The sequence below is a fragment of the Nocardioides sp. YJ-D4 genome, assembly GCF_054031495.1.
Genome location: NZ_CM132932.1, coordinates 4894171 through 4951841, shown reverse-complemented (window position 1 = coordinate 4951841; position 57671 = coordinate 4894171). Strand labels below are relative to the sequence as shown.

Sequence of the window (57671 nt, the reverse complement as noted above, 5' to 3'; positions counted from 1 at the left end):
CCAGAACTCTTGCCGGACGACCCGCTGCCGGACGACGACTTCTCGGAACCGCGCGAGCTGCTCGACGTACGGCTGTTCGCCTTGCTGCTCTTCTCCTGGTTCTTCTCCTGGCTCTTCTTCGAGCCCTCGTCGGCGCCGTCGTCCACGACCTGCTTGTCATGGATCTCGCCGGTCCAACCCTCGATCTCGTCGCGATGGAGAAGGGTGTGGTTGGCGACGTGACGCCGGAAGTGCTTCATCTCCAGACGCACCCGGCGACCCTGAGCACGCCAGAGGTTTCCGGTGTGCTCGAAGAGGCCCTTGGGGTGGTACTCGAGCGAGACCAGGATCCGGGTCAGGTTCGGCGCGAGCTCGTGGAAGGTGACGGCGCCGTCGACGCGCCCCTTCTCGCTCTGGCTGGTCCACACGATGTGCTCGTTCGGGACCTGGTCGAGGATGGTGGCCTTCCAGGTGCGGTGGGACCAGAACACCTGGGCCTGCCAGGTGATGACCTCGTCCTCCTCCTGCGTGACGTTCTCGACCTTCTTCATGAAGGTCGGGAACTCCTCGAACTGAGTCCACTGCTCGTAGGCGACGTCCCGGCTCACGGGTACGTCGATCGACTCGACGATGTTCGTCACCTTGAGCTTCTTGCCGGTGGGCTGCTCGCTCTTGCCGAGGTTCCCGGCGACCTGGCCGACGGTGTCCTTGACCTGGGCAGCCGTCTCCTTGACCTGGGCGGCGGTGTCCTTCACCTTGCCGACCGGGGCCGTGACCTTGTCGGCGGCCGCCTTCGCCCCTGCCTTCACGGTCGACCCGGCCTTGGACTGCTTCGCGTCGCCCTTCGTGGGAAAGCTGTCGGCGAAGCCGGTCAGCCGATCGGTGATCCCTTCGACACCGTTGCCGATCCTGTCCAGGCTCCGCTTACCGAAGGCTCGTCCGAGGCCCACGGCCTCGTGTCTCAGCCGGTCGATCGGCAGCTGCGACAGGAGGCCCGAGTCCACCTTGTCCGTAGCTGCGTTCTTGCGAATCTGTTCCGTCATGACTCAGGCACCTCCGGTCGGCGCACCCGCGCGACGACGACGGGAGCTCCGCGCGCCTCGGCGCGGCTTCTCCTCTTCGTCCTCGTCCTGCTGGTCCGTCTCGTCGTACTCGTCCTCGGGCTCTTCCTCTGCTTCTTCCGCTTCTTCGTCGTACTCGTCCTCGGGCTCTTCCTCTGCTTCCTCTGCTTCTTCGTCGTACTCGTCCTCGGGCTCTTCCTCCGCGTCCTCCGCTTCCTCGTCGTACTCGTCCTCGGGCTCTTCGTCCGGTTCGTCCTGAGCCTCGTCTACGGGCTCTTCGTCCTCCGGGACCTCATCGGTGTCCTCGTCGGATGACGACGCGCCCCAGAGCGTGCTCTGCTCACGCAACCGATCGCTGAGCTTGTCGATCTGGCCCGCGGCCGCGGCGACCGCGGCTGCCTTACCCGCCTGAACGAGCTTTCCGCTGACCTGCTGCCCGAGCTTCTGTACGTCGGACGAGCCGCCAAGGCTCTGTGTCCCGATCTTCAGCATCTCGAGGCTGCGTTCGCGAACGGCGCTGTTGCTGAGCGCCGACGCAACGACCACGGCGAGTCGCAGTTTCTTGAATCTCCCGAGCACATAGCCAGCCGCTACAGCGGCTCCCACGCGCGTGGTGACAGACATGTTCGTGCTCCCTCCTCGGGTGGCCCTCCAACCACCCACGTACCCCCGGTGGTACCCGTAGCGCCGCGGGACATACCTCTCATCTGCGGGTTCGTGCCGCGGGACGGCAAGGAACCGTGGATAGTCTCCGAACATGGGCACGAGCGCGGGACAGCAGGAAGACCTGCCCGAGTCGGTCGTCGTCGAGCTGCGCCGCACCGCTGCCGAGCTGCTGGGACACGTCGCGTCGTACGCCGATGACATGCTCGCCCACATCCTCGAGCGGATCCCGGAGGCGAGCGCGGATGACGAGCTCCGCGGGCTGACGCTGGGATCGTGCTCCTCGAATCTCGAGGCCGCGCTGTCGATGGTGCGGCACGGTATCGACGTGGGTGCCGCCTCGGCGCCCGTCACCGCGCTCGAGCATGCGCGTGCGATGGCCGGCCGCGGCTACAGCGTCGATGTGATGCTGCGCTTCTACCGGATCGGCCATGCCTACTTCAGCGAACGAATCCTGACCGGGCTCGCCGACTCGGTGAAGGATCCGGCCCTCGCCCTCGCGGTGGTCGCACACCTGCAGCACTACGCCTTCGCCTACGTCGACCGCATCTCCAGCGAGGTCGCCGCCGAGTATGTCGCCGAGCTCGACCGGATCCAGACCCGGGCCCGTGCGGCGCGGACGGATGCGGTCCGCACCCTGATCGCCGGCGGACGGATCGACCTGCGGCGCGCGGAGCGCACCTTGTCCCACCGGCTCACGGGCTGGCAGACGGCCTTCGTCTGCTGGACCGACAGCGACGACGTCGACCTGGCGCGCGTGGGTGAGACGGTCGGCGCCCACTTCGGATCTCCTCATCCCCTGCTCGTCCCGGACGGCGCTCGGGCGTTGTGGGGCTGGGTCTCCACGACGGGAGCTCCTGGCATCGCACCGGGGGACCTCAGACCTCTGGCCGGGAGAGTCCCGGACACGATCCGGGTCACGCTCGGCACGCCGGGATCCGGTGCCGCTGGCTTCCGCGACTCCCATGTCCAGGCACAACGCGGCCGTCGGATCATCGAGCTCGCGGGTCGCGGAGCGGCGGTCACGACGTACGCCGAGGTAGCGCTGGCAGACGCGATGAGCGGCGACCTCGACCTGACTCGCGCCTTCGTCGCGACCGAGCTGGGCGGGCTGGCGGTCACCGGGCGTCGGGAGGAGGAAGAGCGGCGGGCTCTGCTCGCGGTGCTCGACGCACAGGGTGGCCTGGCGGCCGCGGCCGACGAGCTCGGCGTACACCGCAACACCGTGCTGCAGCGGGTTCGCCGGGGTGAAGAACGGCGTGGGCGTCCTGCGACCGAGCGCGTTGCCGAACTGCATGCTGCATTGCGCTTGGTGAGCGTCCTGGGCCCACTCGTGCTCTCGCCGGAGCACGACCAGGTCTGACCGGAGCCGGCTGGGATGTGCTGCGCGCACATCGTCATGGGCTCGGCACCTCTCGCGGGGTGCGGCTCGCGGTTCGTACGTTTCGAGCATGTCAACAACGACGGAGCCCGCAGCCACTCGTCACGCGCTTCCCGACCCGGGCGAGAAGGTCCCGACGATCTCCTGGCCCATCGTCGGCATCTTCGCAGGCGCGATCGCACTCTTCACGGTCTCGACCTGGGCGGCGTTGGCCGAGCGCCTTCCGGTCCCGGTGACGGTCCTGCTCAGTGCGGCGGCGATCTTCGTGCTGTTCACCGTGCTCCACGATGCCGCGCACTACTCGATCAGCACCCATCGCTGGGTCAACGTCGCCTTCGGCCGGGTCGCGATGTTCTTCGTGTCGCCGCTGATCTCGTTCAGGTCGTTCGCGTTCATCCACGTCGAGCACCACCGCAACACCAACGACGACGACAACGACCCCGACCACTTCGTCAGTGGCGCTCCGTGGTGGCAGGTGCCGTTCCGGTTCCCGCTGATGGACGTGCCGTACCTCTCCTTCCTGGTGCGCAACGTTCGGCGGCGTCCGCGGGCGGAGGTGGTGGAGACCTCGTTCCTGCTGGTGATGAGCATCGTGGTGATCGTGGCGGCCGGGTTCACCGGCCACCTGTGGACGCTGGCGGTGCTGTACCTGATCCCCGAGCGGGTCGCGATGTTCGTGCTGGCGTGGTGGTTCGACTGGTTGCCGCACCACGACCTCGAGGACACCCAGCAGGAGAACCGCTACCGCGCCACCCGCAACCGCGTCGGCTCGGAGTGGGTCCTGACTCCTCTGCTCCTCTCGCAGAACTATCACCTCGTCCACCACCTGCATCCCTCGATCCCGTTCTACCGCTACGTCGCGGCCTGGAGACGCAACGAGGAGGCCTACCTCGAACGCGATGCCGCGATCGGGACGGTCTTCGGCCATCAGCTCGACGCGGACGAGTACCGCGAATGGAAGACGCTGAACGGCAAGATGGCCCGGCTCCTCCCGGTGCGGATGCCGAAGCGATCCTCTGCCCGTGCCGCGGAGTTCCACCCGGTTCCGGTCGCCGGCGTCGATCGGTTGACCGACGACAGCGTGCTGATCCGCTTCGCCGTGCCCGACGAGCTGCGCGAGAAGTTCTCCTTCGAACCCGGTCAGCACCTCGCCGTCCGCACCGACCTCGGCGGAGAGGGCGTACGTCGCAACTACTCCATCTGCTCCTCGGCCACCTCCGACACACTGGCGATCGCCGTCAAGCACATCCCTGGCGGGGCCTTCTCCACCTTCGCGATGGAGCAGCTCCGAGCCGGCGACACGCTCGAGCTGATGACACCGACCGGTTCGTTCGGGACAGCGGTCGACCCGCTGGCCACGAAGAGCTATGTGGCGATCACCGCCGGCAGCGGCATCACCCCAGTCCTCTCGATCCTGCAGACCACCCTCGCCGTCGAGACCGAGAGCCGCTTCACCCTGATCTACGGCAACCAGGACGCGGACAGCACGATGTTCCGCGACGAGCTCGACGACCTCGAGACGCGGTACGCCGATCGGCTCCGGATCATCCACGTACGCTCCCGCGACCCGTGGCACCCTGCCCCGCTCCGGGGTCGCATCGACCGCGCGAAGCTCGAACGGTGGATCGGCTCCGACCTGCCCGCGGCGTCGGTGGACGAGTGGTTCCTGTGCGGACCGGTCGAGATGGTGACCGACCTGCGCGACCTGCTCCTCGAGCGCGGCGCCGAGCCGGACCACGTCCACGTCGAGCTCTTCCACGGCTACGCCAAACCCCGGGTCGCTGATGGCTTCGCCCCGGCCACGGTCACCGTCGGCCTGCGCGGCCGACAGCACGAGGTCTCCCTGACCGCCGGCGACACCGTTCTCGAGGCCGCGTTGAAGGCCGGGCTGGACGCGCCGTACGCCTGCCTCGGTGGAGCCTGCGGCACCTGCAAGGCGAAGGTGACGCTGGGGTCGGTGGCGATGGAGCAGAACTTCGCTCTGTCCTCGGCCGAGGTCGACACCGGTCACGTTCTCACCTGCCAGTCTCGCCCAACCACCCCGGCGGTCACCGTCGACTACGACCACTGAGCCGACAGTACGGCCCGGTCGCGAACAGGTACGGGGAACGTACGGGTTCTGCAGACGCCGCAGACCCGCAAGATTTCGTTGAGTCATCGCTAGGGGGTCTCCCCTGAGGCTGCCTGCACAGGCATCGTGAGCGCCATTCACGAGCGATGAACCGACATCCCACTTCTCCGGCAACAGAAAGCACCTCGCTCATGAAACCAAGTCTGATGCGACGAGTCTCTGCCGCTGCCGCGGCCATCGGAGCGGCAACCGCCGTGCTCGGCCTCACCACCGCAGCACCGTCGATGGCAGACAGCTACGGCACGTGCCCTTACCCGAACGTCTGCTTCTACGACGACCAGCCATACACCGGTACATACTTCCGCCGCTATCAGGACGTGACCGATTACTATCAGTCGGTGCCGATTCGCTCCGGGCGAATCCGAGTCTGGAACACGCGCAATGACGACGTCGCGTTCGTCCGAGTCAGGAACACGAGTACTGGCGCCATCTACACGTGGTGCATGATCCCCAACAGCGGGCTCGACCTCAACAACAACTCGATCCCCACGGGTATCAAGATCCGCCCCAGGTCCGACTGCCCTAGCCCCGGCCTATACCCCGGCGAGTACTAGGAACCTCTCCCCCGGTGCGTTCTCGCCCTCCGTGCTGTCAGCGGAGGGCGAGTGCCACTGACCTGTTGACGATGTGCCGACATCGCGCGCGAACGCCGGGGCTGCGGCACGTTTTTCTGTAAGCCCGGCAATGGGCGAACCGGTCTGGGACTGCCAACGCACGTGGTGTCCTGAAACTCGGAACTGCCATGCCCGCTAGGATCTGCGCGGGCCGTTAGCTCAGTCGGTTAGAGCAGAGGACTCATAATCCTTGGGTCGCGGGTTCGAGCCCCGCACGGCCTACCAACGATCGGTGCGCTGGACCTCGTGCATGAGCTCGATCTTGCGGAAGCCGAACTGCCGGTTGATGCGCTGCATCACGTCGTTGGACGGGTCGGTCCAGGTGTGGATGCTGGTGCGCTCGGGGTGGTCGCGCTGGACGGCGGCGAGGGTGGCGACCTTGAGGGCGAGGCCGAGCTTGTGGCCGCGGTGGGCGGACTTGACGAAGGTGTCGTCCTGGATGGCCTCGTCGCTGCCGTGGGCGAGGAAGATGACGGAGTAGCCGACGAGCTCGCCGGTGAGGATCTCGCGGGCGGCGGCGGTGATGCGGTCGTAGGAGCGGGCGGTGCTCTTCTCGGCCGAGCGGATGCGGTCGGCGGTGTGCGCGACCAGGTCCTCGTGGGACTTGCCCGGCATCTCCTTGCCCATCTGGTTGCGCAGGCCGACGAACTGGGCCAGCAGGTCCTCGGGGGTGCGGTCCTCCCACATCAGGATCTCGTAGCCGAGCACGTTGAAGGGCTTGTGCGGCAGCGGGAGGTCGGCGGCGAGATGGTCCTCGCGGCGTACGGACTTGAATCCGAGCGCTCGCGCGAAGGCCAGGGACGACTTCGGCGGGATGGTCACCTCGGCGGTCGTCAGGGTGCGGCCGCTGGTGCGGCGTACGTCATCGGCGGCTCGCCACAGCTCGGTGCCGACTCCGCGCCAGCGGTGCACGGGGAGGACGTGGATCCCGAGCTCGACGACGTGGCTCCGCTCCTCCTCCGGGAGGTCGAGCTCGGCGATGCCGATCGTCTCGCCCTGCTCCTTCGCGGCGAGGAGTACGCGGCGGCCGTGGTCGTGCGGGGTGCGCACGGAGTTCGCGAGCGCCTCGAAGGTGCGATGCGACGCGTAGGGTCGATCGAAGGCCATCGATGCCGCCTCCACGGCGTACCAAGCCTTCAGAGCGGTGTCATCGTGGACGTCGACGGGGGCGATCACAGACACGGGCACTATCTAACCGTGTCGGGCAAGGTCGTGGGAACTGAGGTCCCCCACCAAGCGTTGACACGTCATCTGTTCGGACCGGATCCGGCTCAGACGGGCCCGGGCTCGGTGTCGGGGTCGTCGGGGTCGGGGTCCGGAGGACCTGGCGTGTTGGTCGGCGTCGGGGTCGGGGTCGGCGTCGGGGTCGGGGTGGGTGTCGGCGTAGGAGTCGGCGTCGGCGTCTGGGACGGCGAAGGCGTGTTCGACGGCTCCGGCTCCTCGGTCGGCTCGGGGTCCGGGCTCGGCGGGACGTACGGCGCGTGGCCGGACTCCGGGGCGTCGCCGTCGAGCCAGGCCGGCGGCGGGAACTCCTCGTAGTCGAGCTCGTCGGTCAGCGTGCCCATGATCTCGACCCAGGTGTCGGCCGGGTAGTCGGCACCGAAGAAGGTGTCGAGCCAGCCGTCGAGGGCGCCGCTGCCCTTGCCGCGGCTGTAGGCGACGGCGGTGGAGAGCTGCGGGGTGTAGCCGACGAACCAGGCCGAGGAGACCTCGTCCTTGTCGTTGGTCGCGGTGCCGGTCTTGCCCGCCGCGGGCTGGACCACGGCGCTGGCGGCCTGGCCGGTGCCGCTGGAGACGACCTGCTGCAGGGCGTAGGAGGTGTCGTTGGCGATCTCTTCGTCCATCGCCCGCTTGCTGCTCGCGGTGTCGTCGTGCTCGTAGATGACGGTGCCGTCCGCGTCGACCACCTTGGAGACGACGAAGACGTCGTTGTGCATCCCGCCATTGGCGATCGTGGCGTAGGAGTTGGCCATGTTGATCGGGCTGACCGTCGAGTTGCCCAGCGTGAGCAGGAAGTTCTCGGGCTGCATGTCGGCGCCCGACTTCATCGGGATCCCCGGGTAGGCGGGGTCGAGACGGTCGCCGCGCGGGATGCCGGAGCGTACGGCCATGTCGTAGACGTCCTTGCTGCCGTTGGGCAGCGAGTCGGACATCTCCACGAAGGCGGTGTTGATCGAGTCCTCCATCGCCTGGAGGCTGCTGACGTTGGAGCCGTAGCTGTGGCCGTACGGGTCGGCGGCGCTCTGGCCGGAGTTGCGTACGTTCACGCCACCGGGGAACTCCATCGGCGAGTTGCCGTTCCAGGTGTCCTTGAGCGAGTAGCCCGCCTTCAGCGCGGCGGCGAGGGTGAACGGCTTCATGGTCGACCCGGCCATGGTGGCGCTGCTCGCTGCCCAGTTGATCTGCGACTCGAGATAGTCCTGACCGCCGTAGAAACCACGCAGCGCGCCGGTCTTCACGTCGACCGTCGCCGCGCCCACATGGAGCTCGTCCTTCTCGTTGCCCTCGTCGTACGCCTTCTTGTCCTCAGGACGTACGTCGTTGACCGCCTCCTCGACGGTCCTCATCGTCTTCTTGGTCAGCGTGGTGGTGATCCGCAGCCCGCCGCCGTTGATCTCGTCCTCGGTGACCAGCGGGTTGCCCTGCTCGTCCTTGAGCTTGAGGAGCTCGTCGCGGACCAGCTTGAGCGCGTGACCCTTCTGTCCGCCGTAGCGGCTGTCGGAGCGCGGCTTCTTGAACTTCGGCAGCGACTCCTTGGCCTTCTCCCCCTCGGCGGCGTCGACCATGTCCATCTTGACCATCGAGTTGATGACGTAGCGGTAGCGGCCCTCGAGCTCGGCGACCGACTCCTCGCCGTTGCTCGGGTCGAGGTCGTTGGGGTCGTTGAGGATCGCGGCGAGTGCGGCGGCCTCCTGGAGGGTGAGCTTCGCGGCCGGCTTGTCGAAGTAGGCGTTCGACGCGGCCTCGACGCCGTAGGCGCCACGGCCGAAGTAGATGGTGTTGAGGTAGCCGGCGAGGATGTCCTCCTTGGACTTCTGCCGGCTGATCTTCAGCGAGATGACCGCTTCCTTCACCTTGCGGGAGTAGGTGCGCTCCTGGGTGAGGTAGAGGTTCTTGACGTACTGCTGGGTGATCGTCGAGGCGCCGGACTGGGTGCCGCCGGTGTTGTTGTTGACCACCGCGCGCAGGATGCCCTTGATGTCGATGCCGCTGTTGGTCCAGAAGGTGCGGTCCTCCGCGGCGACCGCGGCGTCCTTCATCAGCTGCGGGATCTCGTCGTACGGCAGCGAGTCGCGGTCCTGGGAGTCGGCGATGTAGCGCCCGAGCTCGTCCTTGCCGCCGCGGTAGTAGACGAAGGAGGTCTCCTTCTCGTACGCGGCGTTGGCGTTGGGGATCGGGATGGCGTTGTAGGCCACGATCACACCCAGAGTGCCGATCAGCGCGCCCACCAGGATCACGACGAAGAAGGCCTTCAGGACCTTCTTTCCGCGCTTCTTCTTCGGCGTCGGCGTGGGTGTGTAAGGCGGATTGCCCTGCCAGCTCAAGTTGTCCCCTCCCGCGGTCACAAACGTTCCTAGAGTACGGCGGGCTCCCAGGCCCGACGCGATCGTCGGCTCCGTGTCCAGGACGTTTCAGCGGGGTCTCAGGTTGCCTCTGAGAGGGCGACAGGCCTCTGTCCTGGGCCGGCGATGCCGTGTCTGCCCAGGTCAGAGGCCCGTTGCGGGAACACTCAGACCAGGAAGTAGAAGGTGCTGTAGTGGTCGGGAGTGAAGTACACATCACCCGTTGTGGTGTCGACCACGAGCCGGTAGGACTGACGCTGCGCACCGCATTCACGCGGGGTCACGTCGAACTCGAGGTAGGAGTGGCCCGAGGGCAGCTCGCCCTCGTAGTTGTTGTAGGTGCCACCGGAGAAGTTGCAGGTGCCGGTCGGCGGCCAGTCGTGCCAGCCACGGTTGGACGGGTAGCCCAGCGAGGCCCAGACCTCGTTGGAGTCGAGGGCCTCTGCACAGCCCTTGTGGGTGCAGCTCTCGATCCAGTCGGCCTGGGCGGCAGGGGCCAGCGCGACGCTCCCACCGAGCAGGCTGGTGGTGGCGACGAGACCTGCGAGGAGCAGCTTGATCATCGTGAGCACGGAGCGGTTCTTCCCGGACATGAATCCTCCAGTGTGTGCGTTACGGACGGTTGGTAATTCTGCTACCTGGCACGTCCGGATGGGGGCTCCGAAGGTCACGAACCGGTGAACTCTGGGGTGTGAGCGCGTCGTCAGACGATGCCCGCCTCGCGGGCCACGATCGCCGCCTGGACCCGGGAAGCGACCCCGAGCTTCGCCAGGACACGGGAGACGTGGGTCTTCGTGGTGGCCTCGGAGATCACCAGCCGCTGGGCGATCTCGGCGTTGGACAGGCCCTGTCCCAGGGCGGCGAGCACGTCCCTCTCCCGGGGTGTGAGATCTGTGGGAAGGGACGTGTCGGACGGCCCCGCCGGGGCCGATCGGTCCGGCGCTCCGGCGAGCTCGGCGAGCACCCGGCGGGTCACCTCCGGGGCGACCACGCCGTCGCCGGCGGCGACGTGCCGGACCGCGTCGACCAGGTCGGACGCCTCGGCCGACTTGAGCAGGAAGCCGGCCGCGCCGGCGCGGAGGGCACCGAAGACGTACTCGTCCAGGTCGAAGGTGGTGAGCACGAGTACGTCGGCGAGCCCCTCCTCCACGACCTGGCGGGTCGCGGTCACGCCGTCGGTGCCGGGCATGCGTACGTCCATCAGCACGACGTCGGGGCGCAGAGCCCGCGCGTTGGCGACCGCGGTCGCGCCGTCGGCGGCCTCCCCCACCACCTCGATGTCGCCGGCAGTGGCCAGCAGCATGCGCAGGCCGGCACGAATGGCGGCGTGGTCGTCGGCGAGCAGGACCCGGATCATGCGCTCACTCCCGGCAGCGGCAGGATCGCTCGGACCCGCCAGCCGGTGCCGTCGGGGCCGGCCTCGAAGGTTCCACCGAGGGCTTCGGCTCGTTCGCGCATCGACACCAGTCCGGTGCCGGTCCCGGCCTCGGCCGCAGGCTCCTTCGCGGCGCCGGCATCGGTCACCTCGATAGCGAGGGCGTCGCCGGGGATCAGGCGAAGACGAGTGGTGCCGCCGCCGTGCTTGAGCACGTTGGTCAGGGACTCGCGCACGATCCGGTAGACGGCGTGGTCGACCGCGACCGGCAGCGCGAGGTCGGCGCCGTCGAGAAGCCCATCTGGGTCGTCGACCAGCAGCGGCAGACCGGCCAGTCGCGCCTGGTCGAGGACGGGGCCGAGGTTGGCGGCACGGGAGGCGGCGGTGAGGTCCTCGGCGTCACCGGGATCGCCGTCGGAGCGCAGTACCCGGATCATCGCGCGCATGTCATCGAGCGAGGCCAGGCTCTCGGCCCGCACCGACCGCAGCGCCGCTCGATCCCGTTCCGGGTCGTGCTCGCCGGCCAGCGCCGCACCCGAGGTCAGCGCGATGGCGGACAGGTGGGACGCGACGACGTCGTGCAGGTCCCGGGCCACCGCGGAGCGCTCGGCCCGGACCGCATCGTGCCGCTCGGCCTCGGCCAGGCGCAGCAGCGCGGCGCTGCGTTCCCGCTCGAGCCGGGCCCGGTCATCGGCGGCATCGGCGAGCTCGCTGCCCTGACGTATGTTGCTGCCCCACCACATCGGGGTGACGATGATCGCGAAGAGGGTGAGCGCGAGCACGACGGGGGTGCGTGGGTCGGAGGTGGCCGCGGCGGAGGCGACGACCGAGGCAGCGATGGCCGCCGCGACGGCGAAGGCGGCGATGCGTCGCGCCAACGGCGACCCGTGCAGCTGCCCGGCGAAGAGCGCGTCCCAGAGCACCACCACCATCGCGATGCTGCCCCCGAGCAGCAGGTCCGCCCCGAAGCAGAGGGCGACCACGGTCTGCACCGCGAGCGGACGGCGCCGCTTGAGCACGAGCGCCCCGGCCGCGAGGGCGAGCGGGACGAGATGCCACCACGTCGGCACGGTGTCCAGGTCGATGCCGAACGGTTGCACGCCGTGTACGCCTCCGACCTGCCCCAGGGCATGCAGCGCGAGACCGGCAACGAGCACGACCACGGCGTCGAGCCAGGCCAGCCGGCGGTCCGCAGCGCGCAGGCTCGTGCCACCGCCGAGAAGCGCCGCGGGCAGCTGCTGCAGCAGGGTCGGGCGGTCCACGACACCATCTCAGCACGTACGCCGCTTCCCCGGGTCATCCGAAGGATGTATCCCTGGGCGGAAGGATCAGCGGTTCGGCTGACGCGCGCGAGGCCGGGCACACGCGAGCCTCGGGGCATGGACATCGACCTCGGCCCACTCACCGGCGATCTGGGCGGCACCGCGACGTACGTCGCACTGGCGGTGCTGGCGCTGATCGACTCGACCAGCTTCGGCACCCTGCTGATCCCGGTGTGGCTGCTGATGGCGCCGGGAAGGGTGCGGCCCGGGCGGATCCTGGTCTACCTGGGCGCGATCGCCGGGTTCTACGCGCTGCTCGGCATCGCGATCCTGCTGGGTGGCACGGCCGTGGCCGACGCGCTCACCGGGCTGAGCGACTCGCGCCCGTTCCTGTGGGGGCAGCTGCTCGTGGGCGTCGGCCTGTTCGCGTGGAGCTTCAAGGTCGACCCGCCCGGTTCGGCGAAGGGCCGGACCGAGGCGCCGGAGCCGCCGCGCCGCCTGCTCCGCTGGCGCGAGCGGGCGGTCGCCTCCGAATCGGGCTCGGCCTCGGCGCTCGCCGCGCTGGCGGTGCTCGCCGGGCTGGTCGAGGCCGCCTCGATGCTCCCCTACCTCGCCGCGATCGGAGTGATCGGGACCCAGGGGCCGGACTGGCCGGTGTCGGGGCTGTGGGTGCTCGGCTACTGCGCCGTGATGATCGCTCCGGCGCTCCTGCTCACCGCCGCGCGCGTCTTCGCCGCTCCCCTGGTGGCCAGACCGCTGGCCGTCCTCGACGGCTGGCTGGCCAAGCATGCCGCCAGCGCGACGGCATGGGCAGTGGGCATCGTCGGGTTCCTGCTCGCCCGGGCCGCGCTCGGTCCGCTCTTCGGCTGAGCGTCACTCCCAGCCGCAGTAGCCGGGCAGGAAGTCGTAGAGGGCGGTCTTCTGGGCCTTGCTGAGCGGGAGGAAGTAGCTGGCGCCGTCCGGGACGTCGGGGCCGCCGACGTGGACCCGGAAGAGGCTGCCGACCTTGTCGTCGGCCAGGGCGTGCGGGTCGCACCGGGCGGGGAGGACCCGCAGCTCCAGCGTCGTCGGGTCGCCCGTCATCGGAAGCGGGGTCGCTCGCGGCCAGGTCGGCGTCTCGGCCGCGAGCTGGAAGAGCACCGTGCCCTCCCAACCGTCGAAGGTGACGTCCGGGCGAGCCTCCGTCGGGGCGAACGTGACCGGGAGGATGAAGACGCTCTGCTTGCCCTCACCCTCGACCCGGGGCTCGCCGACGGTGATGTCGGCGGCCTCGGTCAGGCTGCCCTCGGCGCAGTCGCGATCGAGGAGACGGTCGACGTTGGCGTACCTGTCCTCGGCCGTGCCGGTGCTGGTGCGCCACTCCTCCTCGTCGCCGGTCTGACGCCAGGTGATGGTCAGGTCGGCGTCGCCGCCCTCGCCGCACTTCCCGCGGGGCATGTCGAAGTCGAAGTCCATCTCGGGGTCGACCGGTTCCGAGCCCGTCCATCGGGCCCGGAACCGGTCGCTGCTCACCTCGACGCGCGAGACCTCGATCGAGGTGCCGGTGTCGTTGACGAGGCGTACGAACGCCTCACCGGTGTTGCGCTGGAGCCGGGTCTGGTCGAGGTAGGCCGTGAGCCCGTCGGGCCAGGCCGTCTCGCTCGGCTCGGACGTGCCGCAGGCGGCCAGGGTCGACCCGGCCAGGAGACCCGCGGCGAGCACGGCGATTCGGCGCACTGCCGCAGGTTAGCGGAGCCATGGACCCTGGTCACGCTCCTTTCGTGAAGGTCCAGGCGCCGGAGCCGATCCGGTAGGAGGTGATGCCGTTCTCGGTCCCCAGGCGCTCCGGAGTGGCACTGCCGGGGCCGGTGGCCAGGTAGGAGCCTTCGGGGAGGCGTACGACGGCGGTGACGTTGACCGGGACCGTGGCGCGGAGGGTGAGGCCGTCGGCGGTGCGGGTCCAGGCGGAGGCGACGCGGCCACGCTGGGTGGCCACGGAGCCCTTGGCGTGGGTCAGGCCGGTGGCCGGCACGGTGAGCTCGACCTCGGCGGCGCCCGGGGCGGTGGTGCGGATGCCGAGCACCGACTCGGTGACGTCGACGATGCCGCGCGAGCCCCAGCCGTGAGAGGCGCTGTTGGCCGAGCCGCTCAGCTCCCAGGCCTCGGGAGTGAAGGTGCCTCCGCCGGCGAGCCAGCCGGCCCAGCCGTAGTCGTCCTCGTTGGTCAGCAGGTTCAGGACGCTCTCGCCGGCACCGGCCTCGGCGAGGGCCTCGAGCAGCACGTGAGCGGTCATCGGGCCCTGCTTCATCCCCTGGGAGGCGATCTGCTCACCGAGTGCGGGGACATCCTGCTCCGGTGCGACGCCGAAGGCGATGGCGTACGAGGTCGCGTGCTGGCCGGCGTGGGCGGACTGGGTGCCGTCGGCGAGCAGGCCGTCGACGTAGGTCCCATCGGCCTTGCGCAGCGTCTGGTTCATCCGCGTCGCGAGGGCGTCGGCGTCCGAGCGGAGCGCGGCGACCTCGGCGTCGGGGCGGTCCAGCTCCTCGCCGATCAGCGCGACCTTGCGGAGCACGTCGACGCCGAGCGCGTTGACCGTGGTCCTGGCGGCGGTGGTCATGTCGTAGCCGAAGCGACCGTGGGCCGGCCAGTCGACGATGCCGTAGAGATACTGGCCGGAGCCGCCGGAGAGGTTGGTGACCAGACCCTGGGTCGGGCCGCTGGTGGCGATGTGGCGGCGGATGTAGCCGGCGGTGGCGGTGAGGTTGTCGTACGCGTCCTCGAGGACGGCCTTGTCGCCGGTCTCGAGGTAGTAGCGCCAGATCCAGTCGGGGACGACCTCGGTGAAGTCGGGGATGTCACGCTTGCCGTCGCCGTTGGGGTAGACCGCGTTGTAGCGGCCGGCGTCGTTGCCGGTCCTCCAGTAGCGCTCCTGGCTGAGCAGGAACTCCCGGATCGCCTGGCGGGAGGCGACGCGCTCGCGCTGGGCGGACATCAGGCCGATCGAGATGTTGGCGGTGTCGTGCAGGAACTGGCCCTGCTCACGCGTCGGGGTGTCGACGAAGGTCTCCTGGACCGAGTAGCGCAGCGAGCGGTCCATCAGGTCCCACACGTCATCGAGGGTCGCGTCGGAGCTCTCGAAGCTGGCGACGCCGTCCTCGTCGTACGCGGTGTGCACGACGGTGGCGGTCACGTCCTCGGCGGTGATCTCCTCCCCCGCGCCCGGGATCTCGAGGTAGCGGAAGCCCAGGTGGCCGACCGCCAGGTAGTCCTGCTCGCCCGCAGCCTGGGTGTAGGGGAAGGACATGTTGGTGCTCTGCGTCGAGAGACCCGTGGTCGAGACCCGGCCGGTGTCGGCGAGCTCGTAGCCTGCCCGGATCGGGACCTGTCGCCCGGCCACGCCGTCCTCGAAGTGCACGCCGGGTCGGGCAGGGATGATCGTGCCGAAGTCGGCGACCGGGGTGCCGTCGGCGGCTTCGAGGATGCGCTCGGGGTGGACGACGGTCTCCTCGAGCCGGGTCTGCTGGCCCTCCAGGTGGGTGAACGGCGCCACCGGGTGCGCGCCGACGACCACGGCACCGGACCACTGGGAGTCGTCGTAGCCCGGCGCTGTCCAGTCGCCGATCTGCTGGGCTGCCTGGCCGTCGAGGTGCTCGATCCACAGACCCTCACCGTTGCGGGTGCCGACGGTGACGTACGGGCCGCGGCGGACCTTCCAGGAGCCGTCAGTGACGATCGTGGTCGTCTCGCCGTCGGCGTAGGTCAGCTCGAGCTTCAGGAGTACGCCGGGGATGCCCGCGGCGCGACCCTGGCCACCGCTGAACCAGTGCAGCTTGACGCCGAGGGCGAGGGTCTCGCCGGGCGTGACCAGGTCGGTGACGTCCGCGGCCTGGTAGTAGCCCTCGCTCGGGTAGCCGAAGTTGCTCATCCGGTCGGCCTGCTCGCCGCCGAGATAGAGCTCGGCGGTGTGGCTGGCGGCCAGGTAGCTGCGGGCGCGGACGATCTTGCCGTCCGGGACCTCGACCTCGGTACGGGCCAGGGTCCACTCGTCGCGCTCCTGGGCGGGGTTGTCCGCAGTGCCCGGTGGTCTCCTGATCCAGCTCGCGCCGGCCCAGTCGCCGTCGCCGATCCCGGTCTCGAAGGCGGCCCTCGCCGACCACCGCGACGGGAGCCTGCCGCGGTCCCAGGTCATGACCCGCCAGGTGTAGCGGCTGCCGGACTCGAGGGTCTCGCCGGCGTAGTCCACGTAGGACTGCTGCGCGGAGGTGACCTTGCGGGAGTCCCAGACGATCTCGCCGGCGGCGTCGCGTACCTCGATCTTGTAGGCGCTCTGCACCTCGTTGGCGTCGCTGTCCTGGGGCAGCCAGCCGAACCGTGGGATCAGATCGGTGTTGAGCGGGCGGGCGACGTCGTCGACGGTCAGGCCGCCGGGTGCGGCGGGCGCGGTGTTGGCGGACGCGGCACCGGTCGGTGTCACGGCCGCCGCGAGGCTGGTGACGACCAGGGCGCTGGTGACGATCGCGGCCAGGCGGAGCTTCATGGGGTCCTCCGAGCGAGTTGGTACGTTGCTGTGCCCGGTTCTGGGCACAGCCTTCAGGTTCAGCAGACGGCGCGAAGCCGCTCGACTTCCGGGCTCTCACCCGAGCTCGTGCTGATGACATGGCATCCGGAGGGCACGTCCTGGATCACCAGATAGGAGCCCTCACGCGTCGCGGGCACCGGCTGCCCGTCGAGGAACACCTGCTCCCCGGACGGCGCCGGCACGAGAACCTCGGCCCGGGAGTTGCCCGGAACGCTCACGCCGACGTCGATGCCGCGGTCGGTCGTGGCGTACGCCGCGCCGATGCGTCCGCGGAGGGTGGGCAGGGTGACGTGTGCCCACGGGACCCCGGCGGGCTGGGGCCGGACACGGAACTCCTCGTAGCCGGGCACCAGGGGCTCGATGCCGAACATGCCCTGGGGCACGTTGTAGGCCGGTGACGCGGCCCAGGGGTGCGACCAGGTCATGTTGGGCTTCAGCGAGGTGTCCCAGGCCTCGGCGGTGGCACCGGCTCCCTTCGCGATCATGTTGAGCCAGCTGCGGAGCCCCGTGCTCGTCAGCAGCTGGTGCGCGACGTCTCCGCGGTCACCGTCGTAGAGGGCTTCGAGGACGAAGGCGGCGCAGTAGACGCTGCAGGCCATGCCGCGGGTGCCGATGTAGTCCGCGGCGCGTTGCGCGACCTCGCCCTGGGCGAGCCCGAACGCCGTGGCGAAGACGCTCGCCTGGATCGCCCAGTGCTGGATCGGGGTGCCGTCGGCGTCGAGGCCGTCTCGGTAGGCACCCTTGGCCGGGTCCCAGAGCCTGTCGTTGGCCGCGTTTCGGAGGCGGTCGGCGATGGCGGTGTAGGTGGCCGCGTCGCCGTCATGCCCCAGCGCCGTCGCGATGTCCGCCATGTCGCGGAACGACCGGTGGCCGATCGCGTTGATGACGGTGTTGTAGGGACGGAAGACGTAGCCGTCGCGCTCGGATGCCGGCCAGTCGACGATGTCGCAGTCGGTGCACGAGTTGGAGCCGGTGGATCCGGTGTTCTTGCGGATCAGTCCCGTGGACGGCTCCACCCACTTGAGTGGCAGCTTCTCCTGCAGGGCGGTGTAGTTGCGGGCCAGGGCCTCGGTGTCGCCGGTCTGCTGCCAGGAGTCGTGGAAGGCCAGGATCGTGTACATCGGCCACTCGGTCGGCCACGTCCTGCGGGTGAGCAGGTACTCCAGGGAGTAGTTGCCCAGGGTCGGGTCGCTGGAGACGAAGAAGTTGGCCATCATCTGCAGGTAGCTGTCGGCCTCATACGCCCCGCGCTCGCGGCTCCAGGAGTCGACGTAGAGGTCGTGGTTGGTCGCCTCGATCGTGTTGCGCGACAGCTCCCACACCCGGTCGAGGTCGTCATCGGCGGAGTCGAAGATCGCCTCGTCGGTGTCGAAGGGATAGACCTGCGCCAGGGCGGGGAAGTCGGCGGCGCCCAGGCCGGAGGGAGCCCCGATGACCTCGGCGTAGCGGAAGACCCGCATCCCCCAGGTCTCCAGGTGCTGCTCACCGGCACGCAGCGTCCATCTGTCCTGGTAGGTGTTGCCGGTCCGCATGGCGTACCGCACGGTCTGAGGCGCGGACAGCTCTTCGCCGAACCGGAGGTCGAGCACCTGTCCCGCGGTGCCGTCGATGTCCAGGGAGAGACCGCCGACCCACGTCCGGCCGTAGTCGATGAAGTAGTGGCCGGGCGCCTTCTCCACCACGCTGACCGGACCCCTCAGCTGCTGCTCCACCTTCGCCGTGGGGGCCGCCCGAAGGTCGCCGAAGGCCGGACGTACCGCGGCGTCGTTCCAGCCGGAGTCGTCGAAGCCCGGCTCGGCGAAGCCGTCGGGCCAGTGGGCCGACTGCAGGTTCTCCTTCGGTGCCGAGAAGAACGAGGTCCCGATGCTGCCGGCGGAGGGGAAGACGAGGCCACCGGAGCGACTCCGCCACTGCGGACCGCTCACAATCGCGTCACGGGTGCCGTCGGCGTACTCCACGACGAGCCGCCCGAGGAAGCGCCGGTCGCTGCTGGTCCACCCGAGCACCCCGATCGCGTTCTCGGCTCCCGGCCGCAGTGCGGCGGTCACGTCGAAGCCGTCGTATCGAGCCTCGCCGCGGATCGGCTGCGTCGGTCCGAGACCGACGAACTCGCCGTTGAGCCACGCCTTGTAGACGTACTGCCGGCCCGGCGCGGTCGAGGATGCGGTCGCATAGAACGTGGCGGCCGCGATCGGCTTGTCGGGCAGCGTGAACTCGTGCCGGAAGAAGGCCCAGTCATGCGACTCGACTCCGTAGACGCAATTGGCGTTCGTGCCGACCTCGAGCCAGCCGCCCACAGCGGCGCCGCAGGCGAAGTCACTGCCGGCGGAGAAGTCGTTGGAGTAGAGGACCTCGCCCGAGGCGGAGGTGACGCTCAGGTCGTCCCACCTGTTGCGCTCGGAACCGCCGGTGCGGAATCCGACCGAGCCGGCGGCGAAGTCGGTGAGGGTTCGGGTGTCGATGAGGGTGTCGTCGAGCCACGTGCGGATGGTGGTTCCCTCCGCCTGGATGCGCAGCCGGTAGGAGGTGTCGCGGACGAGGGGCTCGGACAGCGGCACCGAGTCGAGCTGGGTGAAGGTCCCGCCCACGCGCTTGTGCGGAGCGAAGGTGTTCACCCCGTCGCCGCGGAACTGCCACATGTAGTAGTTGCTGGCGTCCGCGGCCCGGAAGGCGATGGTGGCGTTCTGGGACGTGATCCGGAAGGTGGTGTCGATCGTGACGTCGCCCCAGGAGATCGTACGGGCCGGGGCTAGCCAGATCGGCTGGGCCTGGCCCCACTCCTGACCTGGACCGGTGGTGAAGGTGGCGATGCTCGACCAGTCCGAGCTCTTTCCGCGCCCGTCCCACGTGCGGACCCGCCACTGGTAGGTCTGCTCGGGCTCGAGCGCCGGACCGTCGTAGGGCACGTTGGTGCTCGCCGAGGACCTGACACGACCGGAGTCCCAGACGCCGGCGGCTCCGATGCCCTCGGTGATCCGGGCCACCTGTACGCGGTAGGCGCTCTGCTCGGCGAAGGGAACGTGCCAGGCCAGCAGCGGCGAGCTGAGGTTCTCCACATCGCGCGGCGAGGGCAGCTGCGAGACGGTCAGATGGGTGGCCGCCGAGCCCTCGACGGCGACGGCCGGGACAGGTGCCGCGACGACGAGGACACTGATCACGATCGCGGCCAGGCGGAGCTTCATGGGGGTCCTCCGGATCGGGATTGATACGTTTCAGAGCACTCCGAAGACTATGACCACCGTCACACGATCGGGAAGGGTCGTGGCCGGATCCGGTCACCGTCTGCCGGCGACCACCAGGACGTGGAGGGTGCGGGGGCCGTGGACGCCTTCGACGCGGTCGAGCTCGATGTCGCTGGTGGCCGACGGGCCGCTGATCCACGTCTGCGGCCGGGCGGGATCCAGAACGCCGATGGCATCGGGGACGTCGGGGACCACCTGGTCCTCGCGGACGACGCAGATGTGGGTGTCGGGGACCAGCGAGATGGCTCGGCGGCCCTGGTCGGCGGCGTGGTCGAGGACGATCGTGCCGGTCTCGGCGATGCCGACCCGGGCCTCGGTGACGACCGCTGCGATCCGGTCCAGCTCCGCGGCGGTGAGGGTGCCGTCGTCGACGATCGCGCCGGGGACCTGGACCGACAGGCCGGGCGGGACGACCACCCCGCCGGCTGGGAGCGCAGCGGCGATGCGGTCCTCGAGCTCCTCGGCTCCGCAGCGCTCGACCACGGCGCGGTAGTCGGCCACGCGTTCGGCGAAGAGGTCGACGACCGCCGGGGTCGCGACCGGCGCGAGGTCCCGAGGGGCGCGGGCCTCGGCGACGTCGATCGTCGAGCCGGCCAGCGCCTCGCGGACCCTGGCGAGGATCTCGGTGCGTGCGTCAGTCATCGCTGCCATCTCCCGTTCGGCCGTTGTCGGTGCGGCCACCATCCGTGCGTCGCCACCAGGCCCGGAAGCTCTCCCCCGGCGCGTCCGGCAGATCTCGCGCGCCGATCCAGGCGGCGGGTCCGAAGCGGCGCGCGAAGCGCATGCCGAGACCGGTGAAGCGCTCGACGGCGGCGAGGCGGCGCGAGCGCCCCAGGACGTACGCCGCACCCTTCATCGCCACCGCCTCGGGCTTCGGCACGCCGCCTCGGTGGGCGTCGACCACCTGGGCGCGCTGGTCGACCAGGACGGAGGGGATGTCGATGCGTACCGGACAGACCTCGAAGCAGGCGCCGCACAGCGAGGACGCGTAGGGCAGCGAGTCGATCTGGTCGTCGTGCCCGACGCCCTTGAGCAGCGGGTTGAGGATGGCGCCGATGGGACCCGGGTAGACCGAGCCGTACGCATGGCCGCCGGTGCGCTCGTAGACCGGGCAGACGTTGAGGCAGGCAGAGCAGCGGATGCAGCGCAGCGCCTGACGACCGACCTCGTCGGCCAGAGCGCGGGTGCGACCGTTGTCCAGCAACACCACGTGCACCTCCTGCGGGCCGTCGCCGGGGGTGATCCCGCTCCACGTCGAGGTGTAGGGGTTCATCCGCTCGCCGGTCGAGGATCTCGGCAGGAGCCTGAGCATCGGGTCGAGGTCCTCCCAGCGGGAGACGACCTTCTCGATGCCGACGACGGAGACCAGTACGTCGGGCAGGGTCAGGCACATCCGGCCGTTGCCCTCCGACTCCACCACGACGAGGGTGCCGGTCTCGGCGACCGCGAAGTTGGCGCCGGAGATCCCGACCTTCGCACGCAGGAACTTCTCGCGCAGGTGCTCCCGCGCTGCGGCGGCGAGGACAGCCGGCTCGTCGGTGAGGTCTACGGGTGCCGGACGGCCGGCGGCTCCCATCTTCGACCGGAAGATCTCGCGGATCTCGGCCCGGTTGCGGTGGATCGCCGGCACCAGGATGTGGCTCGGCAGGTCCTCGCCGAGCTGCACGATCAGCTCGGCCAGGTCGGTCTCCCAGGCCGCGATGCCCTCCTCGGCGAGCGCCTCGTTGAGCCCGATCTCCTGGGTCACCATCGACTTGACCTTCACGACCTCCTCGGCATGGTGCGCCTTGGCGATCGCAGCGACGATCGCGTTGGCCTCGGCGGCGTCGCGAGCCCAGTGGACGGTGGCGCCGTTGGCGGTGAGGGTCTCCTCGAGGCGTACGAGCTGGGTGTCGAGGTCGAGCAGCGCGCGCTCCTTGACCGCGGCACCGGCCAGGCGCAGCTCCTCCCAGTCCTCGACCTCGGCGACGACCTTCGCCCGCTTGGCGCGGATCGTGCCGGTCGCGTGGGCGAGGTTGTGGCGCAGCTGGGAGTCGGCGAGGGCCTCGCGCGCGGCCTCCGGGAAGGCCGGCATGCCGACGAACGTGCCGCTCATCGGGCCACTCCTTCTGCGGGGCTCGACTCGGTCGAGGCGAGGATCTCGGCGAGATGGACGGTGCGTACGCCCGAACGCTGCCGGGAGAGCACGCCACCGATGTGGGTCAGGCAGGAGTTGTCACCGGCGACCACGATCTCGGCGCCGGTCTCGCGGATGTGGCGGGCCTTGTCGGCACCCATCGCGATCGAGGTGTCGGCGTTCTTGACCGCGAAGGTGCCGCCGAAGCCGCAGCACTGGTCGGCGCCGGGCAGGTCGACCAGCCTGATCCCCCGCACCGCCTCCAGCAGCCGTCGCGGCCGGTCCCCCACGCCCAGCATCCGCAGCGAGTGGCAGGTCGGGTGGTAGGTCACCCGGTGCGGGTAGTAGGCGCCCACGTCGGTCACGCCGAGCACGTCGACGAGGAACTCGGAGAGCTCATAGACCTTCGGGGCGACCTCCGCGACGGCTCGCTCGAGGCCGGGGTCGCCGGAGCGGCGGGCCACGATCGAGTGCTGGTGCCGGGCCGATCCCGCGCACGACCCGGACGGTGTCACGACGGCGTCGTAGCCGGCGAAGGCGTCCACGAACGTACGCACCACCGGGACCGCCTCGTCCAGGTAGCCGGTGTTGACCATCGGCTGTCCGCAGCAGGTCTGCGCCTGCGGGAAGTCGACCTCGACGCCGAGCCGGCGCAGGAGGCGTACGACGGCCTGACCTGTGCTCGGGTAGAGCGCGTCGTTGATGCACGTGACCATCAGCGCGACTCGCATCCGGCGGCCTCCTTCGTCTCTTGTGTCCATCACATAAGTTCAGATGAGTCCGGTGCGTACGGCCCGCACGACCGCCTCCACACTCGTCCCCGCTCCCAGCGCATCCGCGGCCGCCCGGAGACGGCGCCGCACGGTGCGTTCGGAGATGCCCAGCGCCCGCGCGATCCGCTCGATCGTGTAGCCCCGAGCGAACAACGCCAGCACCTCCACCTCGTCCGATGGAAGGTCGGTCGTAGTGGAAGGTCGTACGCCGCCCGAGGCCGCCACAGTTCACTCCTGTCTCAGCATGACGCTGACCGTTGGATGGGCTCGCGACCGGACACCGCGCTCATCCGGCCACCACCTTCTCGACGTAGGGCACCAGTCGCACCGGCCCGGCGAGCCCATAGCTCTGCCTGGTCGCCACGCCGTAGACCGACGGGGTGACGGTGCGCAGCCGGTTGAGCAGCGTCGAGGCCACCTCGATCTCGATCGTGTTGGAGCCGGGGACCAGGGCATGGCCCAGGTCGACCACCGGGTCCATCGGGTCGCACGGCGCCAGCAGCTCACCGTTGACGCGCACCCGGAAGGTGTCGTTGACCTCGCCGAGCTCGAGGTAGGCGCCGTCCTCCGCGGTCCAGTCGGTGCCGAGGTCGATGCTCGTGCGGTAGCGGCCGATGCCGGAAGCGTCCTCGAGGCCGGCGACCTTCGACCAGGACTGCGGCGCCGCGAGGTCGCTGGTCACGACCTCCTTCGTCGTCGCGAGGTCCTTGGGATCGGCCGGGTTGGCCGGCTTCCAGTCCTCCAGCGCGAGGGCCCAGGACTGTGGCGTCACCGGCTCGCGCACCCGGTCGACGGCGACCTTCACCGTCCGGCCGTCGGCCTTGGTGAGCTCGAAGGTGCCGGCGGTCGTCGTGCGCAGCGCGACGTTGGCGCCCCGCGCCACCACGGCCTGGCCAGCGGTGGCGACGGGGAGAACAGAGCGGGCGACGCCCGCGCCCGGGGCCGCGAGAGCGACCACGGTGGACTGGCCGGGAACGAGGTCGACCCGCACCCGGACCCGGTCGCCGGCACGCTCGTAGGCGGCGATCCGGGTGACCTCGCCGGTCCACGCGTCCAGCAGCCACGGCACGGCGGCGCGGTCGGTGGCGGTCAGCCAGACGTCCTGCTGCACCGGGTTGAGGCGCCGGTTCTCGGCGTGCCGGGCGTTGGCGAGGTAGTAGAGGTCGACCTTGCCGGTGACGCGCCGGACGTGCATCACCGTCGAGTCGGCGTGCTCGACGTCGCGTACGACACCGAGCGCGGCCAGCGCGTTGCCGACCTCGGCCTCGGGGACGGTGCGGGTGGTCGGCAGGGCGCCTACCTGGGCCATCAGCGAGCGCACCTCGGCGGTCGCCGCCTCGCTGTCGCGACCGGCGACGGTGACCTGCGACCAGTCACCGATGAGCACGATCGGCAGGCCCTTGCGCCCGAGTGCGAGCAGCCGCTTCGCGCCGTCGATCTCCATCGTGAACGCGTTGCTGCGCAGGTTGTCGGGGCCGACGACGACAGCCTTGTAGGCCGGACCGTCCGGCGCCAGGCGGCCGTTCGCGACGTCGACGCCGTCGAGCGCGAGCAGCGAGGCGCTGACGAAGGAGTGCGACCAGCCGAGCTTGGTGCCGTTGTTGGTGATCCACTGCGGGCCGATGCCGGTCGAGGCCCAGCCCTTGTGGCGCCAGAACGCGACGTCGTACTTCGGGGTGCCGGTCTGCAGCACCAGCTGGGTGCGGGCGAGGTAGGCGGCGATGCCGGGGATGTGCTGCCACTGCGGGGTGCGTGGTCCCCAGGCCTCCCCGAAGCCGATCGCGCCGTTGTAGTAGGGCGAGAAGGCCGCGAAGCCCGGCCAGGTGACGTCGGGCGCCTTCGCGTAGGGGAAGCCGTGGATCATCAGCTGGTTCACACCGGCGACGAAGATGCTGTTGATCGTGAACAGCGCCTGGTTCTGGGCGGTCGGGCTGGTGCTGTTGGCGCCCCAGGTCGTGTTGTACGCCGCGCCGTTGTAGCAGATCGCCTCGCAGGAGAGGACCGTGTGGCCGGCGAGGTCGCGGCCGGCGGCCATCACCCGGTAGTCGTCCAGGTTCTTGAAGCCCAGGGACTCGGTCTCCGGTACGTCGACCACGGCCGAGTGCTGCATGGTGTCGGTCTCGAGGCCGTAGGGCTGGATCCGGATGCCCATGCCGAGCGTCTTCGCGAACTCCTGCATCGGGCGCAGGTGGTGGTCGCGGTAGAGGTCGGAGAGCACGATGTTGTAGTCGTCGCGGATCTCGTTGGTGCGCAGGTTGTCGGCGGTGGCGGGGTCGGTGGCCGCGATCGAGAACTGGTACTTCTCGTCCTTCTCCAGCACGAACGGCAGCCACGGCCGCAGGTCGTAGCCGTGCTTGTCCTCGAACTCGTCGAGGAGGTCGCGGGTCCAGATCGTCGCCTCGGTCTCGATCTCGAGGGAGTCCTCGAAGAGGTAGCCGCCCGCGGCCCGCAGCAGCGTACGCAGCTCGCCGTCGAGCACGCGGTCCTGCCACAGGTCGATGACCTTCTGGGCGCCGCGGCGGTTGAAGTGGTCGACCACGTAGGCACGCGGGGAGGTGTGCGGGCCGGCCTCGGGCTCCTGGCCCGAGCCCCGCTGCCAGGTCGCGAGCACGACCCAGGTGGCGCCGGCCGGGTCGGCCGGCGCGGTCCAGGTGAGGTGCTCGCCCTCGACGCTCCCGCTGAGGTCGAGGTAGGAGGCCGGGTCGAGGATCGTGCTGGTGATGTTGTTGTTGCGGTCGCGTACGTAGCCGGTGACGCGGTGCGCCTGCACGGTCACCAGCTCCGCGCGGGTCACCGACGACGCCGGCTCCACGACGGGCTCGGGAAGCGCCGCGTCGTAGGACGACCCGGCACCGACGACCGCCTGACCGTGCACGAGCTCGGTGCAGGCGGCGTCGTTGTCGGGGGTGATCGTCGGGACGGCGGCCGGCCACGAGGGGCCGACGGTCAGGTCCACGCGTACGTCACGCTTCGCCGCCTGCGCGAGCGCAGCCTTGACGCCGGCCACCCACGGTGCGGTCCCCCACCCGTGCGTCGCGACGTCGATGTCGATGTTGCGGGCACGCAGGCTGTGGGTGACGTCGGCGACCTCGAGCACGCCGAACCCTGCGTCGGCGACCTGGTCGACCTCCCGCGCGATCTCGACCGGGTCGACGAGGCCGTGCGGCCACCACCAGCGGAAGCCCGCGGCGGTGGCGGTCCCCGGCTTGCGGAACGCCTTGACGAAGGCGTCCGGGAGCCCGGAGGTGCCGGACGCGGTCGTGGCCCCCGCGGAGGTCGCGGCTGCGGTCGCGGTGACGCCGGCGGCAGCGGTGCCGAGGGTGGCGGCCGCAGTGCCGAAGAGCGCGCGGCGGCTGAGCCGGGCGTTGGAGAGGAAGTCGGTCATGGGGGTGCCTTCGGGGAGCAGGGTCAGGAGATGCGGGCCTCTGCGGCGGACCAGTCGAGGCCGTCGCGCGGCTCGAAGCGGCGTACGTCGTAGGAGCGGCGGACCAGGTCCCGCATCGCGGGGAGGTCAGGCAGGTCGGCCCCGAGAGCCCTGCCCTGGACCAGGACGTTTCCGAGTGCGGCCGCCTCGACCGGGCCGGCGAGAACCGGTAGGCCGCAGGCGTCCGCGGTGAGCTGACAGAGCAGCTCGTTCTGAGAGCCGCCGCCGACGACGTGGACGACCTCGGGCGAGGTGCCCGCGAGGGCGGCCGCGGTGCGGACGTGACGTCGGTAGGCGACAGCGAGGCTGTCGAGGATGCAGCGGGTGGTCGCTGCCGGCGAGTGCGGGATCGCCTCGTCGGACTCGGCGGCCAGCGCGGCGATCCGCTCCGGCATCGGGTCGGCCGACGTGCTCGGGAAGAGCAGTCGCGGGTCGTTGATGTCGACGACCGTACGCAGCGGCTCGAGCTCCGCCGCGGCGGCGAGCAGCGAGCGAAGCTCAGCGCCCTGGTAGCGCCGCTCGCTCCACGAGCGCAGCGACTCCGACAGGACCCACAGGCCCATCACGTTCTTGAGGAAGCGGATGGTCCCGTCGACGCCGACCTCGTTCGTGAAGTCGGCGAGCTGGGCCTCCTCGGTCAGCACCGGCCGGTCGAGCTCGAGGCCGACCAGCGACCAGGTGCCCGAGGAGATGTAGGCGAACTCCCCGTCGCTGCCGGTGTCAGCGGGGACGCCGACGACCGCCGAGGCGGTGTCATGGGAGCCCACCGCGACCACGGGTACGTCGGTGGTGACACCCAGCTCGTCAGCGACCTCGGGCAGCAGCGTGCCGAGGAAAGAGCCCGGGTCCCGAAGGGGCGGGAGGACCCCGTCGGGAATCCCGAGCTCTCGGCACAGGTCGACCGCCCAGGCGCCCTGACGGACGTCGTAGAGCTGGGTGGTCGAGGCGTTGGTGCGCTCGGCGCCGATCGCACCGGTCAGCCAGTAGCCGAGCAGGTCCGGCAGCAGCAGCATCGTCTCGGCGTTGTCGAGCGCGGTGGTGCCGCGCGCCGCGACGAGCTGGTAGATCGTGTTGAACGGGAGCTGCTGGATGCCAGTCGTGCCGTAGAGGGTCGCCGCGCCGATCTGGGCGACGATCTTCTCGGCGATCCCCTCGACGCGGGCGTCGCGGTGGCTGAAGACCTGACCGAGGAGCTGGCCGTCGTGGTCCAGCAGCCCGTGGTCGATGGCCCAGGAGTCGATGCCGATGCCGTGCAGCGGCCCGGTCCGGGCCACCTCGCGGATGCCGGTGAGCACCTCGCGATGGATGCCGAGCACGTCCCAGAAGAGCGATCCGCGGACACGTACCGCGCCGTTGGGGAAGCGGTGCAGCTCGTCGAGCTCGACCCGGTCGCCACCGATCCGGCCGGACATGACCCGGCCCGAGGTGGCGCCCAGGTCGACCGCCGCGACCCTGAGGTGTTTGCTCATCGCAAGAACGCGGCCGCGACGCCGGCGTCGACGGGAACGTGCAGACCGGTGGTGTGGGTCAGGTCGGGGCCGCAGAGCACGAAGACGGCGTTGGCGATGTTCTCGGGGAGCACCTCGCGCTTGAGCAGGGTGCGCTGGGCGTAGAACTTGCCGAGCTCCTCCTCCTTGACCCCGTAGACCTCGGCGCGCTTGGCGCCCCAGCCGCCGGCGAAGATGCCGGAGCCCTGGACCACGCCGTCGGGGTTGATGCCGTTGACCTTGATGCCGTGCTCGCCGAGCTCGGCGGCCAGGAGGCGTACCTGGTGGGCCTGGTCGGCCTTGGCCGCGCCGTAAGCGACGTTGTTGGGCCCAGCGAAGAGCGAGTTCTTCGAGGAGATGTAGACGATGTCGCCGCCCATCTCCTGCTCGATCAGCACCTTCGCCGCAGCCTTGGAGACCAGGAAGGAGCCCTTGGCCATCACGTCGTGCTGGAGGTCCCAGTCACGCTCGGTGGTCTCGAGCAGCGACTTCGACAGCGACAGCCCGGCGTTGTTGACAACCAGGTCGACACCTCCGAAGGCGAGTACCGCGGCGTCGAACATCGCCTGCACGGCGGCCTCGTCGGAGACGTCGGCGGCGAGGCCCACGGCCACATCGCTGTTGCCGATCTCTTCCGCCGCAGCCTGGGCCTTGGCGAGATCGAGGTCGGCGATCACGACGCAGGCACCCTCGGCGGCGAGCCGCTTCGCGGTGGCCTTGCCGATACCGGAGGCGGCGCCGGTCACGAGCGCGACCCGGGTCGCCAGGGGCTTGGGGGCGGGCATCCGCTGGAGCTTGGCCTCCTCGAGCGCCCAGTACTCGATCCGGAACTTCTCTGACTCGTCGATCGGGGCGTACGTCGAGAGCCCCTCGGCACCGCGCATCACGTTGATCGCGTTGACGTAGAACTCCCCCGCGACCCTTGCCGTCTGCTTGTTCTTCCCGAAGGAGAACATCCCGACGCCGGGGACCAGGACGATGAGCGGGTCCTTGCCGCGGATGGCGGGGCTGTCGGCGTCGGCGTGGCGGTCGTAGTAGCCCTGGTAGTCCTCGCGGTAGCTGACCGCGAGCTCCTTGAGCCGGGCGATGCTGTCCTCGACGGAGGCCGTGGCCGGGAGGTCGAGGACCAGCGGCTTGACCTTCGTACGCAGGAAGTGGTCGGGGCACGAGGTGCCCAGCTCGGTCAGGCGCGGGTGAGCCTCGCGAGCCAGGAAGTCGAGGACCACCTCGGAGTCGTTGAAGTGGCCGACCATCGGCTGGTCCGCCGAGGCGATACCGCGGATCGTGGGGGCGAGCGCAGCCGCCTTCGTACGCCGCTCGGCCTCGGCCAGCGGGCCGTAGCCCTCGAGCGCGGGACCGAACGGCTCGGCCTTGCTGTGCTCGTCGATGTAGGCGGCGGCCGTGTCGATGATCCACAGCGAGTTCTTCTCGGCCTCTTCGCTGGTGTCGCCCCAGGCGGTGATGCCGTGGCCACCGAGGATGCAGCCGACCGCCTGCGGGTTCTTCGCCTTGATCTCGGCGATGTCGAGGCCGAGCTGGAAGCCGGGGCGGCGCCACGGCACCCAGACGACCTGGTCGCCGAAGATCGTCGCGGTCAGCGCCTCGCCGTCGGCGGCCGTCGCGATCGCGATGCCGGAGTCGGGGTGAAGGTGGTCGACGTGGGCGGCATCGACGAGGCCGTGCATCGCCGTGTCGATCGAGGGAGCCGCGCCACCCTTGCCGTGCAGGCAGTAGTCGAAGGCGGCGACCATCTCGTCCTCGCGCTCGACGCCCGGGTAGACGTCGACCAGTGCGCGCATCCGGTCGAGCCGGAGCACGGCGAGGCCGCTCTCCTTCAGGGTGCCCAGGTCACCGCCGGAACCCTTCACCCAGAGCAGCTCGACGTCCTGGCCGGTGACCGGGTCGGTCGCGGTGCCCTTGGCGGAGGTGTTGCCGCCGGCGTAGTTGGTGTTCTTCGGGTCGGCGCCGAGGCGGTTCGAGCGCGCGATCAGGTCTTCTGCAGTGGTCATGAGTCTTTCAGTTCCATCCAGCCTGGGTGCCGCCGATTCGGGCGGCTTCGATCTGTTCCTGGTAGCCGCTGGCCAGGTAGGCGCGCATCGGGTTCGCGGGCAGGCCGCGGTCCTCACGCCACCCGCCGAGGTCGGCGCGTACGTCGGTGTAGAAGGCGTCCATGAAGATCTCGTTGGCCAGGAGTACGTCGCCGTCCTCCTGCGCCGCGGCGAGAGCATCGGTGTCGAGGAGGAGCGCCCGTGCGGACATCTCCTGGACGTTGAGCACCGACCGGATCTGGCCCGGGATCTTCTTCTCGATGTTGTGGCACTGGTCGAGCATGAAGGCGACCCCGCCCTCGGCCACGGGCTTGAACCCACCGCCACGGACCACCTCGACGAGGATCCGGAAGAGCTGGAACGGGTCGGCCGCACCGACGATCAGGTCGTCGTCGGCGTAGAAGCGGCTGTTGAAGTCGAAGGAGCCGAGCTTCCCCAGCCGCAGCAGCTGCATCACGATGAACTCGATGTTGGTGCCGGGCGCGTGATGGCCGGTGTCGAGGCACACGACGGCCCGGTCACCGAGGGCGCTGACCTGGGCGAACGAGGTGCCCCAGTCGGGGACGTCGGTGTGGTAGAACGCCGGCTCGAAGAACTTGTACTCGAGCACCAGGCGCTGCTCCTCACCGAGGCGCTCGTAGATGGTCGCGAGCGACTCGGCGAGCCGGTCCTGGCGGCCGCGCATGTCGGCCTGGCCGGGATAGTTGGAGCCCTCGGCGAGCCAGATCTTCAGATCGCGTGAGCCGGTCGCGTGCATCACCTCGATGCACTCGAAGTGGTGGTCGATCGCCTTCTGCCGGATCTTCGTGTCGGTGTGAGTGAGCGCACCGAACTTGTAGTCGTCGTCCTGGAAGGTGTTGGAGTTGATCGTGCCGAGCGCGATCCCCTGGTCCTCGGCGTAGGAGCGCAGGGCCGCGTAGTCATCGACCTTGTCCCACGGGATGTGCAGCGCGACGCTCGGCGCCAGGCCGGTGAAGCGGTGAACGGTGGCCGCGTCGGCGACCTTCTCCTCGGGGGTGCGCGGGGTGCCCGGGGTGCCGAAGACCTTGAACCGGGTCCCCGAGTTTCCGTAGGCCCACGAGGGGACCTCGATCTCAAGGGCGGCCAGGTCGCCCGAGATCTGGTCGAACGTCGTCATCGGAGAGCCTCTCTGTGTGCGTTGAAAGGTTTCAAAGCGCGCATCCGACGTTAGTGGCGCACGTCACTTGCGTCAAGAGGAGGACGGCTTTCGTTGCGTTTCAGTTCCGCGCCGACCCTCGCCGAGTCGGCGCGTCCTGACCGCAACCGTCGCCGAGTCGGCCCATCCTGACCGCAACCGTCGCCGAGTCAGCCCATCCTGACCGCAACCGTCGCCGAGTCAGCCCGTCCTGACCGCAACCGTCGCCGAGTCAGCCCGTCCTGACCGCAACCGTCGCCGAGTCGGCCCGTCCTGACCGCAACCGTCGCCGAGTCGGCGCGTTAGAACGCGCCGACTCGGCGAGGGATTCAGGCGCGACCGAGCTGGTCCTCGAGGTGGAAGACCTCTTCGAGGCGGAGGAAGCCCTCGTCGGGCGCGACACCGTCGAGGTCCTCGAAGAACTCGGCCATCTCCGCCTGCCAGCGGGCGTTGACCTCGGTGGCCGCCATGCCCGCCTGAGCAGCCTCGATGGAGGGGGTCTCGACGTAGCCGATGAGCAGGCCGTCGGGGCGCAGGAACAGCGAGTAGTTGTGCCAGCCGGTCTCCGCGAGCGCTCGGAGCATGTCGGGCCAGACGGCGGCATGGCGCCGCTTGTACTCCTCGATCCGCTCGGGCTTGACCTGCAGCTGGAAGCAGACGCGCTCCATGACGACCTCCGATGAAACGATTTAGGCACGGACGCTAATGAGCATGTCCGACATCGGTCAATCCCGGTAGCGTCCTTCCTCGTCACCAGCGCCGCCCACGGCCTATGCTGCGATTGAACGTTTCAGGAAGGAGCCCAGGTGGCGATCACACCAGGTGCGGGTACCCCGCGCAGCGCCTCGGTCAAGGATGTCGCGGCCACCGCAGGCGTCTCCCTCGGCACGGTGTCCAACGTGCTCAACCGCCCCGACCGGGTCAGCCGGACGACCCGCGAGCGGGTCGAGCGCGCGATGGCCGACCTCGGCTTCGTACGCAACGAGTCGGCGCGCTCGCTGCGCACCGGCAGCACCCAGTCGCTGGCCTACGTCATGCTCGACGCCGGCAACCCGTTCTTCACCGACGTCGCCCGTGGCATCGAGCTGGCCGCCGAGGCGGCCGGGCTCTCGCTCTTCCTGTGCAACAGCGACGGCCGCTCGGCCCGCGAGGGCGCCCATCTGGCCCACCTGCAGCAGCAGCGGGTCCAGGGCATCCTGATCACCCCGGTCGACCCCGACGACCCGCAGCTCGACCAGCTGATCGAGCGGGGCACCCCGGTCGTCATCGTCGACCGCACCCGGGCCGGGTCGTCGTTCTGCTCCGTCGCCGTCGACGACGTCCTGGGCGGCCGGCTGGCCGTCGAGCACCTCATCGACGCCGGCCACAAGCGGGTGGCGTACGTCGGCGGCCCGGAGTCGATCGGACAGGTCCGCGACCGCGGCGAGGGCGCCCGGCAGGCCTGGGCCGAGGCCGGGCTGCCGCCGGAGGACCTGGTCGTGCTCACCTGCGACGCTCCCACCGTCGCCTCCGGCCGTGCCGCCGGCGAACGGCTCGTCGGACTGCCCGCCCGGCGCCGCCCCACCGCCGCGTTCTGCGCCAACGACCTGCTCGCGCTCGGGCTCCTACAACAAACGATCTCCAGCGGCCGAACCGTGCCCGGCGACCTCGCGATCGTCGGCTACGACGACATCGAGTTCGCCGCCGCCGCTGCGGTGCCGCTCTCCTCCGTACGCCAGCCCCGCCAGGACCTCGGCCGCCGCGCCGCCGAGCTCCTCCTCGACGAGGTCGGCAACCCCGACCACCAGCACGAGCAGGTCGTCTTCACGCCGGAGCTCGTCGCCCGCGCCTCCACCCTCGGACGCCCCTGACCGCCGAGCCGACCGGAGCACGAGCGGGCGTACGTCTTCGTCGGATGCCTTAGGCTCCAGGATCGGAAGCCGAAGGAGAGTCAGTTGGCCGGAGAACGCGCAGCGACGCTGAGCGATGTCGCCCGCGAGGCAGGGGTCTCGCTGGCCACCGCGTCGCGCGCGTTGAACGGGAGCGACCGGGTGGTGCGCCCCGAGCTGCAGGAGCGGGTCCTGGCCGCGGCGAGCAAGCTCGGCTACACGCCCAACGCCAACGCCCAGGCCATGGCGCGCGGCTCGACCGAGACGGTCGGGCTCCTGGTGAAGGACATCTCCGACCCCTACTTCTCCACCATCGCCGGCGGCCTGGCCGACGAGGCCGAGAAGCACGGCCTGCTGGTGATGCTGTGCAACACCGGCGGCCAGCCCGAGCGCGAGCAGAAGTTCCTGGCCGCGCTGCGGCGCCAGCGCAGCCGGGCGATCGTGCTGGCGGGAAGCGACACGGCCGACGTACGCCACACCAGCGAGGTCGCGGACCTGCTGACCTCCTACCTGGACGGCGGCGGCCGGGCGGCCGCGATCAGCCAGCCGCGCCTGCCTGTCGACACCGTCGTGATCGACAACCACGGCGGCGCCAAGGCACTGGCCGAGCGGCTGGTCGGCCTCGGCTACCGCCGCGCCGCGGTGCTCACCGGCCCCGAGAACCTGCTGGTCTCGGCCGAGCGTCACGCCGGCTTCGCGGAAGGATGGCGGGAGGCGACCGGCTCGGAGCCGGCGTGCGTCTCCGACGAGTTCAGCCGGGACGGCGGACGCCGGGCGATGACCCGGCTGCTCGAGGACGGCCCGAAGGTGGACTGCGTCTTCGCGGTCAACGACCTGATGGCGGTCGGCGCCCTCGCCGCCTGCCGGCAGGCCGGCGTCGAGGTGGGCCCCGATCTGGCCGTCGCCGGCTTCGACGACATCGCCACGCTGCGCGACGTGACACCCGGGCTGACCACCGTACGTCTCCCGCTGGCCGACATCGGCAGGCTCGCGCTCGAGCTCGTCCTCGGCAAGCCGTCAGCGGAGCTTCGCAAGCGGTCCGTCCACGGCGAGGTCGTGCTGCGGGAGAGCACTCCCCCGCGTACCTGACACCCCCCGACTCGGCGCAACTGTCCCGAGAACCGGCGCCGAGTCGGCGCTACGACATGGAACAGACGCGCCGACTCGGCGTTCCTGGCTGAGACAGACGCGCCGACTCGGCGGGGTTGAACGCCGGCTCGGCGGAACACCCTCTTGCGACGGCCATCACATTTGCCATACCGTACTGGAAAGCGCTTTCCCCCATCGCTTTCCCGCGATTCCAGCAGACGAGGAACCCTCACATGGCCACACGACGGCTCGGCATCATCATGAACGGCGTCACCGGACGCATGGGCTACCGCCAGCACCTGGTGCGCAGCATCCTGGCGATCCAGGAGCAGGGCGGTGTCGAGCTCTCCGACGGCACCCGGATCCTGCCCGACCCGATCCTGGTAGGACGCAATGCCGAGAAGCTCCAGGACATCGCCAAGGAGCATGGCCTGGACCGTTGGACCACCGACCTCGACGAGGCCCTCGCCAATGCCGAGGACACGGTCTACTTCGACGCCCAGCTGACCAACGTCCGCGAGGTCGCCATCACCAAGGCGGTCGCGGCCGGCAAGCACGTCTACACCGAGAAGCCGATCGCCGACGACGTCGAGGGCTCGCTGCGCCTGGCGCGCCTGGCGGCCGACGCCGGGGTGAAGAGCGGCGTCGTCCACGACAAGCTCTACCTCCCCGGCCTCCTCAAGCTGAAGCGGCTCGTCGACTCCGGCTTCTTCGGCCGCATCCTCAGCGTGCGCGGCGAGTTCGGCTACTGGGTCTTCGAGGGCGACCTGCAGCCCGCCCAGCGGCCGAGCTGGAACTACCGCAAGGAGGACGGCGGCGGCATCACCACCGACATGTTCCCCCACTGGAACTACGTGCTGGAGAACCTCTTCGGCAAGGTCGAGGCCGTCACCGCCAGGGTCGTCACCCACATCCCCGAGCGCTGGGACGAGAAGGGCGCGCGCTACGAAGCCACGGCCGACGACTCCGCCTACGGCATCTTCGAGCTCGAGGGTGGGATCGTCGCGCAGATCAACTCCTCGTGGGCCACCCGTGTCAACCGCGGCGAGCTGGTCGAGTTCCACGTCGACGGCACCCACGGCTCCGCCGTCGCCGGCCTGCACCACTGCGTCGCCCAGGACCGCAACCTGACCCCGAAGCCGGTCTGGAACCCCGACCTGGTCGAGAGCATCCGGTTCCGCGAGCAGTGGTCCGAGGTCCCCGACAACCAGCCCTTCGACAACGGCTTCAAGGCCCAGTGGGAACAGTTCATCCGCTACGTCGAGGGCGACGGCGAGCACCCCTACGACTTCATGGCGGGGGTCCGTGGGGTGAGGCTCGCCGAGGCCGGGCTCACCTCGTCCGCCGAGGGCCGCCGGATCGAGCTCGGAGAGATCCAGCTGTGACCTCCGTACGCCTCCCGCTGCCCGACGGCGGCACCGAGCTCTACACGCTCGCGGCCCCCACGGAGTGGACGAAGCCGAGTGCGCCGTTCACCTCCCGCACCGCGTACGCCGCGGCCCACGTCGTCCCCCGCACGCTGGCCGAGAACGTCCCCGGCGCCCCCGCGGACATCGACTGGGACCGCACCCTGGCCTACCGGCACGAGCTGTGGTCCTACGGACTCGGCGTCGCCGAGGCGATGGACACCGCCCAGCGCGGCATGGGCGTCGACTGGACCGCCGCGGCCGAGCTGATCCGCCGCTCTGCCGCCGAGGCGGCCACTGTCGGTGGGGCGATCGCCTGCGGCGCCGGCACCGACCAGCTCTCCCTGTCCGCTGTCCCCGAAGGCAGACAAGGCCTGGCCACCGTCATCGACGCCTACCGCGAGCAGATGAAGGTCGTCGCCGACACCGGCGCGACCACGATCGTGATGGCCTCGCGCGCGCTCGCACGGGTCGCTCGCAGCGCCGAGGACTATGCCGAGGTCTACACAACCCTGCTCGACGAGGCCGACAGCCCGGTGATCCTGCACTGGCTGGGCGACATGTTCGACCCGGCACTGGCGGGCTACTGGGGCTCCTCCTCGGTCGAGGAGGCGACCGAGACCTTCCTCGACGTGATCCGGGCCCGCCCCGGCAAGGTCGACGGGGTCAAGGTCTCGCTCCTCGACGCCGAGCACGAGGTCGGGCTGCGCCGGGCGTTGCCCGGCGGCGTACGGCTCTACACGGGGGACGACTTCAACTACCCCGAGCTGATCGTCGGCGAGGGGACCGAGGAGGGCGAGTTCTCGCACGCGCTGCTCGGCATCTTCGCCGCGATCTACCCGGCCGCCTCGGCCGCGCTGCAGGCACTCGACGAGGGTGATCCCGAGACGGCCAGGCAGCTGCTGGAGAGCACCCAGGCGCTCGGCCGCAAGATCTTCGAGGCGCCGACCTACTACTACAAGACCGGGATCGCGTTCCTCTCCTGGCTCAACGGCCACCAGCCCGGCTTCTCGATGGCCGGCGGCCTGCACACCGGTCGCTCGGTTCCCCATCTGGCCGAGGTGTTCCGGCTCGCGGACGCGGCCGGCCTGCTGACCAAGCCCGACCTCGCGGCCGCACGCATGCGCGCCTTCCTCACCGTGCAAGGAGTCGACCAGTGACCGACGGCATCACCGGGCTGGAACGCCTCTCGCTCAACACCAAGACCACCAACTCCTGGACCCTTGCGCAGGCCGTCGACGGAGCCGCCCGCGCCGGCATCCCCGCCCTGGGGCTGTGGCGCGACCGCGTGCACGAGGCCGGGCTGGAGAAGGCCGCCAAGCTCGTCCGCGATGCCGGGCTGCGCGTCTCCTCGCTCTGCCGCGGCGGCTTCCTGACGGCATCCGACGAGGCCGGGATCGCCAGCGCGCTCGAGGACAACAAGCGGGCGATCGACGAGGCCGCGACGCTCGGCACCGACGCGCTGGTGATGGTCGTCGGCGGCCTACCCGAGGGCGACGTGGACCTGGCCGGCGCCCGGGAGCGGGTCGCCGAGCGGCTCGCCGAGCTGGCACCGTACGCAGGTGACCACGGCGTGAAGCTCGTCCTGGAGGCGCTGCACCCGATGTACGTCGCCGACCGCGCGGTCCTCTCGACCCTCGGCCAGGCACTCGATCTGGCCGCGCCGCACCCGGTCGACGCGGTCGCGGTCGTCGTGGACACCTTCCACGTCTTCTGGGACCCGGACATCGCGGCCCAGATCGAGCGGGCCGGAGCCGAGGGCCGGATCGCGGCGTACCAGGTCTGCGACTTCAACCTGCCGATCCCCGCCGACGCGCTGCTGGCGCGCGGGATGATGGGCGACGGGGTCATCGACTTCGCGTCGATCACACAGATGGTCGCCGCGACCGGCTACACCGGCGACGTCGAGGTCGAGATCTTCAACGAGGCGGTCTGGGCCGGCGACCCCGACGACGTGCTCGCCACCATGGCGCAGCGCTACCGCGACCTCGTCCTCCCCCACCTGTGATGCCGGCTCGTCGGGTCGTCATCGCCTGCGACAAGTTCAAGGGCTCCCTGACCGCACGCGAGGTCGACGAGGCGGTGGCCGCCGGAATCCTTGCCGCGAACCCCGAGACAGAGGTACGCATCGTGCCGATCGCCGACGGCGGCGACGGCACCGTGGCGGCGCTGGACGGGGCCGGTTTCGACCTGGTGCCGGTCGAGGTCGCCGGCCCGACGCTCGAGCCGGTGGCGGCGCACTACGCCGTACGCGGCGACCTGGCGGTCGTGGAGCTCGCCGACACGTGCGGGCTGCTCCGGCTGCCCGGCGGCCGGCTCGCCCCGCTGACAGCGTCCTCACGAGGTCTCGGTGAGGCCGTGCTCGCCGCCGTCGACGGTGGTGCCCGCACGGTCGTTCTCGGCCTCGGCGGGAGCGCCAGCAACGACGGCGGCGCGGGGATGCTGCGTGCCCTCGGCGCACGGTTGCTGGACGCATCCGGGGCCGAGGTCCCGGAGGGCGGTGGATCGCTCGGCAGCCTCGCCGCGATCGATCTCTCCGGCCTCGACCCTCGCCTCCAGGAGACCGAGATCGTGGTCGCCTGCGACGTCGACAACCCGCTGCTCGGTCCCCGCGGTGCGGTCGCCACCTTCTCCGCCCAGAAGGGCGCCGGTCCCGCGGACCAGGAGCTGCTCGAGGCAGCCCTGGCGACGTACGCAGCCACGGTCGCCGAGACCACCGGACGCGATCGCGCCGAGATCGTCGAGGCGCCCGGCGCCGGAGCGGCCGGCGGCGTCGGGTTCGCCGCTCTCGCGGTGCTCGGCGGGCGGGTCGAGCGCGGTGTCGAGCTGCTGCTCGGCCTCGTCGGCTTCCACGAGGCCCTCGACGGTGCCGACCTGGTCGTCACCGGCGAAGGCTCCTTCGACCATCAGACCCTGTCCGGCAAGGCGCCGATGGGTGTGCTCCAGGCTGCCCGCGAGGCGAACATCCGCGCCGTCGTCGTCTGCGGCCGCACCACCCTCTCCCCCATCGAGGCGGAGCAGGTGGGAGCCGCCCTCGTGCGCGCGCTCACCGACCTCGAGCCCGACCCCGAGCGCTGCATGACGAACGCCGCCGAGCTGCTCTCACAGCTCGGCGGCGAACTCGGGTAACACGCCGTTCGTAGTTCTATCCGGTCGTTCCGATAGGGCGAGTAGTGCTACGAACAGCGTGTTACACGGGGCTGGACGTCAGAAATCGAAGTCGTCGATGTTCGACTCGTCGAAGACCGTCGGCTCACCCAGGACGACTACGCCGTCGGCGCCGACGGTGTACTCACCCAGGTCACCGGCCTCGAAGGTGTCGCCCTCCTTGCCCTCGATGTCACCCGAGGCGAGCGCGTCGGCGGTGTACGCGGCCAGGTAGCCGAGCTGCTCGGGGTCCCACAGCGCGAAGGACTTCACGGTGCCGTCCTTGATGTACTCCCGCATCTGGTTCGGGGTGCCGAGACCGGTCAGCGCGACCTTGCCCTTGTACTCCGAGTCGGAGAGGTAGCGGGCGGCCGCGGCGATGCCGACCGTGGTCGGGCTGATGATGCCCTTGAGGTTGGGGTGGGACTGCAGCAGGCCGGCGGTCTTGTCGAAGGACGTCTGGTCGTCGTCGTTGCCGTAGACGGTGTCGACGAGCTTGATGTCGGGGTGGCTCGCGGCCAGCTCCTCCTCCATCAGCTTGATCCACTCGTTCTGGTTCGTGGCGTTGGCCGCCGCCGAGAGGATCGCGATCTCACCCTTGCCGCCGATCTGCTCGGCGATGAGGTCGACCTGGCTCTTGGCGATGCCGGCGGCGTCGGCCTGGCTGACGAAGACGTCACGGAACTGCGGCTCGGTGTCGGAGTCCATCGTGACGACCTTGGTGCCGGCGTTGCGGGCCTCGTCGAGGGCGTCACCGATGGCGGTCGGGTCGTTGGCCGAGACGACGAGCGCGCCGGCGCGCTGCTGGGTCGCGGTGTTGATGAAGCTGACCTGGGAGTCGGGGGTCGACTCGGTCGGGCCCACCTGCTCCCACTTCGTACCGATCTCGTCGGCGGCCTTCTTGCCACCCGTGTCGGAGGCGTCGAAGTAGGGGTTGCCGAGGTTCTTCGGGATGAAGGTGATGCTGCTGGTGTCGCCGCCACCCTCTCCATCGCTGCCGCTGTCGCTCCCGCCGCCGCAGGCGGACAGGGCGAGGCCGAGGGCCGCAACGATGGCGACGGCACTGCCTGCGCGTCGGAACTTGCTGGTCATGTCTCTCACTCCGATTTCTTTGAGGATGGTTCGTCCGAGCTGTGTTGCCGGCGATAGGTGCCGACGATGCGACCGGTCCAACCGAGGACGCTGGCCGCGATGACCGCTGCGATGAGAAGTACGCCGGTGATGATCTGGATGATGTTGGCGCTGAGTCCGTCCAGGCGCAGCGCGCTGCCGATTGTCCCGATCAGGACGACGCCGGCGATGACCCCGGGGATGGCCCCGCGACCGCCGAAGATCGAGACGCCGCCGAGCAGCACCGCGGCCACGACCTGGAGCTCCAGCCCGGTGGCGTTGTCACCACGCGCACTGCCGTAGCGCAGCGTGAAGTAGATGCCCGCCAGCCCCGAGACCAGCCCGCTGAGCGTGAACAGGATCAGCTTCGTACGGTCGACGTTGACGCCGGAGAAGCGCGCCGCGTCCTTGCTGAGCCCGGCCGCGAAGATGCCGCGCCCGAAGGGCGTGAAGTGCAGGATCACGGCGAAGATCAGGATCAGGACGACCAGCGGGATCGTCATCAGCGGGATCTGGGAGTCGCCGATCCGGGCCTGGACGGCGTCGCCCCAGGAGTCGGGCCAGTCGGTGATCGCGGTGGTGCCGAGCGCGCCGACCGCGATGCCGCGGAAGAGCGCCATGGTGCCGATCGTGACGGCCAGCGACGGCAGTCCGAAGCGGGTGACGAGCACCCCGTTGAGGGCTCCCGCGACCGCGCAGGCGAGCAGCGCGATCACCATCGCGGCGACCATCGGGAGGCCCTCACGGTGCAGCACCCCGAACAGCACGCTGGAGAGCCCGACGACGCTTGCGACCGACAGGTCGATCTCGCCGGTGATGATGATCAGCGTCATCGGCAGCGCGATCAGCAGGATCGGCGTGATGTCGAGGACCAGGAAGTAGACCGTGATCGGGTCGGAGAAGTTGAGGATCGCGATCGAGGCGTACAGCCAGACGACCACGAGCAGGGCGATGATCGCCGAGTCCCTGGTCATCAGGGTGCGCTGCCACCACGGCTTGGCGTGCGCTGCGTACGTCCTCGGCGCTGCCTTCTCGGAGAGCAACGTCATGCCGCCACCTCCGTTGAGGAGATCGAAGCGTACGGACGTGGCGGCCTGACACCTGTTGTCGTTCGCTGGCGCTCACTCATGAGTCTTCCCTCTCTGCGAGGAGCTTGTCGTGCTGACGGCGGGCGAAGTAGCGGTCCAGGACGATCGCGCCGATGATCAGCGCGCCGACGACGGCCTGCTGCCAGAAGTCGGGGATGCCGAGGATCGGGAGCGCCCGGTTGATGGTGACGAGGAGGTACGCCCCCAGGGCTGCCCCGAGCACCGTGCCGCTGCCGCCGAAGATGGCCACGCCACCCACGACCGCGGCACCGACGGCCTCGAGCTCGATGCCCTGGCCGACGCCGGAGCTGATGGTGCCGTAGCGGGAGACGTACAGGATCCCGGCGAGGCCGGCGAGCGCGCCCGAGGTGGCGAACGCCTGCAGGACCCGGCGCTTGTCACGCAGCCCGTAGAGGGTGGCGGCGTCGGGGTCGGAGCCGATCGCGTAGAACTCGCGGCCGACACGCGTGGAGCGCATCAGGTAGATCGCGACCGCCAGCAGCGCGAACGAGATCCAGGCGAGGTTGGGGATGAACAGGAACGATCCGGTGCCGAAGTCGAGCAGCCCGGGCGGGATGTCGGAGGCGTTGATCCGGTCGCTGCCGGCCCACTCGAGCATGATCCCGCGGTAGACGTAGAGCGTGCCGAGGGTGATGACCAGCGCCGGCACCTTGGCGAAGGCGACCAGCGCCCCGTTGATCAGACCGAGCACGGCGCCCGCGGCGACGGCGATCAGGACGACCAGGATCACCGGGAGGCCGGTGTCGAGGAAGAGCCGCCCGGCCAGGTAGGCCGTGAGCCCGAGGGTCGAGCCGACGCTGAGGTCGACGTTGCGGGTGACGATCACCATCGCCTGGCCGATCGCCAGGCACACCAGGATCGCTGGGGTCAGGGTGAGGTCGCGCCAACCGTCCGTGCTGAACAGGAAGTTGGGGTTCACCGCCGTGGTCACCACGAGCAGCAGGATGAAGGCGACGGCGATGCCGGTCTCGCGCTGCTTGAGGAGCCAGGTCAGCCGGCCGGCTGCTCGGTGGCGTGGCTGCGGCGCGGCCGGGGCGGGCGCGTCGAGCGTGGTGGTCATGATGCCTCGCTGACGTTCAGGGTGGTGGAGTGGTGGGCCGTCGCCGCACGCATGACGGCCTCGGGGGTCGCCTCCGCGCGGCTCAGCTCGGCCGTCTGGTGACCCTCGCTGAGGACGATCACGCGGTCGGCCATACCGAGCACCTCGGGGAGCTCGGAGGAGATCATCAGGATCCCGAGACCCTCCTGCGCGAGGGTCGAGAGCAGGCGGTGGACCTCGGACTTGGTGCCGACGTCGATGCCTCGGGTGGGCTCGTCGATGATCAGCACCTTGGGTCGGGTCGAGAGCCACTTGGCCAGGACGACCTTCTGCTGGTTGCCGCCCGAGAGCGTGCCGGCCAGGGTGTCGAGCGTCGCGGCCTTGACCTCGAGCCGGGCGGCCCAGTCGGCGGCCGAGCGGTTCTCGATGCCGGTGCTGATCAGCCCGGTGCGGGCGAGCCGGCCGCTCGTCGGGAGGGTGATGTTGCGCGAGATCGGCGCGTCCAGGACGAGACCGTGCTGGCGGCGGTCCTCGGGCACGAACGCCAGCCCCATCTCGATCGCTCGCCTCGGGTCACCCGGCGGGACCGGCTTGCCCTCGAGGGTGACCTCGCCGCTCTCGTAGGGGTCGACGCCGAAGATCGCCTGCGCGACCTCGCTGCGCCCGGCTCCGACGAGGCCGGCCAGGCCGACGATCTCGCCCTCGCGGACGGTGAGGCTGATGTCCTGGAACAGGCCGGTGCTGGTGAGGCCCTTGACCTCGAGCAGGGGCTTGCCGACGGTGGCCTCGAGCTTCGGGTAGAGGTCGGAGACCTCGCGCCCGACGAGCCGCTGGACGATCTCGTCCTCGGTGACCGCCGAGATGGGGTCGGTGGAGATGTAGGCGCCGTCGCGCATCACCGTGATCGTGTCGCAGAGCGCGAACACCTCGTCGAAGCGGTGCGAGATGAAGACCACGGCGCAGCCCTGGTCGCGCAGCGTGCGCGCCACGCTCATCAGCCGCTCGACCTCGTTGCCCGACAGGGCGGCGGTCGGCTCGTCCATGATCAGGACCTTGGCGTCGAGCGAGAGCGCCTTGGCGATCTCGATCAGCTGCTGGTCGGCGATCGAGAGGCCCTCGGTCGGACGGTCGGGCTCGATCGGGACTCCGAGCCTGGCGAAGAGCTCGACGACCTCGGTGCGCATCGCGGCGCGGTCGATCTTGCCCCAGCGGTTGGTCGGCTGGCGTCCCATGAAGATGTTCTCGGTGACCGAGAGGTCGGGGAAGAGGGTCGGCTCCTGGTAGATGACCGCGACCCCCGCCTGCTTGGCGTCGGCGGTGTTGCGGAAGTCGACCTGTTCCCCGGAGAGCAGGTAGTCGCCGGCGTCGCGGCGGTAGAGCCCGGCGACGATCTTGACCAGGGTCGACTTCCCGGCTCCGTTCTCCCCCACGAGCGCGTGGATGGATCCGGCCTCGACCCGGAGGCTTCCGGACCGGAGGGCGCGTACGGGGCCGAAGGACTTGGCCACGTCCCGCAGCTCCAGTGCGGCGGGTGTGTCCGGCATGGGCAGCTCCTCGAATTGAAAGGTTTCAAGCCTGGTTTACGCTAGTGATGGCAATCACATACGTCAACACTCTGAGGCCGCTAATTTGAGCGAGATCCGGACTTTGTCATCAGACCGCGCCGACGCCCGCCCGCATCCAGGCGGGAATCCCTCCGCGTCAGACGGCGTTCAGGGCCCCATGCACGCACTCTGGGTATGGGCACATCCGCACGCGTCATCACTCAACGGACGGCTGCGCGAGGTCGGCGTCAACGCGCTCGGCACAGCAGGCTGGAGCGTCGACGAGATCGACCTCTATCGAGAAGGTTTCAATCCACTTCTGGTGGAGCGGGGCGAGGCCGACGTACGCCGCCACCAGGACCGGTTACGGGATGCCGACCTGCTGGTCGTGCAGTTCCCGCTGTGGTGGTATTCGGTGCCGGCCATCCTCAAGGGCTGGATCGACCGGGTCTTCGAGTCGGGGTTCGCCTTCGACGTACCGGACCCGGAGACCGGCAAGCCGCTCAAGTACGGCAAGGGCGGCTTGGCCGGCAAGCGCGCGCTGACCATCGTCACCGCCGGCGACCGGGCCGCGACCCTCGGTCCGCGCGGGATCAGCGGCGACATCGAGGACGTCCTGTGGCCGTTGCTCCACGGCACGTTCTGGTACACCGGGATGGACCCGCTGCGCCCGCATCTGATCACCGACACCGACACCATCGACGCCGAATTGATGGCTCGGATCGAGGCCGACCTGAGCGTACGTCTGCAGGGCGTGATGACGGAGCCGCGGATCGACTACCGGCCGATGGCCGACGAGCACTACGACCACACGATCAGGCTCCACGACTCGGTCGCCCCCGGGAAGGACGGGCTGAGCGCCCATCGCGAGGGCTGAGTTCGCGCACATGGAGGGCGAGGATTATTCAGCGGCGCGAATACCCTAGGCGGGTATAGGTTCCCGCCATGACCGCACACACCGACAACACGCCCACCCCGTGGCGCACGAGCATCGCCGCCATCCCGGTGCTGGTCGGGGTCGCCAGCGGAATCGCGATGACACAGGGCGGCGTCTCGGCCGAGTCCTCCGCGATCCCTGCCGGGATCGCGACCTTGGCCTACCTCGCCGCCGGCGCGCTCGGGTCGCGGTGGACGGCCTGGGCCGCGGTCGCCGCCGGCACGGCGCTCGTGGTCCTCGGCGAGCTGCTCGGAGCCACCTGGTGGCACCTGATCGCCGCAGCCGGCACGGTCCTGGTGGTGGTGGGTGTCACCCGCCGACAGCGGGCGACAGCCCTGGAGGCCGGCGGCATGGTCGGCTACTTCGGGATCGCCGTCGCGGCCCTCTTCCTCAGCCCCGCGCTGGGTCTCGGCCTGGCCGCCCTGACCCTGATCGCGCACGCCGCATGGGACGCCTACCACCTCGCCAGGGACCGGGTCGTCCCCCGGTCCCTGGCACTGTGGTGCATCGGCCTCGACGTCACCGTGGGCATCGTCTGCCTGTGGTTCGCCCTCACCGGCCTCGGCTGATCACCTCACAGCTGGGAGTCGTAGACGCGTACGTAGTCCACGACCATGCTCTGCGGGAACTGGGTCGTGCCGTCGGGGTTGCCGGGCCAGTTGCCGCCAACGGCGACGTTGAGGATGAAGAAGAACGGCTGGTCGAAGACCCAGGGGTTGGCGCCGGTGTTGGCCGTGGTGAAGGTCTGGTAGGCCACCCCGTCGACGGACCAGGTGATCGAGCCGGGGCGCCAGTCGATGGCGAAGGTGTGGAAGGTGTCGGCGAAGGACCAGCCCTGCGGGTGCATGTACTGACCGGTGATGCCGTTGCCGCCGGAGTATCCCGGACCATGGAGGGTGCCGTGGACCAGGTGGGGCTCGTAGCCGACGTTCTCCATGATGTCGATCTCGCCGGCGTTCGGCCACGGCGTGTTCGGGAACTGGCCGCCCAGCATCCAGAAAGCCGGCCAGATCCCCTGCCCGCGCGGGATCTGGATCCGAGCCTCCAGGCGGCCGAACTTCGGCTGGACCTTGCCCTTGGTGGTGAGCCGCGCCGAGGTGTAGCCGCTCCCGCTCTGCCGGGCCGTGATGACCAGGTTGCCGTTGCCGTCGAGGGCTGAGTTGTCGCGGGAGTCGGTGTAGGTCTGGAGCTCGTTGTTGCCCCAGCCCCCGCCTCCGGTCTCGAAGTTCCAGTTGGCGCCGTTCGGGGCGCTGCCGGCAGGCCCGTCGAACTCGTCGGACCAGGTCAGGGCTGCCGCCTCGACCTCTCCGGTGCGGGTGGCCGGGCCACCGGTATCGGGGCCGGGCACGGCGGCCGGCGCGGCCAGCGGGGCGACCAGGACGAGAGCCAGAGCGGCGGTCGCCGTGAGTGTGGTGCGGATGGTGCGGATCCTCGAGCTACGCATCGAACGCTCCTTCATGGGGGTTAACTGTAAGGCGACCTTACTGTTATTTGCCGTCCTGCGGAACGGAAACGCCGGGCGACGTCCGGTCACCGCGAGATACCGCTCGATGCGCTCTAATGGGTCCCCGGAGCGGGGCCATCGGGGGCCCGGCAGGTGAGGTGATCGCATTGGCACGGGATCCATACAGGCCACGGACGCCGATCATCGGCATGACGATGGTGTTCCTCGCGTTGGCGATCGTCGGGGTGACGGCGTACCTGCATCTCGGCTGGTGGTCGCTGATCGGCTACGCCGTGGCGGCGGTCGCGGCCGTCGTCGGCGGGTGGCTCCTGTTCAAGGACGTGCCCGAGCCGCCGCACTCCGGACCGGGAGCGGGCCGATGACAGACACCGAAGACCAGACCAGCGGCCAGGTCAGCGGCCTGACCGACGAGGACGAGGGCTACCACAAGAGCCTCAGCCCACGGCAGCTGCAGATGATCGCGATCGGCGGCGCCATCGGCACCGGACTGTTCCTGGGAGCCGGCGGCCGCCTCCACGAGGCCGGGCCGGGCCTGTTCCTCGTCTACGCCTTCTGCGGCGTGTTCGTCTTCCTCATCCTGCGCGCGCTCGGCGAGCTCGTGCTGCACCGCCCCTCGTCGGGATCGTTCGTCTCCTACGCCCGGGAGTTCCTGGGTGAGCCGGCCGCGTTCGCCGCCGGCTGGATGTACTTCCTGAACTGGGCGATGACCTCCATCGTCGACGTCACGGCGATCGCGACGTACATGCACTTCTGGGGCACCTTCGAGGTCGTCCCGCAATGGGTGATCGCGCTCGTCGCGCTCGCAGTCGTGCTCTCGATGAACCTGATCTCGGTCAAGCTCTTCGGCGAGCTGGAGTTCTGGGCGGCGCTCATCAAAGTGGTCGCGCTGCTGGGCTTCCTCGTGCTCGGGATGATCGTGCTCGCCGGCGGTGAGGAGCTCAACGGCCAGGAGACCGGGATCGGCATGGTCATCGACAACGGCGGGCTGTTCCCGGTCGGTGTCCTCCCGCTCGTCATCGTCATCTCTGGCGTCGTCTTCGCGTACGCAGCGGTCGAGCTCGTCGGCACCGCCGCCGGCGAGACCGCCGAGCCGGCCAAGATCATGCCCCGGGCGATCAACTCCGTCATCGCCCGGATCGCGGTGTTCTACGTGGGCTCGCTGGTGCTGCTCGCGCTGCTGCTGCCCTACACGACCTACCGGGCGGACGAGAGCCCGTTCGTGACGTTCTTCGACCAGCTCGGGATCGCGAACTCCGGCACCATCATGAACCTCGTGGTGCTGACCGCGGCGCTCTCCTCGCTCAACGCCGGCCTCTACTCGACCGGGCGCATCCTGCGGTCCATGGCCATGAGCGGGAGCGCCCCGACCTTCACCGCGCGGATGTCGAGGAACGGGGTGCCGTTCGGCGGGATCCTGCTCACCGGCTGCATCACGCTCCTCGGCGTCGGCCTGAACGCGATCGTGCCGGGCCAGGCGTTCGAGATCGTGCTGAACATGTCGGCCCTCGGCATCATCGCGTCCTGGGCGACCATCGTGATCTGCCAGATCCAGCTCTACCGGCGCTGGAAGAAGGGCCTGATGTACCGGCCCGACTTCCGGCTGTGGGGATCACCGTGGACCGGCTACGCCACGCTCGTGTTCCTTGCGACCGTGCTGGTCCTGATGGGCTTCGACTACCCGATCGGCACCTGGACGGTCGCGACCCTGGTCGTCATCATCCCGGCGCTGATGATCGGCTGGCGACTCGTCCGCGACCGTGTCCAGCAGATCGCCCTCGAACGCGAGGGCTACACCGGCGCGATCCCGATCAGGGCGGAGCGACCGATCTCCGACGAGTCGACGGGCGGCCCGAGCGACGACGACGGACCGAGCCGCTGACCCTCGTGGTCAGGCGACCGGGCCCTCGCCGAGCGTCACGGTCGCGGTGTGGGGCTCGCCGGCGGCATCGGTCCAGCTGACCGGGATCTCGTCACCGGGCTCGTGGTCACCGAGCACCGAGGTGATGTCGTCGATGCTGGCCACGGCGGTCCCGTCGACGGAGGTGATCGTGCTGCCCTCGGTGATCCCGGCGGCCCCGGCGGCGCCGTCCTCGACCAAGCCGACGACCAGCGTCGACCTGGTCGTGTCGACCTGCACGCCGAGCGCGGCGGCCGAGCCACCGATCTCGACGTCGCCCGACTCCTCCCCGGCCAGGATCTGGGCGGCGATGTCGAGCACGGTGTCGATCGGGATGGCGTAGCCGGAGATCTCGGCCGAGCCCGAGGTCGCGGCGACGTTCATCCCGATGACCTCGCCGTCCTCGTCGAGCAGCGCGCCGCCGGAGTCGCCGGAGACGACGTCGGCGTCGGTCTGGATCAGGTCGCTGAGCTCGGCGGTGGTGCCGTCCTCGTTGTTGACGGTGATCGCGGTGCTCGGGTCGGTGACCGTGCCGTCGGCGGCCGACAGCGAGCCCTGGCCCTCGGCGTTCCCGACGGCGGTGACCTCCTCGCCCTGCGTCGCGGCATCCTGGTCGGTCGCGACCGTCGGGAGCCCCGAGGCGTCCTCGAGTTGCAGCACCGCGACGTCATGGACGTCGTCGTAGCCGAGGACCGTCGCGGCGTACGTCTCCCCCGTGCTCGGGTCCGTCACGGTGATCGAGGTGGCGCCCTCGACGACGTGGTGGTTGGTCACCACGATCCCGTCGCCGGTGATCGTCAACCCGGTGCCCGCGCCCTGTCCGGTACCGTAGCCGACCGTGGTGTTGATCAGCACGACGCCGGTCGACTCGGCCTCGGTCGCGGGCTCGGAGTCGACGGCCGCGGTCGAGGTGCCGAGGCTCTGCCGGTAGGGGTCCACGATCCCGCCGCCATAGGCCCCGCCGTAGTTCTCGACGGAGCCGCCGTAGCCGGGGCCGGACTCGGCTGCGTACGTCTTGGTGGCGCTGACCGCGGCCACCGCGAGGGCCGGGGTGGCGATCGGGATCGCGACGAGCGGGATCGCCGCGACGGCGAGGAGAGAGTGACGGATACGGCGGGAGCGGGACATCGGGTCCTCCTTGAGGCGGTTGATGCCTCAAGATTCCGCCCGCCCGCTATGGACTTCCTGTGAGTACGTCACGGAATGGCTGGGAATGCCAGGACACCCGATCGGGGGCGACGCCCTCGGCCCTCGCCTCCGTGCTAGTCGTTCAGATCTGCTCAGCCCACCGCCCGGCACCATCTGCGTGCGCGAGCAGATGGGCGCTTCCGACCTGAGGTGGGGGTGAGCGTGACGCGCCGGTGAGCAGCGGATGGCGTCTGAGAAGGTGTCGAGGCCTTCAAGATCGGTGGCGCCCAAGCAAACGTTCACCGGAAGGCCTCGACGTTGTCCGAGCCTCCGGCGTGCGGTGCTGCACGCTGCCACCAATGAGGAGCATGCGGCGTCGGTAGTTCTCGCGGTTGCGGAAGCCGCGGGCGATGCGGCGGTGGTGCGCCAGACCACCTGCACCGGGCAACCCACCTGAACTCGGAAGAGCCGGTCTTCCGGAGGCTGGCCAGGGACTGTTCGTGCCTCATGGCGGACCGCCTCTGACCAGCCGTGTCGCGGCTGGTCAGAGACAGGATCACATCCGCCCGGCTCCGTCTCGGATGGCCTCGCGGATCCGGGTGTAGGTGCCGCAGCGGCAGACGTTGCGGATCCCGTCGAGATCGGCGTCGGTGATGGTGCGGCCCTCGGCACGCACCTTCTTCACCAGCGCCACCGCGGCCATGATCTGGCCCGGTTGGCAGTAGCCGCACTGGGCGACGTCATGGTCAAGCCAGGACTCCTGCATCGGGTGCAGACCGTTCGGCCCTCGGTCTGACTCGGGCACCTCACCCGGGAGACCCTCGATCGTGGTGACCTCGTCGTCGGCGCTGAGGGCACCGACCGGCACCGCGCACGGGTTGAACGCCTTGCCGTTGAGATGTGACGTACAGGCCTTGCACACGTTGATCCCGCATCCGTACTTCGGCCCCTTGACGCCGAGCAGGTCCCGCAGGACCCACAGCACACGTACGTCGTCCTCGACGTCGACACTGATCTTCTCGCCGTTGACGACGAATGTCTGTTCAGGCATGTCAGGGCTCCTCAGTAGGTCCACCGGAGGCCGTCAGTCGGAGACTGCGGCACGGGCGGGATGAACGACTTCGGCTCGAAGAAGATCGGATCGTTGTGGTTGATCGGGAACTCCGTCGGCATTTTCCCGGTGGCCCGGGCGTAGGCACAGGCGGCCGCGGCGGCCGCAGTAGCGACACCGGCCTCGCCGACACCGCCGATGACCTTGCTCTCCCCCGGCAAGATGACCACCTCGACCTGGGGCGGCGTGTTCCACTGCCGCGTGTAGGCGTAGTTGTCCCAGCTGGCCTCCAGGAAGTGGCCGTTGCGGAGATGCACGCTGCTGGAGAGCGTCATCGCGATGCCGTCGTTGATGCAGCCCTGCATCTGCGCCTCGACGCTGCGGGGGTTCACCACCTGGCCGATCTCGATGACCATCGTCGCCCGGGTGACCCGGGGCCCGGCGTACGCATCGCGCACCTTCCGGTTGACGGTCTCGGGGCGACAGTCGATCTCCATGACGCAGGCGCTCACGCCCTTGTACTCGTAGTGCACCGCGATGCCTTGGGCCGTGCCCGGAGCCATCGGCTTCCCCCACTCGGCCACCTCCGCGGCCTTGTCGAGCACCGCCCGGATCCGCTCGTTCCGCAAGAACTCCTTGCGGAACTCGTACGGGTCCTTCCGCATCGCCTTGGCGAGCTGGTCGACCACCAGCTCGCTGGCCGTGCGTACGTCCGGGGAGTAGACGTTGCGCATGGCACCGGTGTTGAACCGGGTATCGGTCTCGTTCATCGTCTGCGCGAGGACTCCGAAGTCGTAGGGGATCCCCGAGGTGAGCGCGAAGATCAGCTGGGAATAGCCGAGGTTGCTCAGTCCCTCCGGCAGGTCCGCACCCAGGGAGGTGACGATCTCACCGAAGCCGTGGCGCCAGTCCGTCTCGACGCTGGTATGCGACTGCTGGAAGGCCAGCACCTCGTTGCCGACGTACGACGCGCGCACCCGTGACGTGCACAGTGGATGGAGTCGCCCGGCGCGAGGCTCGTCCGCGCGATGCCACATCAACCGGACCGGCACGCCCATGGCCTTGGACGCGTGAGCGGCATCCAAGGCAGCGTCCCAGAAGAGCCGGTGGCCGAAGGAGCCGCCGCCCTCGACGACGTTGACCTTGAGCTTGGTGGGGTCGATGCCGACTTCGAGGGCAATGCGCTGCTGGGAGACGATCGGGTTCTTCAGGGCCGCCCAGATCTCCCCGCCGTCCGCACTGACGTCGGCGACGGCGCTGATCGGATCCAGCGGGGCGTTGCTGCGGAAGTAGAAGGTGAAGTCAGCCGCGACCGTCTTGGACAGCGGGTTGTTGGGCAGCGAGGGCATCGGCAGCTCGGCCGCCTTGACCCCGGAGAGGATGTCCTCGTCCGACTCGCCGGCGACCGGGCCGTCCTTCCAGGCCACGTCCATCTTCTGGATCGCGTCGATGCACTGGCCGAACGTCTTCGCCCGCACCGCGATCCCGGTCGGGATCTTGGCGACATGGGTGACCCCAGGCATCTCGAGGATCTCCGCCCTGTTGCGCAGTTCCACCGGAGTGCCGTTCATCGTGGGGGCACGGCACACCATGGTCGGCATCGCGCCCTTGTGGTCGTAGTCCATCGCGAACTTCTTGGTGCCCGTCACCGCGGCGAGCGCGTCCACCCGGTTGCGCGGCTTCCCGATGAGGGTGAACTCGCTGGCGTCCTTGAGGGTGACCTCGACCTCCTTGGTGGTCCCAGCGGCAGCACGCTTGGAGAGCTCGGCGTACGTCGCGGTCGCACCGTTGGCGGCGGTGACGACGCCGTCCTTGGACGTGAGCTCGTCGACGGTCCCGCCCAAGAGAGCGGCTGCTGCCTCGAGCAGGGCACCCTTCGCGATCGCGGCCGCAACGCGTACCGGCGTGAACATCGCGTGGATCGTGTTTGAGCCACCGGTGATCTGGTTCCAGATCAGCTCTTGGCGAGCCGGCGCCAAGGTGACCGTGACCCTTTCCAGCGGCAGGTCGAGCTCCTCGGCGATGATCATCGCGATCCCGGTCGTGATGCCTTGGCCGTTCTCGGAGCGAGGCAGCTCGAAGCTGGCCGTACCGTCCTCGTTGATCACCACCGTGATCAGGTTGGCCGTCGGACGCGCGGCGTCGGTGAGCGCGTCGGAGAGGTCGTAGGTGTCGAAGACCTGCGGCAGGCTCGGCACCTTCGCATCGGCGGGCTCGGCGAGCATGCCGAGATCGGCGGCCGCCATCACGGTGGCGCCACCGATCAGGTAGCCGATGAACCTGCGCCGCCCCATCGGGTACGGCCCGGTCGACGTCTGCGCGCCGATACTTTCGTGAATTTCTGTCATGCGGAGCACCTCCGATTTCGAGGCTCCGGACGCTGCGCCCAGAGGTTCTGCTCCCTCCCCTGACGGGACATCGTGGCATCGGTCACAGACCGCCACTACCCACCTTGGGGGGTGATCGGCTCCGAATGAAAGTGCTCCGGATGGGGTACCTCTGGGCATGCCCGAACGCACCCCACAGCAGGTCGGCGGTAGCCCGTCATCAGTCGCGGGCCCGCAACGCGTCGGCGCCGAGCTGAGCGATCGGGTCCAGCCGGGTGACCTCCCGGGTGGCCAGGTCGACCATCACCGCGGTGTCCGCGGGCACCGGAGTCCAGCCCGGCTGATCCAGACCGCTGGAGACGATCTCGAGGCCGTAGCCGGTCCGGCGGTAGTCCATCGCGAAGTACTCCGTCGTGTGTCGCGGCGGGATGTCGCCCTCGTCGTCGAAGAGCTCGCGCAGCGCGCGCAGGGGCGAGTCGGCACGCGAGTTGATGTGGATCGCGAACATGTGGGTCCGGGTGAGCATCAGCGCGTTCAGGCTGCATCGCGGGAACTTCTGGACCAGCGTGGCCAGCGCTTGGGTGACGCCCTCCGCCTCGTCCCCGTACTTCTCGACGTTCTGGTGCACGAAGTGGAAGTAGCGCTCGCTGTCGGTGTCACCGCGCAGCCGCCCACGCGACTCCGGGGTCAGCAGCGCCTCGAGGTCGGCGATCGGCGAGATGTGGCCGTTGTGCGCGAACGCGGCGCCGTCATTCAGGAACGGGTGGGTGTTCTCCGGACGTACGTCGAGACCACCCGTCGCCCAGCGAAGATGCACGAACCCGGCATGGGAGAGCGGGGCCTCGACGAGTCGGCGATAGGTGTCGTCGATGTCCGCCGAACTCGGCGAGCTCGTCGTGCAGGTGCCCTCGGGCGTGTGCCAGGACATCCCCCAGCCGTCGGAGTGCACGGACGTGAGCGAGGTGAACGCGGCCAGCCCCTCCTCCCCGAGAAGGTCGGCTACGGCACACGGGGACTCGGTCACATATCCGAACAGGCGACACATCGTCGAGTTGCTCCTTCCAGAGGCAGGTGTGAGCAGTGAAGAGCCACTATTCGAGCAGTACCCATCACCAGGTCAGGACAGTCGGCGTCGAGGAGGAGCTGCTCCTCGTCGACGCCGAGACCGGCGCGCCGCGATCGGTGGCCAGCGAGGTGCTGCGGGTGGCACGCCGGCACGGCGACACCGAGGTCGCAGCCGGCGAGGCCGGCGGCTCGGTGGGGCCGGAGCTGCAGGAGCAGCAGGTCGAGACCGACACGCCGGCAGAGGAGTACCTCGGGATCCTCGAGCAGGACCTGAGGAGGTGGCGCGACAAAGCGCGTGCGGCCGCGAGCGAGGCGGGCGCGCTGATCCTGGCCAGCGGCACGACCCCGCTGCCGGTGTGGCCCCAGACCTTCGACGACGAGCGCTACGCGGCGATGGCGGAGCGGTTCGGGCTGACCGCCAGCGAGCAGCTCACCTGCGGCTGCCATGTGCATGTCTCGGTCGAGTCCGACGACGAGGCCGTGGGAGCGCTCGACCGGATCCGCGCCTGGCTGCCGGTGCTGCTCGCGGTGAGCGCCAACTCACCCTTCTGGCAGGGCGGCGACTCGGGATACGCGAGCTACCGGTCTCAGGTGATGACCCGGTGGCCGACGAATGGTCCGACCGAGATCTTCGGCAGCGGCCAGGCGTACGTCGACCACCTGCGCCTGCTCGTCGACACAGGCGTGCCGCTCGACGAGGGGATGGCGTACTTCGACGCCCGCCCGTCCCGCAACTATCCGACGCTCGAGATCCGGGTCGCCGACGTCTGCCTCGACCCCCGCGACGCCGTGCTCGTCGCCGCGCTGGCGCGAGCGCTGGTCGAGACCGGAGCCCGGGAGTGGGCCGAGGGCCGGCCGCCCGACCCGGTGCCGGTGGCCGTGCTCCGGCTCGCCATGTGGCAGGCGGGACGGCACGGGATCACCGGCGATCTGATCGACCCGCGTTGTCACCGACCGAGGCCGGCTCGTGAGGTGGTGGAGCTCCTGCTCGAGCACATCGGCCCGGCGTTGCGTGACACCGGAGACCTCGCGCGCGCTGAGAAGGGCATCGGCCGGATCTTCACCGGCGGCACGGGTTCCACGACTCAGCGCCGGATCCACGACGAGGAGGGTCGTCTGGACCGAGCAGTGGTCCGGCTGGCCGAGCTCAGCTGAGTTTCCCATCCCTGAACTGGAGGCACCTGCATGATCCGCTTCGGTCATCTCGACATCGACTTCGACGACCGCGTGCTCACGCCGCGAACCTGGACCGTCCGTCAGTCCGAGTGGGCGGCCAAGCTGGCCGCGGAGCTGCCGGACGGGCCGATCCTGGAGCTGTGCTCGGGCGCCGGCCAGATCGGCCTGCTCGCCGCCGTCCTGACCGGCCGCCGCCTGGTGTGCGTCGACGCCGACCCGGTCGCCTGTGCGTTCGCCCGGGCCAACGCCGAGCGCGCCGGGCTGGCGGACGTGGTCGAGGTACGCGAGGGCAGCATGGAGGAGACCCAGGACCCGGACGAGCGCTACTGGCTGGTGATCGCGGACCCGCCGTGGGTGCCCACGGCCCAGGTCGGGCGATATCCCGAGGACCCGCGGACGGCCATCGACGGCGGCGCCGACGGGATGCTGATCGCCGAGAGGTGCCTGACCACGACCGCCCGGCACCTCTCCCCCGGCGGCGCGGCCGTCCTCCAGCTCGGTACGCCAGGGCAGGCCGATCGCCTGCTGGAGATGGTCGAGGGCAGCGACCTGAGGATCGAGGAGGTCCGGGACTCGCCTGGCGAGGGGGTGCTCGTGCACCTCGCCCGGGCACCGTGGCCGAGCATGTCGGAACCGACCGCCGGGTACCGGCCGGTCGTGAGGGAAAGGTGGGCGTAGATGCTGCCGAAGTCGCGTGGCACCCTGAGTGCCGCTGTGTTCACCGCGCTGCAGAGCGGCGCCACCGCTGATCTGGAGCCGACCCCGGAGTCGGCCGAGGACGCCCAGATCGCTCTGTGGGCGCTCTACGAGCTCCACTACCGGGGCTTCGACGAGGTCGATCCCGACCTCGAGTGGGACCCGGACCTGCTGCGCCTGCGCCGCGGTCTGGAGAGGTCGTTCGAGGCCGAGCTGCGGCGGCGCTGGGAGCACAGCGGTTTCCAGGAGGATCGCGAGCTGGACCTGCCCGGACTGGTCGCCGGCCACGACGGACCGTCGCTGGCACGGTTCGTGCAGCGCCGGGCCAACCGGGAGCAGGTGCTCGAGATCCTCAAGCACCGCTCGCTCTACCACCTCAAGGAGGCCGACCCGACCAGCTGGGTCGTCCCCCGGCTCGAGACCCGGCCCAAGGCCGCGATGATGGAGATCCTCTTCGACGAGTACGGCGACGGTGACCCGAACCGGCTGCATCACCACCTGTTCCGCCTCGGCATCGAAGCGGCCGGGCTGCGAACCGACCACGCGTGCTACGTCGACGAGGCGCCGGCCGAGATCCTCGAGTCGAACAACGCGCTGTCGCTGTTCGGGCTCCACCGCAGGCTCCGCGGAGCCGCGCTCGGCCATTTCGCCGCGTTCGAGTCGACCAGCTCGGTGCCGTCGCGGCAGCTCGCCCAGGGGCTGCGTCGGCTGGACTTCCCCGAGGAGATGGCCGCCTACTACGACGAGCACGTCGAGGCCGACTCCGTACACGAGCAGCTGGCCGTACGCGACGTGTGCGGCGCGTTCGTGGAGGAGAACCCGAGCGAGCGCGACCAGGTGCTGTTCGGCGCGTTCACCTGCCTCGACCTGGAGGCTCGCTATGCCCGGACGATGCTCACCCAGTGGGGTGCCTCATGACGGACTTCGAGCACGCCTCGATCGTGCTGTGCCCGGCCGGGCCGATGCTGCTGCGCGGGAAGCACGAGATCCAGGATCCCGACGGGAAGATCCACCGCACGGTTCGCCCGGTCAGCGCGGTGTGCATGTGCGGCGGGTCCGCGATCAAACCCTGGTGCGACGGTACGCATCGGCTGCTGGCCGCGCGAGGGCGCGACAGCGACGACACCCGTGGGTGAGAGGAGCCCCTGGTGGTTCGACTTCGTCGGGTCTCGGCGGAGGAGCCGGGGTGGACCCGCCGTCGCGCGGGTCGCGGCTTCGTGTACCTCGACGACTCCGGTGACCGGTTGCCGGACGACGCCATCGAGCGGATCCGCGCCCTGGCCATCCCACCTGCCTGGGAGGACGTCTGGATCTGCCCCCGTGAGAACGGGCATCTCCAGGCCGTCGGGACCGATGCGGCCGGCCGCCGCCAGTATCTCTACCACCCCGACTGGCGGACGAAGCGCGACCAGGAGAAGTTCGAGCGGGTGCTGGAGCTCGGAGCGGTCCTGCCCCGCGTACGCGAGCGGACGGAGCGGGATCTCACCACCACCGGGATGAGCGCCGCCCGGGCATCTGCACTCGCGGTGCGCCTGCTGGACCTGGGGTGCTTCCGGATCGGCAGCGACGCGTACGCCGACGAGAACGGTGGCTTCGGCCTGACGACGCTGGAGCGTCGCCACGTACGCAAGCGGGGCGAGGCGTACGTCTTCGACTTCACCGGGAAGTCCGGCGTCCACCACTCCATCAGCATCGACGACCCGCTCTCGGTGGAGGCGATCGCGCAGCTGCGTCGCCGCCGCGCCGGGTTCGAGGAGCTTCTCGCCTACCGGCAGGACCGGCGGTGGCAACGGCTGACGCCGGCCATGGTCAACGACTACATGCGCGAGCTGAGCGGCCTCGAGGTGTCGGCGAAGGACTTCCGGACCTGGCACGCGACCGTGCTCGCGGCGCTCGCCCTGGCCGAGGACCCGCACGCTGCGGGGCGCTCGACCCCGACCATCAGATCCCGCCGTAAGCAGCAGGTCGCGGCGATCAAGGAGGTCGCGGAGTACCTCGGGAACACTCCGGCTATCGCCCGGAGCTCCTATGTCGACCCGCGGGTGCTCGAGCTGCACGAGCAGGGCCGCACGATCCGCGTACGCGACGGCGTGAGCAAGGACCCGCAGGCGCGCCAGGCCGCGGCCGAGCGCGCGGTCCTGCGCCTGCTGGCGCAGGACGACGGCTGAGGGAGCCGGACGTACGGCCCCCGCTCAGCCCTCGATCCCGGTGGCCTCGTGGGAGGCACCCACCGGTTTGCTCTCCGGTGATCCACGTTGCCTGAGGTAGATCGAGAGGACCGCCATGGAGCCGACCGCCAGGAACTCCGACTGCCAGTTCTGCAGGGTGCGCGCCCAGAAGTCGGAGTGCGTCAGGTAGGACGCCCACGAGATCGGGTCGCGCAGCTGACGCAGCCTGGTCTCGTTGTACGCAGCCCAGCCCGCCACCGACTGGACCAGCCAGGAGAGCAGGAAGATGGTCCCCATCGTGATGCCGAGGGACCGCGAGTAGAGCGCGGTCCGCCAGCCGCCGGCCCGGGCCAGCTTGGGCGAGTCAGGACGGGCGTACGCACCGACCTTCTGCGCCTCGTCGGACTCCTGGCCGGCGTCCTTGAGCGGCTTGGACTCCGGTGAGCCTCGCTGCACCAGCCAGACCGTGAGCATGACGTAGAGCAGGAACTGGAGGTACTCGCTCTGCCAGTTCTCCGTCACGTCCACGGCGAAGCTCGCCGAGGTGAGATACCGGCCCAGCGAGAGCTGGTGGAGGCCGTCGGCGAACAGCTCGTCGTTGAGCTGGTGCCACCCG

Annotated in this window: 48 protein-coding genes and 1 tRNA gene (2 of these 49 only partly in view); 20 read left to right on the top strand and 29 right to left on the bottom strand. The window is 69.8% G+C overall.

Annotated features, from left to right (window positions below; genetic code table 11):
* Both ACW14X_RS23705 and ACW14X_RS23700 read right to left on the bottom strand, forming a co-directional pair.
* Positions 1–1022, bottom strand: partial view of an SRPBCC family protein gene (locus ACW14X_RS23705; RefSeq protein WP_457163525.1) — the 5' portion only. 253 nt of this gene lie to the left of the window's left edge; the window shows 1022 of its 1275 coding nt (coding positions 1–1022); the start codon lies at positions 1020–1022; the stop codon falls past the left edge of the window.
* A gap of 3 nt (positions 1023–1025) precedes the next feature.
* A complete protein-coding gene (locus ACW14X_RS23700) occupies positions 1026–1664 on the bottom strand; it encodes a hypothetical protein (protein WP_457163524.1) in 639 nt (212 codons plus the stop codon).
* Between the two features lie 133 nt (positions 1665–1797).
* Here ACW14X_RS23700 and ACW14X_RS23695 point away from each other — a divergent pair, with 133 nt between their 5' ends.
* The 4 genes from ACW14X_RS23695 to ACW14X_RS23680 all read left to right on the top strand — a co-directional run bounded on the left by ACW14X_RS23695 (position 1798) and on the right by ACW14X_RS23680 (position 6054).
* A complete protein-coding gene (locus tag ACW14X_RS23695; protein WP_457163523.1) occupies positions 1798–3066 on the top strand; it encodes a helix-turn-helix domain-containing protein in 1269 nt (422 codons plus the stop codon).
* An 88-nt stretch (positions 3067–3154) separates the two neighbouring features.
* Positions 3155–5155: a fatty acid desaturase gene (locus ACW14X_RS23690; protein ID WP_457163522.1), complete on the top strand. Its 2001-nt coding sequence runs from the start codon at positions 3155–3157 to the stop codon at positions 5153–5155.
* A 146-nt stretch (positions 5156–5301) separates the two neighbouring features.
* Positions 5302–5769: a hypothetical protein gene (locus tag ACW14X_RS23685; RefSeq protein ID WP_457163521.1), complete on the top strand. Its 468-nt coding sequence runs from the start codon at positions 5302–5304 to the stop codon at positions 5767–5769.
* Between the two features lie 208 nt (positions 5770–5977).
* A tRNA-Ile gene (locus tag ACW14X_RS23680) sits at positions 5978–6054 on the top strand.
* Here ACW14X_RS23680 and ACW14X_RS23675 read toward each other — a convergent pair.
* The 5 genes from ACW14X_RS23675 to ACW14X_RS23655 form a co-directional block, all read right to left on the bottom strand.
* On the bottom strand, positions 6049–7011 hold the full coding sequence (locus ACW14X_RS23675) for a GNAT family N-acetyltransferase (RefSeq protein ID WP_160028512.1): 963 nt from the start codon (positions 7009–7011) through the stop codon (positions 6049–6051). The genes ACW14X_RS23680 and ACW14X_RS23675 overlap by 6 nt on opposite strands.
* Before the next feature lie 89 nt (positions 7012–7100).
* Entirely contained in the window at positions 7101–9374 is a 2274-nt protein-coding gene (locus ACW14X_RS23670) for a transglycosylase domain-containing protein (RefSeq protein ID WP_457163520.1), read from the bottom strand.
* A gap of 185 nt (positions 9375–9559) precedes the next feature.
* The gene (locus ACW14X_RS23665) at positions 9560–9985 is read right to left on the bottom strand and encodes a ribonuclease domain-containing protein (protein ID WP_160028510.1); all 426 of its coding nucleotides are present in this window, start codon (positions 9983–9985) and stop codon (positions 9560–9562) included.
* A 110-nt stretch (positions 9986–10095) separates the two neighbouring features.
* Positions 10096–10749 (bottom strand): response regulator, encoded by a 654-nt coding sequence (locus ACW14X_RS23660; RefSeq protein WP_457163519.1) that lies wholly within the window; start codon positions 10747–10749, stop codon positions 10096–10098.
* On the bottom strand, positions 10746–12029 hold the full coding sequence (locus ACW14X_RS23655) for a sensor histidine kinase (RefSeq protein ID WP_457163518.1): 1284 nt from the start codon (positions 12027–12029) through the stop codon (positions 10746–10748). Before ACW14X_RS23655 ends, ACW14X_RS23660 begins: the two co-directional genes overlap by 4 nt.
* Before the next feature lie 117 nt (positions 12030–12146).
* On the opposite strand from ACW14X_RS23655, the gene ACW14X_RS23650 reads away from it, so the two are divergent.
* Positions 12147–12899, top strand: a complete 753-nt coding sequence (locus ACW14X_RS23650; RefSeq protein ID WP_457163517.1) for a GAP family protein — start codon at positions 12147–12149, stop codon at positions 12897–12899.
* Between the two features lie 3 nt (positions 12900–12902).
* On the opposite strand, the gene ACW14X_RS23645 is transcribed toward ACW14X_RS23650, so the two are convergent.
* The 12 genes from ACW14X_RS23645 to ACW14X_RS23590 form a co-directional block, all read right to left on the bottom strand.
* On the bottom strand, positions 12903–13745 hold the full coding sequence (locus ACW14X_RS23645) for a hypothetical protein (RefSeq protein ID WP_457163516.1): 843 nt from the start codon (positions 13743–13745) through the stop codon (positions 12903–12905).
* 31 nt (positions 13746–13776) lie between these two features.
* Positions 13777–16545 (bottom strand): family 78 glycoside hydrolase catalytic domain, encoded by a 2769-nt coding sequence (locus tag ACW14X_RS23640; protein WP_457163515.1) that lies wholly within the window; start codon positions 16543–16545, stop codon positions 13777–13779.
* A gap of 59 nt (positions 16546–16604) precedes the next feature.
* Positions 16605–19769: a family 78 glycoside hydrolase catalytic domain gene (locus ACW14X_RS23635; protein WP_457163514.1), complete on the bottom strand. Its 3165-nt coding sequence runs from the start codon at positions 19767–19769 to the stop codon at positions 16605–16607.
* A 93-nt stretch (positions 19770–19862) separates the two neighbouring features.
* Positions 19863–20471 (bottom strand): LutC/YkgG family protein, encoded by a 609-nt coding sequence (locus ACW14X_RS23630; protein ID WP_457163513.1) that lies wholly within the window; start codon positions 20469–20471, stop codon positions 19863–19865.
* The gene (locus ACW14X_RS23625; RefSeq protein ID WP_457163512.1) at positions 20464–21924 is read right to left on the bottom strand and encodes a lactate utilization protein B; all 1461 of its coding nucleotides are present in this window, start codon (positions 21922–21924) and stop codon (positions 20464–20466) included. The genes ACW14X_RS23630 and ACW14X_RS23625 overlap by 8 nt, the downstream gene beginning before the upstream one ends.
* A complete protein-coding gene (locus ACW14X_RS23620; protein WP_457163511.1) occupies positions 21921–22706 on the bottom strand; it encodes a (Fe-S)-binding protein in 786 nt (261 codons plus the stop codon). Before ACW14X_RS23620 ends, ACW14X_RS23625 begins: the two co-directional genes overlap by 4 nt.
* Before the next feature lie 9 nt (positions 22707–22715).
* A complete protein-coding gene (locus ACW14X_RS23615; RefSeq protein ID WP_160028490.1) occupies positions 22716–22943 on the bottom strand; it encodes a helix-turn-helix domain-containing protein in 228 nt (75 codons plus the stop codon).
* A gap of 61 nt (positions 22944–23004) precedes the next feature.
* A complete protein-coding gene (locus tag ACW14X_RS23610) occupies positions 23005–26103 on the bottom strand; it encodes a glycosyl hydrolase (RefSeq protein ID WP_457163510.1) in 3099 nt (1032 codons plus the stop codon).
* A gap of 23 nt (positions 26104–26126) precedes the next feature.
* The gene (locus ACW14X_RS23605; RefSeq protein WP_457163509.1) at positions 26127–27611 is read right to left on the bottom strand and encodes a rhamnulokinase; all 1485 of its coding nucleotides are present in this window, start codon (positions 27609–27611) and stop codon (positions 26127–26129) included.
* On the bottom strand, positions 27608–29638 hold the full coding sequence (locus ACW14X_RS23600) for a bifunctional aldolase/short-chain dehydrogenase (RefSeq protein ID WP_457163508.1): 2031 nt from the start codon (positions 29636–29638) through the stop codon (positions 27608–27610). Before ACW14X_RS23600 ends, ACW14X_RS23605 begins: the two co-directional genes overlap by 4 nt.
* Positions 29639–29645: 7 nt before the next feature.
* Entirely contained in the window at positions 29646–30815 is a 1170-nt protein-coding gene (rhaI, locus tag ACW14X_RS23595) for an L-rhamnose isomerase (RefSeq protein ID WP_457163507.1), read from the bottom strand.
* 347 nt (positions 30816–31162) lie between these two features.
* Complete coding sequence (locus tag ACW14X_RS23590; protein WP_400466236.1) at positions 31163–31501, bottom strand: L-rhamnose mutarotase; 339 nt, start codon at positions 31499–31501, stop codon at positions 31163–31165.
* A 138-nt stretch (positions 31502–31639) separates the two neighbouring features.
* Here ACW14X_RS23590 and ACW14X_RS23585 point away from each other — a divergent pair, with 138 nt between their 5' ends.
* The 6 genes from ACW14X_RS23585 to ACW14X_RS23560 all read left to right on the top strand — a co-directional run bounded on the left by ACW14X_RS23585 (position 31640) and on the right by ACW14X_RS23560 (position 38325).
* Positions 31640–32683, top strand: a complete 1044-nt coding sequence (locus tag ACW14X_RS23585) for a LacI family DNA-binding transcriptional regulator (RefSeq protein ID WP_350712796.1) — start codon at positions 31640–31642, stop codon at positions 32681–32683.
* 84 nt (positions 32684–32767) lie between these two features.
* Positions 32768–33790, top strand: a complete 1023-nt coding sequence (locus tag ACW14X_RS23580; RefSeq protein WP_160028476.1) for a LacI family DNA-binding transcriptional regulator — start codon at positions 32768–32770, stop codon at positions 33788–33790.
* A gap of 233 nt (positions 33791–34023) precedes the next feature.
* Complete coding sequence (locus tag ACW14X_RS23575) at positions 34024–35175, top strand: Gfo/Idh/MocA family protein (RefSeq protein WP_350712798.1); 1152 nt, start codon at positions 34024–34026, stop codon at positions 35173–35175.
* Positions 35172–36356 (top strand): dihydrodipicolinate synthase family protein, encoded by a 1185-nt coding sequence (locus ACW14X_RS23570; RefSeq protein ID WP_457163506.1) that lies wholly within the window; start codon positions 35172–35174, stop codon positions 36354–36356. The genes ACW14X_RS23575 and ACW14X_RS23570 overlap by 4 nt, the downstream gene beginning before the upstream one ends.
* Positions 36353–37204, top strand: a complete 852-nt coding sequence (locus tag ACW14X_RS23565) for a sugar phosphate isomerase/epimerase family protein (RefSeq protein ID WP_457163505.1) — start codon at positions 36353–36355, stop codon at positions 37202–37204. Before ACW14X_RS23570 ends, ACW14X_RS23565 begins: the two co-directional genes overlap by 4 nt.
* Positions 37204–38325 carry a glycerate kinase gene (locus ACW14X_RS23560; protein WP_457163504.1) on the top strand — a complete coding sequence of 374 codons (1122 nt, stop codon included), beginning with the start codon at positions 37204–37206 and terminating at the stop codon, positions 38323–38325. The genes ACW14X_RS23565 and ACW14X_RS23560 overlap by 1 nt, the downstream gene beginning before the upstream one ends.
* 78 nt (positions 38326–38403) lie before the next feature.
* Here the strand turns inward: ACW14X_RS23560 and rhaS are convergent, their stop codons facing one another.
* The 4 genes from rhaS to ACW14X_RS23540 all read right to left on the bottom strand — a co-directional run bounded on the left by rhaS (position 38404) and on the right by ACW14X_RS23540 (position 43145).
* Positions 38404–39435: a rhamnose ABC transporter substrate-binding protein gene (rhaS, locus tag ACW14X_RS23555; RefSeq protein ID WP_160028468.1), complete on the bottom strand. Its 1032-nt coding sequence runs from the start codon at positions 39433–39435 to the stop codon at positions 38404–38406.
* A 5-nt stretch (positions 39436–39440) separates the two neighbouring features.
* Entirely contained in the window at positions 39441–40502 is a 1062-nt protein-coding gene (locus ACW14X_RS23550) for an ABC transporter permease (protein WP_160028466.1), read from the bottom strand.
* Between the two features lie 76 nt (positions 40503–40578).
* Positions 40579–41622, bottom strand: a complete 1044-nt coding sequence (locus ACW14X_RS23545) for an ABC transporter permease (protein ID WP_160028464.1) — start codon at positions 41620–41622, stop codon at positions 40579–40581.
* Complete coding sequence (locus ACW14X_RS23540) at positions 41619–43145, bottom strand: sugar ABC transporter ATP-binding protein (protein WP_160028462.1); 1527 nt, start codon at positions 43143–43145, stop codon at positions 41619–41621. The genes ACW14X_RS23545 and ACW14X_RS23540 overlap by 4 nt, the downstream gene beginning before the upstream one ends.
* A 178-nt stretch (positions 43146–43323) precedes the next feature.
* Between ACW14X_RS23540 and ACW14X_RS23535 the strand changes: the two genes are divergently transcribed.
* Both ACW14X_RS23535 and ACW14X_RS23530 read left to right on the top strand, forming a co-directional pair.
* Complete coding sequence (locus ACW14X_RS23535; RefSeq protein ID WP_457163503.1) at positions 43324–44022, top strand: NAD(P)H-dependent oxidoreductase; 699 nt, start codon at positions 43324–43326, stop codon at positions 44020–44022.
* Positions 44023–44090: 68 nt separating this feature from the next.
* Positions 44091–44651, top strand: coding sequence for a hypothetical protein (locus tag ACW14X_RS23530; protein ID WP_457163502.1), 561 nt, complete (start codon positions 44091–44093; stop codon positions 44649–44651).
* Between the two features lie 5 nt (positions 44652–44656).
* Here the strand turns inward: ACW14X_RS23530 and ACW14X_RS23525 are convergent, their stop codons facing one another.
* Positions 44657–45526 (bottom strand): glycoside hydrolase family 16 protein, encoded by an 870-nt coding sequence (locus ACW14X_RS23525; protein WP_457163501.1) that lies wholly within the window; start codon positions 45524–45526, stop codon positions 44657–44659.
* 209 nt (positions 45527–45735) lie between these two features.
* Here ACW14X_RS23525 and ACW14X_RS23520 point away from each other — a divergent pair, with 209 nt between their 5' ends.
* Entirely contained in the window at positions 45736–45909 is a 174-nt protein-coding gene (locus ACW14X_RS23520) for a hypothetical protein (RefSeq protein WP_350712807.1), read from the top strand.
* Positions 45906–47426 (top strand): amino acid permease, encoded by a 1521-nt coding sequence (locus ACW14X_RS23515; protein WP_457163500.1) that lies wholly within the window; start codon positions 45906–45908, stop codon positions 47424–47426. Before ACW14X_RS23520 ends, ACW14X_RS23515 begins: the two co-directional genes overlap by 4 nt.
* 9 nt (positions 47427–47435) lie before the next feature.
* Here the strand turns inward: ACW14X_RS23515 and ACW14X_RS23510 are convergent, their stop codons facing one another.
* The 4 genes from ACW14X_RS23510 to ACW14X_RS23495 all read right to left on the bottom strand — a co-directional run bounded on the left by ACW14X_RS23510 (position 47436) and on the right by ACW14X_RS23495 (position 52995).
* Positions 47436–48572 carry a S1C family serine protease gene (locus ACW14X_RS23510; RefSeq protein ID WP_457163499.1) on the bottom strand — a complete coding sequence of 379 codons (1137 nt, stop codon included), beginning with the start codon at positions 48570–48572 and terminating at the stop codon, positions 47436–47438.
* A 556-nt stretch (positions 48573–49128) separates the two neighbouring features.
* The gene (locus tag ACW14X_RS23505; protein ID WP_160028450.1) at positions 49129–49623 is read right to left on the bottom strand and encodes a (2Fe-2S)-binding protein; all 495 of its coding nucleotides are present in this window, start codon (positions 49621–49623) and stop codon (positions 49129–49131) included.
* Positions 49624–49634: 11 nt separating this feature from the next.
* Positions 49635–51971, bottom strand: a complete 2337-nt coding sequence (locus ACW14X_RS23500) for a molybdopterin cofactor-binding domain-containing protein (protein ID WP_457163498.1) — start codon at positions 51969–51971, stop codon at positions 49635–49637.
* A 199-nt stretch (positions 51972–52170) separates the two neighbouring features.
* Positions 52171–52995, bottom strand: coding sequence for a class II glutamine amidotransferase (locus ACW14X_RS23495; RefSeq protein ID WP_160028446.1), 825 nt, complete (start codon positions 52993–52995; stop codon positions 52171–52173).
* Between the two features lie 35 nt (positions 52996–53030).
* Between ACW14X_RS23495 and ACW14X_RS23490 the strand changes: the two genes are divergently transcribed.
* From ACW14X_RS23490 to ACW14X_RS23470, 5 genes are read left to right on the top strand one after another with little or no spacing between them, the layout of a single operon-like run.
* Positions 53031–54170 (top strand): carboxylate-amine ligase, encoded by a 1140-nt coding sequence (locus ACW14X_RS23490; RefSeq protein ID WP_457163497.1) that lies wholly within the window; start codon positions 53031–53033, stop codon positions 54168–54170.
* Positions 54171–54200: 30 nt separating this feature from the next.
* On the top strand, positions 54201–54869 hold the full coding sequence (locus ACW14X_RS23485; RefSeq protein ID WP_457163496.1) for a methyltransferase domain-containing protein: 669 nt from the start codon (positions 54201–54203) through the stop codon (positions 54867–54869).
* On the top strand, positions 54870–55805 hold the full coding sequence (locus ACW14X_RS23480; RefSeq protein ID WP_457163495.1) for an iron-containing redox enzyme family protein: 936 nt from the start codon (positions 54870–54872) through the stop codon (positions 55803–55805).
* Positions 55802–56023 carry a CDGSH iron-sulfur domain-containing protein gene (locus ACW14X_RS23475; protein ID WP_160028438.1) on the top strand — a complete coding sequence of 74 codons (222 nt, stop codon included), beginning with the start codon at positions 55802–55804 and terminating at the stop codon, positions 56021–56023. Before ACW14X_RS23480 ends, ACW14X_RS23475 begins: the two co-directional genes overlap by 4 nt.
* A 12-nt stretch (positions 56024–56035) precedes the next feature.
* Entirely contained in the window at positions 56036–57055 is a 1020-nt protein-coding gene (locus tag ACW14X_RS23470) for a DNA topoisomerase IB (protein ID WP_457163494.1), read from the top strand.
* A gap of 24 nt (positions 57056–57079) precedes the next feature.
* On the opposite strand, the gene ACW14X_RS23465 is transcribed toward ACW14X_RS23470, so the two are convergent.
* Positions 57080–57671 carry the 3' portion of a DUF6766 family protein gene (locus ACW14X_RS23465; RefSeq protein ID WP_457163493.1) on the bottom strand. It continues 83 nt past the right edge of the window, so the window shows 592 of its 675 coding nt (coding positions 84–675); the start codon falls outside the window, past its right edge — the gene reads right to left on this strand; the stop codon is at positions 57080–57082.

What these genes read in the sequence shown, in the direction of transcription:
- ACW14X_RS23550 (WP_160028466.1), bottom strand. Translation starts at nt 40,502, where the DNA reads ATGACGTTGCTCTCCGAGAAGGCAGCGCCGAGGACGTACGCAGCGCAC.
- ACW14X_RS23665 (WP_160028510.1), bottom strand. Translation starts at nt 9,985, where the DNA reads ATGTCCGGGAAGAACCGCTCCGTGCTCACGATGATCAAGCTGCTCCTC.
- ACW14X_RS23545 (WP_160028464.1), bottom strand. Translation starts at nt 41,622, where the DNA reads ATGACCACCACGCTCGACGCGCCCGCCCCGGCCGCGCCGCAGCCACGC.
- ACW14X_RS23695 (WP_457163523.1), top strand. Translation starts at nt 1,798, where the DNA reads ATGGGCACGAGCGCGGGACAGCAGGAAGACCTGCCCGAGTCGGTCGTC.
- ACW14X_RS23605 (WP_457163509.1), bottom strand. Translation starts at nt 27,611, where the DNA reads ATGAGCAAACACCTCAGGGTCGCGGCGGTCGACCTGGGCGCCACCTCG.
- ACW14X_RS23475 (WP_160028438.1), top strand. Translation starts at nt 55,802, where the DNA reads ATGACGGACTTCGAGCACGCCTCGATCGTGCTGTGCCCGGCCGGGCCG.
- ACW14X_RS23630 (WP_457163513.1), bottom strand. Translation starts at nt 20,471, where the DNA reads ATGACTGACGCACGCACCGAGATCCTCGCCAGGGTCCGCGAGGCGCTG.
- ACW14X_RS23510 (WP_457163499.1), bottom strand. Translation starts at nt 48,572, where the DNA reads ATGTCCCGCTCCCGCCGTATCCGTCACTCTCTCCTCGCCGTCGCGGCG.
- ACW14X_RS23560 (WP_457163504.1), top strand. Translation starts at nt 37,204, where the DNA reads ATGCCGGCTCGTCGGGTCGTCATCGCCTGCGACAAGTTCAAGGGCTCC.
- ACW14X_RS23535 (WP_457163503.1), top strand. Translation starts at nt 43,324, where the DNA reads ATGCACGCACTCTGGGTATGGGCACATCCGCACGCGTCATCACTCAAC.
- ACW14X_RS23635 (WP_457163514.1), bottom strand. Translation starts at nt 19,769, where the DNA reads ATGAAGCTCCGCCTGGCCGCGATCGTGATCAGTGTCCTCGTCGTCGCG.
- ACW14X_RS23515 (WP_457163500.1), top strand. Translation starts at nt 45,906, where the DNA reads ATGACAGACACCGAAGACCAGACCAGCGGCCAGGTCAGCGGCCTGACC.
- ACW14X_RS23610 (WP_457163510.1), bottom strand. Translation starts at nt 26,103, where the DNA reads ATGACCGACTTCCTCTCCAACGCCCGGCTCAGCCGCCGCGCGCTCTTC.
- ACW14X_RS23575 (WP_350712798.1), top strand. Translation starts at nt 34,024, where the DNA reads ATGGCCACACGACGGCTCGGCATCATCATGAACGGCGTCACCGGACGC.
- ACW14X_RS23660 (WP_457163519.1), bottom strand. Translation starts at nt 10,749, where the DNA reads ATGATCCGGGTCCTGCTCGCCGACGACCACGCCGCCATTCGTGCCGGC.
- ACW14X_RS23485 (WP_457163496.1), top strand. Translation starts at nt 54,201, where the DNA reads ATGATCCGCTTCGGTCATCTCGACATCGACTTCGACGACCGCGTGCTC.
- ACW14X_RS23640 (WP_457163515.1), bottom strand. Translation starts at nt 16,545, where the DNA reads ATGAAGCTCCGCCTGGCCGCGATCGTCACCAGCGCCCTGGTCGTCACC.
- ACW14X_RS23700 (WP_457163524.1), bottom strand. Translation starts at nt 1,664, where the DNA reads ATGTCTGTCACCACGCGCGTGGGAGCCGCTGTAGCGGCTGGCTATGTG.
- ACW14X_RS23650 (WP_457163517.1), top strand. Translation starts at nt 12,147, where the DNA reads ATGGACATCGACCTCGGCCCACTCACCGGCGATCTGGGCGGCACCGCG.
- ACW14X_RS23540 (WP_160028462.1), bottom strand. Translation starts at nt 43,145, where the DNA reads ATGCCGGACACACCCGCCGCACTGGAGCTGCGGGACGTGGCCAAGTCC.
- ACW14X_RS23625 (WP_457163512.1), bottom strand. Translation starts at nt 21,924, where the DNA reads ATGAGCGGCACGTTCGTCGGCATGCCGGCCTTCCCGGAGGCCGCGCGC.
- ACW14X_RS23620 (WP_457163511.1), bottom strand. Translation starts at nt 22,706, where the DNA reads ATGGACACAAGAGACGAAGGAGGCCGCCGGATGCGAGTCGCGCTGATG.
- ACW14X_RS23600 (WP_457163508.1), bottom strand. Translation starts at nt 29,638, where the DNA reads ATGACCACTGCAGAAGACCTGATCGCGCGCTCGAACCGCCTCGGCGCC.
- ACW14X_RS23590 (WP_400466236.1), bottom strand. Translation starts at nt 31,501, where the DNA reads ATGGAGCGCGTCTGCTTCCAGCTGCAGGTCAAGCCCGAGCGGATCGAG.
- ACW14X_RS23530 (WP_457163502.1), top strand. Translation starts at nt 44,091, where the DNA reads ATGACCGCACACACCGACAACACGCCCACCCCGTGGCGCACGAGCATC.
- rhaS (WP_160028468.1), bottom strand. Translation starts at nt 39,435, where the DNA reads ATGACCAGCAAGTTCCGACGCGCAGGCAGTGCCGTCGCCATCGTTGCG.
- ACW14X_RS23500 (WP_457163498.1), bottom strand. Translation starts at nt 51,971, where the DNA reads ATGACAGAAATTCACGAAAGTATCGGCGCGCAGACGTCGACCGGGCCG.
- ACW14X_RS23495 (WP_160028446.1), bottom strand. Translation starts at nt 52,995, where the DNA reads ATGTGTCGCCTGTTCGGATATGTGACCGAGTCCCCGTGTGCCGTAGCC.
- ACW14X_RS23505 (WP_160028450.1), bottom strand. Translation starts at nt 49,623, where the DNA reads ATGCCTGAACAGACATTCGTCGTCAACGGCGAGAAGATCAGTGTCGAC.
- ACW14X_RS23525 (WP_457163501.1), bottom strand. Translation starts at nt 45,526, where the DNA reads ATGCGTAGCTCGAGGATCCGCACCATCCGCACCACACTCACGGCGACC.
- rhaI (WP_457163507.1), bottom strand. Translation starts at nt 30,815, where the DNA reads ATGACGACGTTCGACCAGATCTCGGGCGACCTGGCCGCCCTTGAGATC.
- ACW14X_RS23690 (WP_457163522.1), top strand. Translation starts at nt 3,155, where the DNA reads ATGTCAACAACGACGGAGCCCGCAGCCACTCGTCACGCGCTTCCCGAC.
- ACW14X_RS23685 (WP_457163521.1), top strand. Translation starts at nt 5,302, where the DNA reads ATGAACCGACATCCCACTTCTCCGGCAACAGAAAGCACCTCGCTCATG.
- ACW14X_RS23520 (WP_350712807.1), top strand. Translation starts at nt 45,736, where the DNA reads ATGACGATGGTGTTCCTCGCGTTGGCGATCGTCGGGGTGACGGCGTAC.
- ACW14X_RS23480 (WP_457163495.1), top strand. Translation starts at nt 54,870, where the DNA reads ATGCTGCCGAAGTCGCGTGGCACCCTGAGTGCCGCTGTGTTCACCGCG.